This is a genomic window from Mycobacterium sp. NGS33 (assembly GCF_059812885.1).
Map to the genome: position 1 here is coordinate 1 of NZ_JCALDN010000017.1, position 57671 is coordinate 57671.

The following is a 57671-nucleotide window of genomic DNA, read 5'->3' on the forward strand; positions in this document are numbered from 1 at the left end:
CGCGGGTGTTGACGATTTCTCGGCTCTCCCGGTGGAGCATCGCCTATTACGAGAAGACGGCCAATGAGGCCAAACAGGCCGCGATGGACCGGGTGTCCGCCGGTGGTGGGCTCGGGGAGTACTACACCGAAGGTGATACCCGGGTCCCGACGTGGGTGGTGGCCGGGGATGCGGTCAAGGTTGCTGAGCTGACAGGTTTGAGTGGCGCGGCGCTGGCGAGCGGGTTTGCTGACGGTGGGGCGGCCACCACCTGGCTCGACGACGGGATCGCCCCCAACGGCGCCAGTGGTCGTGGCTTCACCAAAGAGTCGGTGCATGGTTTCGATCTGACGTTCGCCGCGCCCAAGAGTGTGTCGCTGGTGCGGGCGTTGACCAGCGAGATCAACGACAAAGTGATCGCCGAAGCGCACTCGCGGGCGGTCAAAGCCGCCATGGACTACCTGCACCAACACGCCGGTTACACGCGGGTGCACAACCCGGTCAGCGGCAAGAAAGACCTGCAACGGCTGCCCGGGTTGGTGGCGATCGCCTACCAGCACGAAACGTCGCGGTGCGGGGACCCGCACCTGCACACCCACGTCATCGTGCCCAACCGGCAGGCCCGCGGAGATGGTGTGCTGGTGTCGATCGATTCCAAATCCCTGCATCACGAAGCCAAAGCGGCCGGGGTGATCTATCAGGCGGTGTTGCGCCACGAGCTGCACGCTGAACGCGAATTTGAATGGCGCGAGGTCGATGAGCGCTCCGGGATGGCTGATATCGCCGGGGTCACCAAGGCCTGCCTCAAAGCGTGGTCGCGGCGCTCGACGCGGCTGCGGGAATGGGCGCGCAACAACCTTGTCGTCGTCGACGGCGAACCCAACGCGCAACAGCTCGCGGCCGCGCAAAAAGCCACGCGGCCGGCCAAACCCGAATCCAAGCCGTGGGCCGAACTCAAAGAGGAATGGCGCGCCGATGGGCGCGGTCTGGAGCTGGACCGCGCCGCGCATGCCGATGCGCGCGCTGCGCGGCGCGCCGCGCCGCGCACCCCGACCGACCGCGCACGACTCGCGCGCATGGTGGGCGCGATCGACAAGAGCGCGTTCACCCGCGCCGATCTGGTGGAGCTGGTGGGTGCGCTGTTGCCGGTGGATGCGCCCGGAGATCCGCGCACCGCAATCGAGAAGATCGTGGACACCGTCGCGGTGCGGGTCAGCGCGCCGCGCGAGGCGCACCACCGCGAAGGGCACGAGCTGTTCACCGTGGACGCGGTGATGGTCGAAGAGGAGCGCGTCTTCGGCATGGTCGATGACCAGGATGCGCGCACGCGCCTGGATGTGCGCCCTGTCGACCTTGGTGACCTGTCGCCGGATCAAGCGCGCGCCATTGCCAACATCGCGCACTCCCCCTATCTGGTGCAGCCGCTGCAGGCCCCGGCAGGTGCGGGTAAAACGCATTCGCTCAAAGCGCTGCGCGGCGCCGCGCACCGCGGCCACAAAGAAGTCCTGGTGCTCGCGCCCACCGGGAAAGCGGTCGACGAAGCGATGCGCGATGGCGCCGGGGACCGCGGCCTGACGGTGGCCAAAGCGCTCAAGCTCATCGAAGACGATCAGCTCGACATCGATCGGCGCACCGTGATCGTGGTCGACGAAGCGTCCATGTTGGGCACCCCCGAGCTCAAGAAGTTGATGTCGTGCGCGGTGACCGGGCGCGCCAAGATGGTCCTGGTGGGCGACGCGTATCAACTTTCGCCGGTCAAAGCGCGCGGCGGCATGTTCGAGAACCTGTGCGATGAGCTGCCCTGGTCGCAGCGTCTCGGTGAGGTGTGGCGCATGCGTGACCCGGCCGAGCGGGACATGTCGTTGGCGCTGCGCTCGGCGCACGGCAACCGGCTGCGCACCGCGGTGGGCTGGTACCGCAACCATGGGCGCCTGCACACCGGGGACCCGATTGCGATGGCCGATGACGCCACCAACGCCTACCTTCAGGCGCGCGCCGAGGGTAAAGACGCCGCGATCATCTGTGACCGCTGGGAAATCGCCGACGCGATCAACCGCAAGCTGCACGGCGCGCTCACCGAGAAGGTCGCCAACACCGCTGACGCCGCCGACGACAAGGCCAGGTTCTTGTCCGACACCGTGCGGGTGGCCCGCGACCAGGATGTGCGTGCCGGCGACATCGTCATCAGCCGCAACAACGACGCGAGCCTGACGGTGGAACCCGGCGGCGACCACCGCGCCGGTGAGCCCATCGACCAAGTCCGCAACGGCAACCGCTGGCGCGTCCTGGGGGTGGACGCCGCGCGTGCGCGCATCGCCGCCGAACGGCTCACCGACGGTGCCCGCACCATCTTCGACGGGGACTATCTGCGTGAACACATCACCTTGGGTTATGCCACCACCCTGCACGCCGCCCAAGGCATCACCGTGGGCAACTCCACCACCGCCGGGGCGTGCTTCACCGTGCTCAGCGATAAGGCCTCACGTGCCATGGCCTACGTCGGGATGACCCGCGGCAAAGACGAAAACCACGCCTTCATCTACCAGCCCATCACCGGGGAAGCCGACCATGAACACGGCCGCGTCGCCTCCGGTGCGGAGATCCATACGCTGCGCCGGGGCAACAAGTACGCGGCCGCGCACTTCTTCCGGATGATCCTGGCCAACGACGACCGGCCCCGCACCATGCACGCCGAAGCCGAACGCACCGACCGCGACCTGCTCCCCTCGGTGGTCGGGGCGTTGTTGGACCGCCACGACCAGCGCCGTCAAGACCGGCGCGCGGGCTGGCGTGAACACAGCGCCGCGGCCCGGCGCCGCGAAGCCGCCTACGAGCGGCTCCGCCAAGCCACCCAGCACAGCCGCCAGCGCGCGCAAGAACGCGACCGCGGCGAGGGACTCGAATTGTGACAGTGACCGTGACAATCAGGGGGGACCGGAAATGTCTGAGGATCCAGAACCAGAACCGTCGGCTGCGGCTGATCGGCTCGCACACGCGCTCACGCAGTGGCAATCCGCGCGGGAAGCGTTCGGGGCGCGGCACGAGACCACGCTGGCGGCCCTACTCGAGGTCGCCTCGGCGCGCTGGAACGCCGGGGACAGCCTCGGCGCAGTCCATGACGGCGCCGAGGTGGTGGCCGCACGGCAGGAAAAACTCGGCGACGAACACCCCTACACTCTCGCGGTGGCCGGGCTGGTCACCATATGGCGCTACCACCGCGGCGACGAGAACGCCGTCGAAGAACTGCGGCAACTCGTACCGGTGATGACGCGCGTGCTGGGCCCAGAACAGGAAGACACACTATGGGCCACCCACACGCTGGCCACCGCCGAGGACGCCGACGCTGACCCCGCCCAGCGACTGCTGCGTTGGGTGCAGTTGTGCGGCGCTGAAACACGGGTGTTCGGTCCGCGTCACGAGCTCACACTGGCCGCGGCTTACGGGGTGGCCCTCGCGCGCCGCGCGCTCGGGGACCCGTTCGGCGCCAGCACCGATGCGTTGATCGTCGTCGGTTACCGGCGACGCCTGCTCGGCGAACACCACCCGCACACCTTGGCCGCGCAACTGTCCCGGCTGGCCTGGCTGGGCGAGGCCGAAGGGGCCAACGCGCACACCCTCAAGGAGCTCGACGAACTCATCGTGGATCTACAAAACACCCTCGGGCACGACCACGAACACAGCCTGCTCGCCCGCTACAACCGCGCCCGATTCACCCCCGAGGACGCCGACGAGATCGAGCGGATCTCCGAATGGGAAGTCCTCACCGAGGACCTCGAGCGTGTCCTAGGCCCAGAGCACCCGGTCACCATCGACGCTGACCAACGACGTACCGCCGCCCGGGCCGAATGGGAAGACAGCCTCAACGAAACCCGCAATATCGCTTTCGACCTCTACATCGACGCCGAAGCTGAAGACCGCGACATCGACCTCACACCCGGCCGCGAGTGGATGGATACCGGCAACCTCGATGACGACGCCGTGGGCAAGGTCGCCGAAGACGCCGACGAACAGCGCTCGGAGAGAGCCGATCTGATGCAACACGCGGTAGAAGTGAAAAAAGCGCTGGCGCGCAGCGCGCGAGAAGTCGGCAACGACGCCCTTGAGACGCTGCAATGGAAGTACTACCTTGCGTGGTGGCTATGGCATGGCCACGAGTTCGATTCCGCCGCGGTGCGCACCCGCAAACTCATCGACGACTGCGTGCGGCTACTCGGCGACGATCATCCACTCACCGGCGCTGCCCGCGCCCTCGAATACCCCATCGCCAACCGGGAATGGGGCGGGTTCAGCCCGTTCTGGGATGGTGGAGCGCTGGTCTAAAGCTTGCGGTGATCTGAATACAGGCGGTGCCCCCAGGCTCGGACCAAGGGTTGACGTCAACGGGGTAGGGGGCCGGTCTATTTCGAAGTCGCACGCAATCCTGTTCCTGCCTGGTTGATTTGGCCTACCTCATCGGCCAGGTATCCGACCGGCCTGTGTTCTGGTCGGTGATTACCGCGTTGGTGTAGCGGAAGTCGGGAGGGGTCGCGCCGGTGAGAGTAACCGTCACCGGCGAGTAGGTCGGCGAGCCTTGCGCACAGTTCGGAACGCAGTTGACCTTAAATTGGATGCCGCTGCCGGTTGCGCCATCAACTCCCCAGCTGCGCCAGACGAGGTTGTCGATTGCCCAAGTGTTGTCAGCGCAGGTCAGAATGATGTGTTCCGGCTTGACTTGCGGTTGGCCGCAGTCAACCACCACCGGTGTGCCTTCATCGGCAACCGCGATAGGAACATCCCAATTGCTGCTTAGCAACGCAACCAACAGCAAAACCCCAGCCGAAGCCCCTCGAAAGGGCTGTGCTGATCCACAAGTTCTTGTGCTCGACGCTTTCCGACGCGGCGCGAATGTTTCCACAGGTGACACGTTAATGGTCAGGGTCATCGTCCGTAGCAGATCTGAGCTACACAAACGTGGGCGGCCATTGAAACTCGGTGGAAGCCGCTTTGACGCCGGGTGTCGGACAAGATGGATATCGCCCATCCGATTGGCGAGTAAAGGTTCCGAGTTCGTGCATTGTGCAGCCGCAAGGATAAAACTGCAGAAAGCGCTTCTTCGGCTCCCGTCAACGGCTAGCGTTCTGAATGGCGGTTTGCGAGGCAGGGAAGCAACTGTTTACCCGAAAGGGGCGGCCAAATATGAAGGGCATCGGGACGGTACTTGCTCCGGTAACCCTTCTTCTGCCCGCGTTTTGCGGGTTGGGTAGCGCCCACGCCGATGGTGCGCAGGCCGGTTACGTCAACCAACTCATTGCTCACGGCATCCCCGGAACAAACGACCAGCTGCTAAACAACGGTTATGTGATGTGCCGCGCACTGAACGCAAACCGCCAGCCGTCGTGGGCTGATGTCGCACAAAGTTCGGTGGGGCCTTCCGGATTGCCCTTCCTGGAAACTGCGTACGAGGTCGGTGCCGCGATTAGGTGGCTGTGTCCGTCGCAGGGCTGGCAAATTATGGAACTGGCTCAGGCGGTGCAAGCGCCCGAAGTTCGTGCAGTGAGAGCCGGGTACACAGGGGACTGAATCCGTTGCCGCAGACTCGACTTCGGAAACCAGAAAGGACAGCATTGAATATCGCACGCGGTTTCACTGTGGCGGCAGCCCTCGCGAGTGCTGCAGTTGGTTTCGCGTCAACGGCTTGGGCCGACGATCTTAATGGCAGTTACACCGTCGCTTGGAGCGGTGACAATGCGCCGACGGCACCGACAACATGGACGTTCACATCCTGCGGGTCAGGTTGCAGCCACGTGACTGGCAATAAAGGTTGGAGCACAGACGCACGTCTGATGAACGGCCGGTGGGTCATGGGTCCTATACAAAACACTCATACCTGCTCCGATGGCAGCACCGAAATGGACACGGCTAACGGCTCCTTCGATGCTGCGACGCTCGCCGGCACAAGTGTCATCACATACCCAGTCGCATGCCGGGAAGATCCTCCTGGCGGGATGATTATCCACTTCAATCTGATCAGAAATGGCTGAACTGGGTTGGACGGTAGCCGCTTAAGGAGGACCCTTGATGAAGCGAGTGTTTGTAGCATCGTTCGCCTTAACCGCTTGCTTGGCTGGTCAATTGCAGCTGGCAAATGTTGCTCACGCGGACGCTTTCCGCGAGCCCTGCTCTGACGTAGGTCGGATAAGTCATAATGCTCCCGGCAACCCGGCGGGCGACAGGCTTTTGGTTTGTGACACGCCGACTCACACTTGGTTCATCTTGCCGATGATGCCGCAAGTTGCTCACCACAACGCTGGTACGCCGTGTAGCCCGGCTGGCTCGACGGCCCTTTCCCAGGACAACAGTTATCTCTTAACGTGCACAAACGGCCTCTGGGTAAACGGCACAGACTAAAACTCCTGTCACCTTTCAGGAAACTGATTTGCGCAAGGCTTACCGATGAAGCTGGGGAATCGCGAGAAGGTGGACACACGACCTCCGGCGGATTAGGTCTTGAGCCAACCGCCCAGGCATGGCGTGGTAGTTAATCTTTATCCGTTATCTATCGGGCACTTCGGGGCATAGGTCGGTCCAAGCGGTGTTAACGAGCAGCTGCCGCTCGTGGGGGGACAGCGATCCGGCCCCCAGGTTTGAAAGCCCGGGCAGCGTCGGGGCATTGGCGGCCACCCACGCTCGGCTGCGTCCGCTGCGCAAGTCATCGCAGATGACGTAACCCTCGCTGATGGCGTTGCTCTCACCGGCGACCCCCGGCGGAGAGGGTTGCATTCCCGCGGAAGCGATGTCATGAAGGTACTTCTGTTCGCTGAGGTTATGAACACCCGGGGGCGGCCCTGGATAGGGCGGCGGGTCGGCCAACGCCAAGACCGGGATGGCAAATGCGGCTATCGCCACGGTCACCAGCGGTGCCACCGCGAAGGCAACAACACCGATGCGTAATTCTCTGCGCCTCTTCATAAACCCTCCCAGCCAAACTCGGCCGCAAGCTCCGTAAGCAGGCTAATGCCGAGGAGTTGGTCGCCGTGGCGTTTCGTTGACTTCAATCACAGTTTGGAAAGCCTGACGGCGTCGACGAATGCCTCGCTAGGGCCGTAGGTAGACGACTGCGTTGTTCTCGCCCTCGCATACCGAGCCCGCGTTGATGCACATTATTGTGTAATCCTGCCCAGTCACCGGGCCGTGCACGTTGAACGGTTGTGAGCCGCTGCTGAAGTTCCAGTATGCCTCGGCAGTGCTGATGGCAACTTCGCAGGAGTGTCAGAGTTGCCCGCATAAACTCGCGCGCCGCTGCTGGCTTGGCCGCAGTAGTTGTCCGCGACGGCGGGTGGGGCTGCGATGACGGTCGTTGCAACAGGCGTCACGACTAACGCGGAAACAACTGTGAGAACTTGATTGATCATCACGTGACCTTTATTGCTAGATTCCTAGACCCAGTGCGACTTTACGAACCACATTGTCTGCCTTGCAATCTGCCCTGTTCGTCGCATTGTCAGGGGTGGTAGAGCGTCCATAGTCCTGATTGGCAACAGCGCCCCGACCCAGCAAGAAGCCATCGACTGGGCGAAAAAGCAGGGCCAGGTCGCCCGGGTTCGTCACCTCAGTGACAAAAAGAAGCCCGATCAGTGGCGGGCCGTCTGACGACGGATTCGGCCTTCGTTGGCGCTTAGTGGATTTGGTTGGCGAGCTTGGTGACCAGTGCGGTGTTGAGGTAGCTGGTGGCCGCGGGCCCGCCGGTGTTGAGGGCGGTGATGGTCGCGGGGTCATCGATGATGACCAGGGTGCCGCCGAAACTGGTGTATTTGGCGGGCAAGCCGGCGTACCCGCCGCCGCCGGCGGCGGGGTCGGTGCGCAATAGCAGCATCACGTCGCTGCGTTGGCCGATGTAATCGACGTCGTTGATGTTGAACGGGACTTGTGGTGGGCCGCCGGGGCTGCGTTTGTAGTGCGGGTTGTAGGTGAAGCCGATGCCCTCCAGATAGCTGCTCGGCGCTGAAGGGGTGGCTGCGGCGGTGGTGGTGGTGCCGGTGTAGTTGATCACGACGACCGATTTGCCGAGAAAGCTGCGATGCTCCGAGCGGATCGTGTTCTGCTCGGATTGCGCCTTATCAAGGAGCGGCTTGGCGGCGTCGGTGCGGCCCAGCGCGGTGGCGATCCAGTTCAGTTGTGTCTGCCAGGTCCAGTCTTGAGTGGTGTCGGCGGGCTGGGTCAGGGTCGGTGCGATCGCGGCCAACGCGTTATAGGTGGGTTGGTCGATGGCGCCGGTGTCGATGATGAGGTCGGGTTTGGCCGCGGTGATAGCGGCAGCGTCGGCGGCAGCGAACACCGGTGGTGAGGAGTGGATGAGCGGTTGCAGCCAGCTCGGCGCCGTGGCGTTGGCCGCGTTCATCACGACGGGCTGAGCGCCGAGAGAGAGCACAGCATCGGGATCGCCGGGTCCCAGCGCGGCGATGGCTACCGGGCGGTGCTCGAGTTTGAGAGCGCCGAATTTGGTGTTGAGGGTTTGTGGCTGGTAGGGGCCCAAGTCCCCGCTGGAGCGGCCGAACACGTGAATGCCCACCACGGTCGCGGCGACCAGTGCGGCAACCAGCACTGTCGCTCCCACAATGAGGCGGATACGGGTGCGGCGCTTGGGCTTAGGTGCGGACATGGGCGGGTGGGTGGCCGGTGGCGTCGACGGCAAGCTTGCAAACGGTTGCGGTACAGCACTGTTGGGTGGTTCAGCCCCCGCTGGGGAGTTATAGGCCGGCCACACCGGCGCGCCGGGAGGCGGCGTCGGTGGGTAGGTCCACGTGGGATTGGTGGGGTTAGATGCTCGCGGTCCACTGGAACCGGTCGTGGTCGGCGGGGCCGGCTTGCTGGTAAGCGCGGCCGCGGTTGCGGCGGCCAGCGCGCCGGCGGTTTGGTAGCGCTGCTCGGGATCTTTGGCCAGCGCTCGGTCAATCACGTCGTCGATCTCGGCGGGCAGGGCGGGGTTGAGTTCAGTGGGGTGTGGGATGGGCCGCATCAGGTGGCCGGCCAGCATCGCCGACAGGGAGTTGTCGTCGTAGGGGGTGCGGCTGGTCAGCAGCCGAAACAAGGCGCAGCCCAGCGAATAAATGTCGGTGCGGTGATCGGCCGGGCGGCCTTCGATCGTCTCCGGAGCCGCATACGCGGCGGTGCCGACCATCGATCCCGTCGCGGTCAAGGTGGTGGCGTCATCGAGGGCGCGCGCAATGCCGAAGTCGGCCAACAGCACCCGCTCATGGTCGCTGCCCGGTGACGAGACTAAGAAGTTGCCGGGTTTGATGTCGCGGTGCAGCACGCGGCGCGAGTGGGCGTAATCGAGTGCGGCGGCGACGTCGGTGATGATGCGCACGATGCGGGTCGGGGTGAGGTTGGCGCGGGCCAAATCGTTGGCGGCGGTTCCTTCGACGTACTCCATGGCGATCCACAGATGTCCGTCGGTTTCGCCCCGGTTATAAACCCGCACGATGTTGGGATGGTTCAGGGTGGCGGCCAGGTCAGCTTCGCGGGTGAAGCGGACCCTAAACTGGCGGTCCACCGACAGTTCAGAGGACAAAATTTTCAGTGCATCGCTGCGCGGCAGCGTGGGGTGGCGAGCCAGATAGACCGTGCCCATTCCGCCTGAGCCCAGCACACTTTCGATGCGGTATCCAGCGATCACGGTTCCTACGGCAAGCGGCATGAGTGGCTTACTTTCCGGTCAGCATGCGGTATTGGGCGGCCATCATCTGGTGCAGTGCGTGTTCTTGTTCGTTTTGCATCTCGTAGGCGTAGCGGTCCGCGCGGGCCACACACCAGTAAGCCAGCGTTTCGTTGAAGCATTTCGCCTTGGGCATGCCCGAGATCCCGCCGACCTGGTTCGGGCCGGTCATGTCGGTCACCAGGCGCGCGGCCGAGCCGCTGTCAGGGGTTTGGTAGATCCTGGTTTCCACCACCCAGGCAACCTGCTGCACACCAGCGGATTTGAACAGCGCGCTCAGATGGACCGGGTCGTCGGGAGCCAGGTGCAGAGCCCCGTGTGCGTCATAGACGCCGTCGCTGATCGACTCATTTTCGGATCGGGGCGCCACGGTGCGCGCCATCAACCCGTCGGGGTCCAGCGGCAGTTGGGCCATCTGATCCGGTGGCGTGGGCTTGAATTGGTCGACCTGGGGTTGCTGTAAATCCAGTGTGGTGGCGATCGTTTGGGCCGCTGTATCGGGGTTGTCGGACGAGGTTGCCGCTTGCGCCAATACGTATTGGCCGTGTGCGCTCAGTGCGGTCACCGTGAAGCGCGGCCCCCCTGGTTCGGGGTAGTGTGCGGTCCAGTTGTAGCTCAGCGCAGTTGTTGCGGGGTATCGGGGAATCGAGAACGGTTGGGTGGGGACAGGTTTGGTGTCAAACGGCATGGTCAAGGACGCCCCTTTGGCGGCCATGTCGGTGACCGCGGCGGTCGCGTCGGCGGGGCTGGCCAGTTCCAACACCATGTTGAGCAGGTCCTTATAGGGGCCTTTGTCGGTGTGGCGGGCGCTGGAAAACCCGGCCAGTAAGTGGTGGCCGTTAAGGGCCTCGCCTAGTGGGGCGCCCAGCAGGGAGTTGACCGCGTCGGTGTCTTTGACGACGCCGGATTCCATTTGCGCGAAGTCGATCAGGTCGGGGTTGACCTCCCAGGGGCCCACCACGGCGCCGGCCAGGCGGCGGCCTTCGGCCCAGCCGCCGCGCAGCGGGTCGCCGGCGGCGCCCAGCGCGGGGCGCGGGGTGGTCGGGAAGTTACCGACATCGAGCAAGGCCAGATCGACACCGTCGGGGCTGCCCGTTCCCGGGGCTTTGATCGCGCTGCCCGCGATCGTCGTGCTGCAGGCCACGGTGGCCGCCGCGGTCGCGAGGGCGAGGATCAACGTGGGTGCGTGTCGTGTCATGGTGTCGTCAGCATCAGGTATTGGGCGGCGATGATCTGGTGGGCCTCGATCTCTTGTGCGGCAGTGGCTTTGAAGGCGTACCGATCGGCGGTTGCGATGCACAGGAATCGCACGGCGCCCAGGTCGGTGCTGTCGGGTCCGCGGTCAAAGCAGCGCGCCGAGGGTAGCCCGTTGACGCCGGGTGCGGAGTGGTAGCCCAGGAACGGGACGTCGGTACGCATGAGACCGTCGGCGGCGCGCTGGGCGCCGGTGGTATCGACCGCCTCGTAGACGGTGCTGCGGTCGGCGGCGACGCGGGCGATGCCGGCGTCGTTGTACATCGCTTGGGTGGCCACCGGATCGGAGCGGAAATGTAGCGCGCCGTGCGGCGGGTAGACCGCGGCCTGGTTGATGTTGGGGTCGGTGGCCGGCACGGTGCGGGCCAGTAGTCCGGTCGGGTCAGCGGGCAAAGTGGCCAGCTGGTCTACCGGTGTGGCTTGGAAGTGATCAGCCGAAGGGCCTTGCAGGTCCAGGGTTTTGGCGATCATGTCGGCGGCCGCTGAGGCGCTTTCCTTAGAGCCGGCGAACTGGAAGAACACATAGGGTCCGTGTGCGGTGAACGACTCGGCTTCAAAGCCTCCCGAGAGCGCGGCCACGTCGGCCAGTGTGTTCGGATAACGCGGAATGGGGAGTCGGGTAGCCCAAATGTTGCCTGGGCGCACGGTACCCAGGTCGGCTGCGCCCATGGCCGCCGCGGCGTCGGCGGCGTCTTGGGTGCTCGGGAAGCGCAACACTCCGTTGTCCAAGATCTTGGGACTGCCGCCGCCGGCCTGTCCTTTCGGGGGCGGCGGGGTGGCGCGGCCGCTGACGAACCCGGCCACGAAGTGATGTGAGGCGGCGATCGGGGCGATCGTCTCGCCGCGCACCAGCACCGAAAGCCGGCCCGGGTCGGATATGGCGGTGGTGGGCGCGATTTCGGCGTTCGTCGGGCTGATGAGCTTGTCGTCTATCTGCCAGGGGCCGGTCACCATGTCGGCCATCCGCTGGGCTTCCACCCGGCGCCCGGCGGCGTCATCGGCCACAGTGCCCAACGGTGGTCGTGGTCGGCGCGGATAGTTGCCGGGGTCGAGCAGCGCCGCATTGGCCGCCGCCGGGGCCGGGCCGCCGGACTTGACGGCGCTGCCGGTCACCACCGATGAGCAACCACTGCCCAGCGCGATCACCGCGGCGAAACCGGTGAGCAGAAGTGGTGCCGACATCAGACGCCAGCGCAGGTGGCCGCGGTCGCGCGCGCCCGGGCCCCGTGCAATCACCGGCGGGCTTCCTGAGCTAGCGCCGACCCGGCGGGATGGGAGCTCGTCGGTTTGCCCGACCAGCGGCGCAACCGCATACGGTCGACCCCGATCGCGAGGGCTACCCCGCGCTCGGAGAACGTCTTGTCGGCCACCGACATCACCGCCAACTGTCGCACCCGGGCGCGGAGGCGCTTTTCTTCGTCACGGACGCGATGCCATTCGGCGCCCGTGGCGCCCAGATCGGCGGCGCCGCACAGGTAGTCGATCGCCGCCTCCACCGTGCAGTGCTGCAGGGCAGGGTCGTCTGGGTAGAGCAGCGCGGCCTCGCGTGCGACGTGGCGCACACGGGCCTGCTGTGCGGCATTGAGCTGCCCGATTCGCGGTGTACTGAGCCCTATCGTCGGCTCGGCCGCCGGCGGGCAGCGATCGGTTACCTTGCCCTTTTCCATGTCGTCGTCCTCAACTCTGCGACTGCGCGCGGGCCTCGGTGGTCATGACGGGCCACCTCGACCGGACCAGCAGATGGTAGCTGCTACTACCAGTGCTTCAGGCGCGATCGCCGATTTTGTTCAACATCTGGCGAGCCACATCGCCGGCGCTATGCCCGGGCGCGGGCGCGGTGTTGCGGAAGTAGGTGATGGAGACCTCGACGATGCAGTTATCCCGCACCCCGAGCGCATGAGCCTCGCGAAGATTTACTGTCTGATCGTGGTTGGTCACGGTGGCTTCCACGACAGATGCATCGGCACGCACGTCGCTGACCTCGTAGTGCTCGTTGATGCCGGTATCGATCCGTGCCCCAACACATCTGCGCCACTGTTGGGTGAATTTGTCGAACATTCCATCCGCGGCGGCCATCGTCGGCAGCGCGACCACGCCCTCCTCGAGGTCGATCACCGTTGGATCCCGATCGTCGTGCGAATCCCACCACAGTTCGTGCGCGACGTTGAGCACCTGGGCGCTGGTGTAGACCTCACCCATCAGGATGTGGGTCAGCCCGGCGCAATCGCTTTGTTTGGAACCCGGCCAGTCCCAGAACAGCTCGGCGGGACCGCCGAACGCTAGCGTCCGGTCGATGACGAAGGACTGACCAAACACGTGTGACAGCTCGGTGTCGGTCAGCATCGTGTCTTTGATGACCTCACCCGTGAGGGGGCGGGGTTTGAGGTTCGGCCCGGCGTGTACCGTCCCGGGAACGATGTCGGTGCATCCGGCCGCCAGCGTGATTAGCGCCGCCGACACCAACACGTGGAAGAGCCGAATGATGGTGGGCGCAAACCGCATCCGGGTCATTGTTTTGCCTTTCGTCATGTGGTGCCTGGCGGCCGTGGTGCGATGGCGTGCGCTTTTTGGTGGGGCGCTCGTGGTGTGTAGCTTCTCATGACCAATGTTCTGTCGGCCGGCCTTGAGCTGGGGCGATGCGATGTGTGTTGTGCCTTGGCCTAGCGCAGCCCGGTCGACAACGTCGTTCATGGATCACCTGGTGTCAGCGTGGGGTGACGCGGTCAGCCATGCGGGTGGCGATGGTGATGGCCTGGGGGGTTACGCCGCAGTCGCGCACGTCGATCACGACGTTGTTGCGGGCAGTGAGCGCTCGTTGGCACTGCCAGCCTTCGGCGCCTTCTTCGGTATTGGTGACGGTGAGCATGCCGTCGTGGTTGGCGGCGGTGCCCACCATCCAGATGCTTGGTGATTCCCCCGGCGCGGGAGCGGGGTGCAGTGTGGCGCCGTTGCATTTCGGCCAGGCCTGGGCTTGCTTGGCGACAAAGTCGTTGGCCGCCTTGGCCGAAGAAAAGTAGATCGCGCCGTCGTCGATCACGTGGTCGGTCTGACGCGGGTCTTGCAGGGCTTGGGTCCGCACGGCGAGGTAGCCGCTGTTGTCGAGGTCCTTTTGGAGCGCTACACCGTGGATCTCCCCGCATTCGGGGTGGTCGTTGTCTCCGCCAAGGTAGGCCGCGGTGTCATTGGTGACCTCGGCGCGCGGCGCGATGTTCGTGGCGCCTTCAATGCTGTTGATGGTGGCCACGTCCAGGCGCAGCCCGGGCAGCGCCGACAGCGGCATGGTTGCCGCCGGCGCGGGGCTGGCGCTGGGTTGGGCCGGCGAGGCGTTCGGCGCCGCAGCGCCTTTCGGGTCGGGGGCGCTATCGGAACTGCTGGCGGCGTGGATACCCAGGGCGGCGCACGCGGTGACGACCGCGATTGCGATGGCACCGACGATCCAGGTTGCTTTGCCCTGCCAGGCCTGCCGTGGCGGGACCGTGGGGGCGGGAACGGGATGCGCTGGGGCGAAACCCCAAGAGGGACTTATCGATGCGGGCGGTGCGGGGGGTGGTCCCCCGAGTGCGTAAAGCCGCCGCGGTAGCACCGTGGTGATTTCCTCGCCAGGTCCACCGAGGCTGGGCGGCGTGGGGACAACTGGGTGGCCATAGTGGGCGACTGCTGCACCACTTCTTAGCGCAGCGGTAGACGATGCCGTCACCGGATGCGGCATGTCGGTCAGCGGCGGGTGCGTGTGCTCAGGCATGGGGAGTGTCCTTTCGGAAGTCGGTGAACGCCGGGTTCGCGCGGTAGTTCACTGGTGAGCGGCCACTACCGTGGGTGTGCCCCGGGTGGAAGGTGAGGTGGCCGCGTGCGGAGGGTCTGTCCAGCATGCTTTGGAGTAAAACACAGCGGTAAGGGTTGCGCAACGTTTATAACAGTTGCACTGCTGCGTTTACTGCGGTAGCGTCCGGTCATACCGATGCGCTAGTAAGGAGGACCCACATGAGCGCTGTGTCGCTGGTCCAATCCGGACCAATACGCTCCCCGCAGGGCCACGAGGGTGGCGCCGGCACCCGGATGGCCGCCACTGCGCGCTGGGTGATCCTGGCCGGCATCGCCCTGGCTCACCTGCTGACCGGGTGCACGGCCACCGCCGTCGGACATCCCGCGGCGGCGCCGGACCTGGGCCGATGGCAGCCACCACCGATTCTGCCGCAGCATCTGGCAGATCTGCTGCTCAGCGAGAACGACGTCAACACCATCGGACACACCACCGCCATGGCGGTGCGCCAACCGGTCTCACGGATGTGGCACGACGAAACCGTGGTGTCCAACACCAGCTGCCTGGACATTTACTCACCGGCCGAAGCCACCGTCTACCAGGGCAGCAACTGGACCGCTGTGCAAGGGCAGAACCTCGATGACACCGGACCCCGCGGCGCTCAGCACGCTTTGATCCAGGCGCTGGTCGGCTTCCGTGACGCCGACTCGGCCCACCAATTCTTCAGCCAGTCCAAAACACGCTGGTCGGACTGCGCCAACCGCTCACTGATCGTCACCCCCTCCGGTCACCGCCCGGTCACCTTCACCTTCGGTGACGTGCAGGCCACCGAGGCCACCCTGACCGCCACTCAAACCCAACTCGGGATCGACGGATTTACCTGCCAGCGTGCGATAGGACTGGCCAACAACGTCATCGTCGACACCTTGTGGTGCGGCTTCGACACCACCAGCCAGGCCAGCGACATCGTCGCCAAAACCACCGGGGCGATCTCGCAGGCATGACCCATTCCGACCACAGCTAGCTCACGCCGATAAGCCGGCCTCATTCAGTCCGATCCCTACCCCCGACAGAGGACCATCAGATGTCTCAACGCCACCCCTATTTCGGTCAGCACGGATACCCCCAACACCACCCTCAATATCGGTATCCCTATCCCCCCGTGCCGCAACCACTTCAAGGACCCGCGCACTGGCCGGCTTACTGCACTCCGCGGGCGCCCTATCCCTCCGGAACTGCGACCGGCGGCCAACCGATCTTTCGGGTCCGCATCACCAAACACACCGGCTTGGTGATGCTCGCTCTCAACCAGAGTTACACCTTCACAGGGACTTTCGCCCAATGCGAGGCTGAGTTGCGCGGCGCGCTGCTGCACAATCTACTTGCCGGCTGGTGGAGCATCACCTCCGTCATCGCATGGAACTGGGTCGCCCTGCTCGAAAATCACAATGCCCGTAAGGCACTGCGCCGCCAAGCCGCCCAGGCAAGTCCTGCGCCCCAACCACAATCCCCGCCCTGGACACCACCGACGCCACCTCCCCCTGGGGCTGCGACATGAGCTGGCGGCGCGCCTCGCGCTATGCCGCGTCGTCGGCGGCAGCCATGTTGCGGGTGGCAGCGTGTACCTCCCATCCTCACACCGACACAGCGGCGCAACCCAATTCACGACCACCCGCCGGGTGGCCGGAATCCCTGAACGACCTCACCGTGGTCTGGAGCGCCGAGCCCGGGATCGACCTGACCGCGGGGCCCGCCGTAGCAGTTCGGGCTTACACCGAGTCCTACCTGCTCGCCTCCCTCACCGGCGACGACAAATATCTCTACCCCGGATTCGAGCACGCTGTGGACCCGAACAAAACGGTTAACGATCCGATGGGCACCCAGCAGCTATGGCCCGACACCGGACGGCCCACCAACCCCTGGATCGGAACCGAACAGCAACACATCCTTTCGATTACCGTTGCTGGACGCGATGTCATCGTGGTGACATGCGAGTACGTCTTCGGCACCGCTGAGCCCGGTCGTCACAGCGATTACGCAGACCACTACGTGATGCCCGAACCTGACGGAGGCATCGACCCCATGCGAATCACCATGACCGCACCGACCGATCCCGGGCCGCCGAAGCCACCCCAGCAAGGTCCCGCGCGGGCACCCTCTGCCGATGTCTTCAACGGATGGAAGATCACCAACCATCAAGGGGGCTGGTTCGCCACTAGTGGCGTGGGTTCGGACTGGCCCACCTGGCATGACGACCACGACAAATGCCTTGCCAAAGCACCGCCACATCCCAACCTCGTACGCGGCGGCGGCGCCTACCCCCGCTCCATCAGTTCCCCACCCTGCCCGCCGTTCCTGGCTGGCCCCTCTAGATTCCCCGCAACGCCTTTGCTATGTCGCCAACTCGCACAGGGGGTTTCGCGCACTCACTTTGGTGTCGCTGATGTGCCAGTGGGGCGCGGTTGGACACCCCACAAAATTCGGTACAGGCGAGGGGGAGCGAATCGGGTCGCGGCCAAGACCTGATCGCACAGGACCCACAGCGGGCCCAGCGGCGGCAACTCCGACCCTAACGGGCGGCGCCTCCTATGCCGGGTGGCTGCCAGGATGCGATCAGCCAAAAGCCACAACGGTCCAAGCGGCGGCAATTCAAACCCTATTGGACTGCGACGCCGTTGATTTCGTCCTTGCACACCTCGAGTCTAGGGGACCTACGACGCACAATTGCGCGGCGATTGCAGGTCGTATGCGTCGACGTGCGCGGCCAGCGCGAGGACCGCGGGTCGGCACCCACCAACGATCAGCTGATGCCCAGTTGAGCGATCAGATTCGCCAACGCTGTTTCGGCTTCTGCAGATACCGCCCGCTCGGCTTCAACGTCTTCCAAGACCGTCACCGGCAGCCCCGCACCATTGGCGGCCTCCTGCAGGCTCAGCTCGGCGCGCTGGCGCGCCCCGTAGAGTCGCTGGCCCAGCGTGGCCGAGGGGGATCGCGCGGCGCGCATCATCAACTCGTTGTAGCTGCGCCGAACGCTGCTCAGCGCAAGGATGACCGCCGGGCTGCCTTTGGCATTGCGGGCAGCGCTCGATGCCAGTCTTTCCAGTTTGCGTAGATCCGACAAGATACTGGTGGCTTTCGGGGTGAAGCCGGGGTCGTCGGGCTCGGGCAGATCAGCAATTGCCGCGGTGAGGGTGTGCATGGCCAGTTCCACCGTCTCGGCCATCAGCGGCGCCTGAATTGAGTCGGTGAAAACCTCGGTGGCCTCGTCGCTGATCGCTGATGTGGGTCTGCTGGGCTGTAGTGGACCGGTGAGGGGCTGGGTGACCGCTCCGCGTCGAATACGGGTGATGTGGCCGGTCGGCCACTCCAGGACCTTTTCCAGCCGTTCCAACGTTCGTTGCCGCGGCCAGCTGCGGCCCTTTTCGAACTTGATGAGTGCGCCGGCATTGATGATCCCGTCGCGGTCCAAGCTGCGCTGGGAGAGCCCCAACTGCTGGCGGCGCTCGGCGACCGCGGCGCCTGCACGCACCACGCCGGGGTCGCTTTGGTCGTCCTCCCATTGTTCGTCGGCATCGAACGCGGTTACGACCTGCGTCGACTCGTCGAGTGATCCTTGCGAGGAGCCCAGGGGGGTTAACGTCACCGCGATGCCGTCCGGCGCTCCGAGGTACAGGGTGGTGGCGCCGGTAACGAGTACAGAATTACGGCGCACTGCGTCGATAAACATCCCGTTGGCGCTGGTGTCAATTGCTTGCCAGCCGTCGCGGTGCGGTTCGAGCCGGACATGCCGGCGTGAGATCCGCTCGTCGTCGACCTCGATAGCCACCCCGGCTTCTCTACCGATCACCGCCACGCCAGCGGCCGGATCGAGTGTGTGAGTTACCTGGCCGACCTGGACGACCAGCGAAGTGGTGGATGGGTAGGTCGGGTATTCGGACGTCAATGGCTGCTCCCTCGATAACGGGTGAACGTGCTTGTGCTGCGGTTCGCCGACCCGCTTCGTCAAATGCTACACCTTGTACAGGTGCAGTGGCTGCGCCACACTCTGCACGACCGTCGGCGTTTCGTCCCAGCTAGCGAACCGCGCGGGCCGGATCGCGCTCTCAGATTCCCCACGTTAGCGGCCATCAGCCCTGGCTGGGGCCCTACCCGTGGCAGACGCGGTCTGCCTTCGCACAGCGGATAGGGCGTTTCATCCTCAGCAGTGCTGCTGTTCGAAACGTTGCACAATGCCTAGCGCTGTGGTTAAAGTAGCAGCATGCATCTGTTGGACGACATGCAGCAGCCACAGGAGGCCGATCATGAATGCCCCTGACAAGCCCCCAGCGGCGCCACCGGAGGATTACGTCGGTGCTTGCGTCCGCGACCCCGACCGCTGGACCACCGAGGAACCCGACGCTGAAGCCAAGGCCCTATGCCGCGCGTGCCTGCGCCGCTTCCGGTGCGCCTACGACGGATGGAACACCCCAAACGCTTCCGGCTTGCTGGCCGGGGTCGTGGTCCCCGAAGAGCCCGGCCGGCCGCGCGACTTCGCCCTGCGCCGCTTGCACGACCTCGCCGAACACGGCGGCTACCCCGTGCGTCCCCGGCGGCGCGGCCGCCAAAAATTCACCAGGTGAAAGGCACATCGAGATGCAACAATTTGCGCAGCCCCCGACGCCACATCCACAGCCCTACGCACCAGGCATGCGGCCTATCTCGCCGCCGCCGCGCCCCTACAGACCACCCACCCCACCTCTGCCCCACCCACGACCTTTCCCTGCATTAGGCCAGCAGGGTGCGGGCCCCTATCCACACCATCTGCCGGCACCAAGCGGAAACCCCTGGCGTCCACTCGCTTTCGCCCCACCCAGCCCCCGGGAGGCCGCGCGCCGCACGAAGGCGCCGCTGTATCTGGGCGTGGCCCTCACTGTGGCCGTCGTGCTGTTCGCCATCGTAGGATTCTGGGCCCCAGGCCTTTTCGTCACCAAAGAACTCGCCGTCACCTCCGTGCAAGCCGACGTTGCACGGATCCTTTCCGATCCCAGCGGCTACGGCGCCAAGAACGTCAGCAACGTCACCTGCAACGACGGGCGCAACCCCACCATCACCAAGGGCGGCTCCTTCAGCTGTCAAGCAACCATCAATCACATCGCGCATCAGTTCCTGATCACCTTCACCGATGACGCAGGAAGCTATGAAATCAGCGCACCCAAGGGCACCAAGGTCTGACACCCCAGGCGCCGGCACCCGCCGATGATTGGTGAGCGCGGACAGTTCCTCACAGCCTGAAACGCACGGCCAGCTGAGCCCACCGCTGTCGGTGCAGCATCACCGCGAATCCCTGAGGAGACAACCACACCGTGGAACTGCTAGTGCTGGTCCTCAAGATTGCACTGATCGCCTTCAACATCGCAGGCACTGCTGCGCTGATTCTGCGCGCGGTTCGACGCTCGCGCGCCAACCGGCGAGATCCTCGGTGGAACGCACACCGCGGTCGCGGGCAGCCAGGATATGAGGCGATGGTTTACGGTGCGATGCCTAATACACCACTACCCGAATGGGCCTTCTGGGATGACGAGGACACCGATCTAGACGAAACCGATTGACCTGCAGCAGATCCCGTCGCACCGATAGCGACCATGGCGGTCGCGGATCTGTCGCCTAACCAGTCGCCGGGCGCGACTCGGCAAGCGCACGCTGCATGTCATCGACGCTAACATTCAGTACTGACGGGTCGGTACGCACGAGTTGATCCAGATCTTGTGGATTAGGAGCCACCCTGTGTAGTCGGCGGGCTCGTTCACGCCGGCACGCCACCGCCACTTTGCGGGCGTAGCGTCCATTGCCGGCCACGTCGAGCATGGTGCCGCTCTCATAGGGTTGAGACCGCAGATGAGTTGCTTCCGCACGCAGCATGTCCCAGGCGGCGTCGTCGACGACCAGACGCTCTTTGCCGGCCAGATGGCGTCCGATCGCCACGATCTCATCGGGTGTGTAGCTGTTGAACGTCAGCGTGAAATGGAATCGGCCGGCCAGGCCGGCGTTGGCCTTAAGAAAGTCCCGCATTTCCTTCGGATAGCCCGCGACGATCACCACCAGTTCGTCACGGTAGTCCTCCATGTACTTCAGCAAGGTGTTGATCGCGTCAACACCGAAGGAGTGCCCCTCTGTTTTAGGGACCAGCCGGTAGGCCTCATCGATGAACAGCACGCCGCCGCGCGCTTCCTCGCACACCTCTTTCATCTTGGCCGCCGTCTGGGAGACGTAGCCGATCACGATGTCTTCCTCGGTCACCTCTTTGACGTCGGGGCGCGCGATCTTGCCCAAACCAAAGAGCACTTCTCCGACAACGCGAGCGAACGTCGTCTTGGCAGTCCCCGGCGGGCCGAGAAACACCATGTGGTTTTCGTTGCTGGTGGCCCCGCCGTCGCCCTGCTCGGCGAGCAGTTGCTCGATCTGAATCTCGGTGCGCCACACCGCAATCTGTTCCTTGGCGTCTTCGAGACCGATCAACTCGTCGACGCGGGCTTGAGCTCGGTTGAGGACTTCTTGGCGCTCGCTGGCCAGGGCCGCGGCCGCTCGGGCGTCGCGGCTCGTTTCAGTCGCCGAATCCCACTTGTTGGTGCGCGTGGCGATGGTTTCAGCATCAGTGGTCACGATGCGATAGTCAGGTTCCTCGAGGGCCTTGCGTGCTTGCGGGATCACCACGCCGTCGATCGTAGCGCTGCGGAAGGCCTCATCGGCCGCGTCGAACTCGCCCAGCTCGCGCAGGCACCACCCCTTGGTGAGCGCCAAATCTGCTGCAATATAGGCGTTTTGGGTGGATATTTGGTCCATCAGGTCTAGTGCTGCCTGCGCTTGTCCCAGCGAGGCCAACGCCATCGCGCGCAGGGTTTGGGTTGCGGCCAACACGTCGTTGGGCACATAGGTGGCGATCACCGGCGGACACACATCAGTGACCGCGCACAGATCCGGCCAGCGCTGGGTGGCGTGATACAAGGCGGCGGTCACGAACTGTCGCCAGGTTGCCGCTTGCGCGTCGGCGGCCAGCTCGCTGTCGTTGAGAACCGTCATCGCCTGCTCGAAGTCACCCGCGCCAATGAGGGCACTGGCAAAGGCCAGAGCGATGGTGCCTCGTGACCACACCTGCAGCTGCAAGTACAGCGGCGCCGGGACCACGGCTTGCAGTGCGCCATCTTGCTGGCCGATGCGGCGGGTTTCGCGATAAAGAGCCCGCGAGTTCTGATACGCGCCGGCTAAGGCGTCAACGCTGTGATCGCCGCACGCCAGTCGACCCAGCCAGGCATCGGTCATAGCCGGGTTCTGGTCGGTGATCTCGGCGAACGCCCGCCGGGCCGCTGCGGGGTCGCCCGCGCTGAAGCGATTGATCGCCGCATCGAAAGCGCGCCGTTGTTCTGTGGGGGAAGTCGTGGTCATCGGGCTCCCCAATCGGCGTGTCGTCTAGCGCTCACCGCTCCCCCTTCCACAGGTGCCATCGTAAACGCCCCGGCGTACTGCGAGAACGGCATCGTCAGTGGCCCGAGATGGGATCGACCGCCGCCGGGGGTTCGTCGTCGGGCGGCGGCCCGGTGTGATCCTCGGGCGGGGGTACCGGCGGAAGCGGAACGTCGCTGGAAGTGTGATCGACGTATGCCGACAGTGGTGGTGTGGTGTCCCACCCGGTGTTGGACGCGGCAGCCGAAAGGGAGCTGGTGGACTGGAGTTCGGCGACTGCGCCCGGCTCTGCGGCCGCTGCCCAGTGGGTGTCGAGGACCGCGTGCCCGGGGGCGTTTATCTGCCCTGCGGTCCGGCCGCGGGGCTGGCGTTGGCGGCGGCGAGGGTCCACTCCGGCACCGGCCTTGGCGATCAGTTGGTCGATCTCCCCGGCTGCTGTGGTCGCAGCGACCGCAGGGTGGGTCCCTGCGGCCGCTGCGGTCGTTGACGTCTCAGCGACCGCGGAGGGTTGTCCTGAGGCTGCTGCGTCGCTTTGCGCTGCTGCGGGAACCGGCGCGAAGCCTTCGTGAGGTTGGCCGAGGACGTCTTCGGGGTTATTGATTGATGATTGCTCGTCGAGCTGTTCCCAGGGCGTTTTGGTTTTGCCGCGCAGGCCGCGCAGGCCACCTAGCGCTGCTGAGCCAGCACCGCGTAGTCCGGCGTGCATGGCCAGGCCCATCGCGACGTCGCCGGCGCGGCCGAGCAGACCGCGACCGGGGTGTTGGCCCAGTAGGTCGGCGCGGATATGGCGGAGGAGATACAGCGCCGCCATCGAGCCGCCGGCCATGATCAGCACATGCGCGAAGGGGTTGCTGCCGCCTAACTCGGCGGGCAAGGGGCGGGAGATGAGCCGTTCGATCGCCAGCCCCATCACGCTGACGAAAGTGACGAACACCATGACTTCGATCGGGTGTTTAAAGAACCGCCACACAGTGGCTTTGGCGTGTTCTTGCGCCGCTCCGGAGATGCCGCCGGCGAACACGCTGGGCAAGAGTTTGGCGGTGGTGTACATCGCTTTGAGTGACACCGTGAAGACCGACGCTCCCGAGGAAATCATGAACCAACCAAACAGAAACGCCGCGGCAACCAATATTAAGCCGCCGAAAGTGTTCGAGCCGTCGAGGTTTTGGGCGTAATGCACAGCGGCTGCATCCCTACAGCGGGCCATTGCTTTGATCGGACCGTCTGATACGCCTTGGTGTAGTGCTGCGGTGTATTGCGCTGCGCACCCGGGCTTTGTGTCTACGACGTGGCCAAAGTTGAAGACTTGCAGAGGCTCTCGTACGACATGGGTGATGAGACTCGAGGTGAGGGTGTCAACTTGACCGGTGAAACCACCGCTTCCGCCGATAGCGCCATTGTGGGTGAACGCTTCTGCGGTGCTAAATCCCATGCTGCGGCCGAACGCCAGCATGCCGTCACTGCCGTACATCATTCCGGCGGGGTCGGAGAATACGGTGATGGCCAAGGCCGGCATCATGATCGCCAGCAGAACCATTGTCCAGCCGCGGCCAGCCTCGCCCCGCCGGATAGCCAACACGCCCATGAACACCCCGAGCGGCACCGTGAGAGCGACCAGACCCCACCGGGTGGTGACGGTGATGACCGCGTCGGTGATGCCTTTGGCGATCTCACCAAACACTGTGAGCCAGTAGGTTGAAATGGTCAGTTTCATGACCCACAGCGATAAAGCGATGATCCCGATGAAGGTGGCCGCCTCGGCGGTCAAGATGTTGGAGGCTGCGAAACCTGTCGACATCACCTCGAGAGCGTGGATGACCCAGGGGAACCAGGAACTAGGATCGTAAACTTGGGTGTCGGGGCCGCCTCGGGTGATCTGATCAGGCAGACTGGCCAGCGACAGGTAGAAGTCGCCGATAGGAACACCGTAAATATCGTGCAGGCCAGTCCAATTGAGCACGGCGGCGTTAGTTGATGCGCTTGCTCCCGGGGCCAGTGTGACCGCGAGGCTTGCCAGGAGCTGCAATAGTGCATACACCTTGAGCGGGCGAGCCACACGCGGATGGCACAGCAGCCAGTACTGTGCTCTGGCTAGCATGCGCTGATCCTGTGGCGTTGCCGTTTACGGTGCGGGTTGGTGTCATAGAGCTCGGCGAGCTCGCGGGTCGGGGCGCCGAACAACTTGACTTTGCCCCACCCGCCGAATTCGTCGAGGTACCACGCTTCACCTTCGCGGCCGGGAATGACTTTGCCGTGGCGGCTATCGATCGAATCGTCGCCGTAGTTGGGCATCGCCGCGGGGCTGGTGTTGCTGACGTAGTCGCTGCGCAACTGTGGGTGTCGGTCGAGGTCGCGGTTGCACCACAGCAGCGTGTCCTCGGCGATGGCGGCATCTTTGAAGCCCAGGCAGAGCCGTTGCTCAATGTATTCGTCTTCGAGTACACCAAAGTCATTTCTGGGTGACTGGCTGATACCCAGAAACAGGGTCCATGCCTTACGTCCTTGGCGGATCACGTTATTCGCGCAGCGCTGCCCGCCAGGAGAATGCGTCCACGCCGCGCACTCCTCGACGACCAGGATGTCTGGCTGGGTGTCACGGGAAAAGAACAGCGACTCGGCGAGATCGGCAGCCATGCCGTACAGCGCTTGGGCGGCGCGCTGACTCGGGGTGGTTTGGTGGTGAAGATGGGCTTGGTATTCCTCGGTGACGGCCGGCAGTTTGAGGCCGCCGAAGTTCCAGATGACAAGCTGCTTGGACAAGTCCGGCAGCGGCAGGGTGTCATCGAACATCGGTGCCAGGAGGCGCTCGGCGCGTAGCCCTTCCAACGCGATCAATAAATCGTCGTCGACGCTGACGCGGTCAGCTCTGCTGCGGTCGGCTAACAGCCCAATCAGTTGATTGAGGCAGCCGATACCGTTGGTGTGACGTGCGGCCGGGGCGAGCAGCCCTTTGAGTCGCGACGCCTGGGGGCTCAACGGGGAGAATCCCATTTGCGGTAGCAAATGGTCGACAGTGCGCTCGGCGGTGTGCTCGAACGGGAAAATACGCAGTCCGTCAAGGCTGAATCTCGGATTCTTGGGGTCGATGACGACCTTTTTATCGTCGTCAAACGTGGAAAGCGCTTTTTGGTGTTCTCGCGCCTCGGTGGGGTCGATGAGATGGATACCGGCACCCAATTCCAGCCATGACCGCACGAGGTTTTTGGCGCATTGCGATTTGCCGCGTCCCGGGGATCCTCCGATGATGAGGTTGCCCGGATTTTCCCGGCCCGGGGCGCCGATCAGGTCGTTGAGAACGATCTCGCGCAGCCCCGGACTGGTGATGGTCTCCCCTAGCGGGACCCCGACGTTGTTGCCCAGGCTGGTGGCCAGCAGGGGTACGAATTTCGCGAACGCGTTCGTGGTGGAGGGGTTTCGGATTTCGTGCAGGGCGGCGGTGGCTTCGGTCCCTGGATTAAGGGCGCGCCATAACGTGGTCTGGCTGCCGCGTCGGCGCTTGAGCTCGAGGCGTTGGGTGCGATAGCGGCGGATCACTTCTGCGATTGCGCTGTCGGCGGCCTCAGGGTCAGCGGCGGCCGCGGTGACGACGACCGCGGCGTTTACGCCGCGCTCGGCGCTGCCCTGCTTAAGGGCGGAGGCCAGTTGCCTGCCGGAGACGAGTTTGCGCAGCAGCTCGTCGTCGCTGTCGGCGTGGCGGCCACGTTGGCGCGCTTGATCTTTGATGTTGGTGATGACGTTGTGTGCGGTGGCCACGGCCACTTCTGCGGTGTCGAAGGTGAAGTGAATGGTCCAATCCAGGGTGATATCCGGCTGGGTCACGTCATCGAGCACTTTGAAGATGGTTGCGCGTGGCCAACGCAGGCCGGCGTCGGGCCATTTTTCCAGTCCGACAATGGCTTGATAGGAGTCGGCCACACCGTCGTCTGCGTGCCGATATGTGCGCAGGAAGATGTCGGCCTCCGTGCGGGCGGCGCGCCATCGCCGACCTCGCAGGGCGGCCGCCGAGGGGTCTTTCCAGACTGGGGTAAACGCTGATCCGGGTAGCCGGGCATCCGGGTTATGGGGTTGATTAGGAATGGGCTTTTGCCAACTGTGGCGGCTGGCGGTGTAGTTCCAGTGCCACCAAATCTGTTCCACGCTCACTGGTTTGGCGAATAGCGCCGGCGGTAGTTTGGCGACCATCGTGGCGGCCAGTTGGCGATAGTGCGCTAGTGCGGCGGCGCTGTCTTTGTCGCGGCCGATGATGGAGTCCAGGCGACGCTGCCATCCCCCTGCCGTGGTGGCCCCGGACAGGCCGTAATCCAGCGGAAGACTCAGCCAGTAGATGCGGCGACGCGAGTTGCGGGCATGTAGGGCCGGGGCCCAGCGCTGACAGTGCTGCACCCACGCTTCGGCGTGTGGGGGCATGGCAGCGGCGTCAATGACGTTGTCAGGGTGTAGGTCTGGGTGGGCATATATCATGCGTCGGGTGATGTTGCGAGTTGACACCGGCGCTGTCAGGCCGCTCAGGATTGAGCCGGAGGGCAGACTTCGGAGGAGCTCGGCGTGGGTGTCGGCGACAAGATCCTGGGATTCTTTGGGCAAGAAGATGAATGGCAGACCCGATATCAGGTATTCGGCGTAGACCCCGCTGCGGGTGAAGCGTAGGTTGCCGACAGCCTCGATCGGTCCGGCGTCGGGTGTGAGAGTCATTGTGGCGTAGCCTGGTTCGGCGTTTGAGCGTGGTGTGAACACACCACCTGCGGGCGTAAGTCGGCCAGCCAGAAGTGCAGCCGTGTGCGCAGTGAAGGCCGCGCCGCAGGTAGCTTGGACAGGGCCCAGATTGCGGCCGCGGTCAATACGGTGCCGATGGCACCGATGGTCAAGGCGTTTCCGCTTTGCAGGTTCAGCGTCATCAGTGAGGCTGTGACCACGAAGCCCACCAGCAGTGCGGCGGTGTCAGGAAGCCGCCAGTTCTCCTTGAACGGCAGGCGAAATCCGTCTCCGGAGTCGCCCAGGTAAATCGGAAGATCGCGTTGGTCCGACCACACTTTGGCCGGTGTCTCGTCGGCCACTACTGTCCGTACGGGTTGGGTACGTTGACGTGGTTGCTCACCCCGTGGCTTTGGAACTCGTGGGTGAACAGTGCCGCGATGCCCGCGGACAAGAAGATCGTGACTGATAAACCGATCACCAGGAACTGGTGGGTCATGCCCGCCCCGGCGCCTTCTTTGCTCGCTTTGCCCAAGGTGGCGACGGTGCCCACCACGAGTGCGGCCGCCGCGAGCAGTCCTTCGAGCATGTAGGCCAAGGAGGTGCCGGACGTGAAGAGACCTGCGGCCAAAATTTGTACATGAGTTGGGTTCACGAGGATCTCCTTGTTGTGCTACTTGTGGTTTGAGGCGGCCGGAACAGGGTCGCTGTTATCACTCAGCTGCGGTATTAAGTCTATAGCCGTGATCATCCAGGTTCCGCCGTTATTTTCTACCGTCAACGGGAAGGTGAAATTGATGGTGGCAAACTGCGATGTTTGTGCGATGACTCGCGCTCGGACGTGAAGGCGCGTCCCCGGTGCTGGCGCGTCAGGGACCTCGGTCGCGGTGTCGGCGTTTTTGATGACGACGCTTTGATAGCCGCCGATCGGTTTGATCCATGAGTCGGCCACCACGTAGCGGTCTAGGCCGGCCGTGGCGGTCAGATACGTGTTGATGAATCCGCTCACTACGGGATACACCGGGTTACTGGGGCTCAGGGGGTGGTCGTAGCCTTCTTTTACATCCGCGCCAGGGCCGGGGTCGCTCATGGGCACCGGCCAGTCCATTGCGCGGGGTTGGTAGTGCCAAACCGCCACGGGCACACCGTAAAACGCGGTGGTTGCTTCCGCCGAGGCGTAGGTGCGCTGTTGGACGACTACTACAACCCCATACAGGTCGACGTCACCGGCCGAGCCGTTGGGCACGACCGACCACACCTTGGGAGTGTTGATCACCGCTGGCGCCGGCGGAGCCGACTGCACTGCTGCGGGGACGGTCTCGGCCTGAGGAAGCGTGATGAAGCGTTGCAACGTCGAGTGTTTGGAGCTTGGCGTGGTCAACACCGCGGCAACGAAGTCTGCGGCGAACTGGCCGGCCGCGGCACGCTGATTATCAACACGATGGGCGATCGCGGCGACGTCGCTACTGTCGGGATGGGATGCGCTGAAAAAGACCTTCACCGATGCGGCGAAGCCGAACACCGCAAACAGCGTTACTACCGCGATCGCCGCCTGACGCAGATGGCTCCGCCCGCGGCTGATGCGGCGCTGCCAGGTCCTCGACATTGTGATAGTGCTCATCAACCCGTCCCTTCTAGTTAGGCGAGTGGCCGAAGAATTGCAGTTGGCTCATCGCGAAGGTGGCATCAACTGGGTTGCTGGTGGCGCCGCCACTGACCGGATCAGCCGGTGGCGGGGCCGCCGGGTCGGAGCCAGGGGCTCCGATGAGGGAATCCACCAGCCCGCTGGGGGGTCCCTCGTCGGGCGCGGCGGTGCTGGGCCCAGATGCCTGCGTGGTCGGCAGGGGGTTGGCCGGCGGGCGATCGGTGTGCAAGATGATGACATCGACACGGGAGACCAGCACCTTGCTGGGCAACGTCACCGACACCGGTCCGTGGACACTATGGGTGTCCACGGGCAGCGGATCAGTGACGAGTTCATTGCCGTTGAAAAAATTGAACTGCAAGTGGGTCACGACCCGGTGCTGCAACCATTCATCCTTGCCGCCTTGGGTTTTCGCCACCCACCCCGGAGTCACCGACAGTGAGTTGAGCATGTAACTGCATGCCGACTTCGGCCGCGACGGATCGCAAATGAACTGCACATGCAGTACTTGGCCATCTAACCGGCTCTCCTGGGGTCCACGACCGCACACCCACGCCGAATCAGACGCGGTGTCAGTCAACGCCAGCGGTGAGCGGGCCGCGAGCTGCTCACCCGCACCCCCGTCCGGGGTGCAACTGGTCGTCCACGGGGTAAACGGCAAGCCTTGATCCTGTTGCGGCACAGCAATATTTGTTGTCGGAACGGCTGCGACCGGGGCGATGGCAGCGTGGTGCTGCGGCGGTGTCACCGGGTCAGGGCCGCCGCCGAATCCGACGAATGCCACCACGATCACGATCGCCACCACGACGGCCGCTAACCCCAGCCACGCGGCTGTTCGCTTCGCCCCTCGATTGACGTCTTGATCGGTCTGTTCGCCGCCGCCAGTGGGTTCGTCGAGTTCATGCGGTGCCGGACCAGTACCGGCCTCCACAGCGGCTGTGACGGAGCTGTTGTCGTGATCGCCCAGGTCCTCCTCGACGTCAGTCGGTCCCTCACCGTCAGATGGATTCGCCGGTGGCGCCGCATGATCGGTCAAGGCCAACGCTGGCCCGTCTTCGAGCAGTTGCTCGAGCATCCAGTCTTGAGCCGACACGGTCCCCTCAGCCATGACGTCCATCGCCGGTGATTACGTCACCATCGATGACTGGGTGGTGGTGTGATGGCTGTGCTTGTGCGTTCATCCACACCGGGACAAGCACCCAGGCTGTAGGGCGCGCTGGGATCGGCTGGCTGGCAGGCGCCAGCGGCCGGCCGAGGACAGGGCTGGCCGCAGGCAGGGTTGCTGCTGGTGCCCCAGCTCTGGGTCCGCGCCGATTGCGCAGCCGCGCGGCCACGACAACGGCGAGCACGATAATGAGGGCTGGCCAGGCGCTGGCTAACACCTGGACAAGGGCCAGCACGGTGGCCACCGTCCCCAGAAAGCCCATGCAGACGAAGGCGATCAAGATTCTCATGATGCGACCCTAGCTTTCGGACGTGACAGAAATCCGCGGTGGAAATCTGGTATCAGATTTCGATCATTCGGTGCGGTAGGGTGCGAGATATGACCGCTCCAGCTGAAGGAATCGACCGTCTTATCTATTTCGTTGACGCTCGGCTCGCGCAGCTGAAGCTGTCCAAGGCTGAGATTCGTCGGCGCGGCGGCCCCGTCAACGACACCCTGAGCAAAATCCGCGGCCGGCAAAGCCAGAAGACCCCCACCGTGGCGACCTTGCTGCGCTTGGACGCTGTGTTGGGATGGCATCCGGGCTCGTCGGCGGTCGCTTTGGTCGGTGGCTACCCGGTGAGCATTCTTGCCCGTCGCAAATCGGTGCAACAGAGTAAGAACCCGTTGCAGCCTCTGGATGAGAACGAGATTGGAGAGCGGCTCACCACGCAGCTGCGCGAGGAACTCGACCGGCTCGAGGAGGACCGCGCGGCCGTTGATCGGCGTATCGAGCTGCTCCAGCGCGTGATTGCCGAACTGTCCCCAGATGAGAAGTTGGTCGCCGAATACGAGGCCGCCACGCTGCTTCCCGACGCCAACACCGCGTGACGTGTTGCCCGAGGTCACGGTCGTGTCCTTTCGCCCGGCTCGTGCAACGGCCAGGTGTCGACCACCCCTGGCCCGGTCATGTCGTAGGCACCCAAAATAGCCGCTGCGTCCTCGGCTGTTATCGGCCTTTTGACCGGCGTCAGTGGCCACCACTGGTCAGATCCTTCGACAGCCAGCCAGCCCTCGGCGATGCCGTAAATGCCGGCGACCGTGGGGATCATGACGAGCTGTAAACACAGCCAGGGCAGTACCGCAACTTGGCCGAATGATCCGGCCGGGTCGTAGACGAGTTGCGAAATCAGCAGCGTCAGTGCGGCTAACGCCGCCCCGGTCCACAGCATGGCCGCGACCGGAAAACCACGCAGCGTCTGCGGGATCAGACGGACCAGCGCGCTCTTCAACACCCACCCTGACACCCACCCGATCGGGGCGATGATGGCGGCCGCCACAACCAGGGCGAGCTCTGCGTGCGCGGTCCGTGACTTGGTTGCCCGCATCCACAGCGGATCTAAGCGGGTGTCGTCGTGTGGATCGGGTACCGCCGAGGTGCGGATGCGCTGCCGTTTGCGCACGATCCGTCCCAGCTGTTCGGCGCGGCGGCGCTGGATCGTGGACCACCCTTGGTGGTAAGCGATCCATTCTCGCCGGACGTCATCGAAGCGGTCCGGAGGCAGGTCAACGGCCATATATCGAGCCTAAAGCGGCCAAAGACGCTCTCCTGCACTAATTTTTTGGGTCGACAGCCGCCCTTGCGGCGTCCCGGTGCGGCAACAGCTTGTGGTGTACCACTGGTGGCTTCCGTTGTCGGCACGGCGAAGTTAGGCTGACGACGTCTGCATCACCGCGACGGGCTATTTAGTTGATTGCCGGCCGACAGGTTGCGCTTGGGACGAGAATGCTGCCGCTCGGTGGAGGACAGCTGGTGTGACCTTCCATGAGGTCACTCAGCAAATGCGTTGGCCGCCGCATCAAGCGGTTGACGTGCACCGCTCACCCGGGGTTTGGCTTATCGTTGTCATGCCGGCTCGGGCGCGCACCATACAAGGTTGCCGACCCAGGGTGAGCGGGCAACAAACAACGGTCAGTCAGTCAGGCTGTGGTCTTCCGGCGTGACCGGCATGGCGATACGCTGGAGCGGACCTCATCACCGAGTACGGGCCTCACTCACTCTTGCCGGTCCGCGGGCTGCGCTACTGACGGGAATGCCATCGCTCGGCGGAGATCACTTGGCGCAACGATCACCAACACCAGGACTACGTGTCATCGTTTTGCCAACTCGCGCAGCCCATTCCGGAGCCGACGCCCGGTCGTTTGTTTGCAAAAATTTGGCGAGGGACTGCTGTCATGACTGTCATCGGGGTTGATGCACACAAAGCCACACACACGATGGTCGGGGTCGATGCCGGCGGGCGCAAACTCGCGGAGCTCACCGTCAAGGCAACAACGGAAGGACATCTCAAAGCGCTGGGCTGGGCTCGCCGCGAATTCGGCGCCGATCTGGTGTGGGGCATCGAGGACTGCCGCAACCTGTCGATGCGACTCGAGCGCGACCTGCTCGACGCCGGCCAACGGGTGGTGCGCGTTCCACCCCGGTTGATGGCACGGACCCGCGCGTCGGCGCGCAGCCGAGGAAAATCAGATCCGATCGACGCATTGTCGGTGGCGCGGGCGGTTTTACGCGAACCCGACTTGCCGGTGGCCAGCCACGACCCGGTCTCGCGCGAATTCAAATTGCTCGTCGACCGCCACGATGACCTCGTGTCCCACCGCACCGCTTTGACCAACCGATTGTTGTGGCGCGTACATGAGCTCGATCCGCTGCACGCACCCAAAGCCGGCTCACTCAGCCACGACAAACACCAAGAGGCGCTACGGATATGGCTCGAAGCCCAGCCCGGGTTAGTGGCCGAAATCGCCCGTGACGAGGTGGCCGAAATCATCGCCGTCACCGCAGTCATCAAGATACTGGAAAGGCGTATCGCTGCACGCGTGCAAGTGGCGGCACCCTCATTACTGACCCTGTACGGGTGCGCGGCACTGACCGCGGCCAAACTTGTCGGCGAAACAGCTGGCGTCGCGCGATTTCGCAACGAAGCCGCCTTCGCTCGCCATGCCGGTGTAGCCCCCGTCCCGCACTCGTCAGGTCCGAGAAACGTACGCATCAAAGCGAGCAAAGGCGGGAACCGGAAAATCAACGCCGCCCTCTATCGCATCGCAATGACCCAAATCCGCCACGGCGCACCCGGTGAGGCCTACTACCGAGCGCGTCGCGAGACGGGTGACACCCATGCTGAAGCCATCCGCCGCGTCGAACGTCGCATCGTTCGCCGCGTGTTCAGACATCTCCAACGCGACCAACTCAGCACCAACGGCACGGTCCACGACCCGGCGTCAAGCACTCATCAACTACCGGCCAACATCAAAAGTGTCCGTCTTTGAGAGCCCGCCGCATCTGGCTGGAATCTGACGCTGCGGGATATCGACCCGACCAAAAGCGACTATCCTGGAGTGGTCCTAACCGCCGTCCGTCTGGCTTGCATGCAGTATGCCGCTCTTAGGGGTTTGCGCCCTTGTACGTACTGCCGGCGTTCGGTGTGAGGGATGGGCTGATGCGTGGTAAAACACAATTTCATCGGTCTTTGGGACGGTGATCACGGCTCGCTGCGCTCACGGTTACCCCGACACTTAGGGTCTGGCTTGTCGTTGTCCAGCCACCACCGCGGTGCGCTTCATGGATTGGTGCCGACCCCAGGTGTGTCAACCGAGTGTGTCATAGACGCATGTCGTGACCATGCAGTTCTCCGGCCACGACGTACCGTTCATACGGGTCGTGCCCTTGAGCGCTCGACCAGCGCCGATGCCAGGTTCCGTACGTGAAGATATGCGCCGTTGGCGGCGGGCTCGAGCACATCAACTCAACTGTGCCGTGGGCGTTGACCGTAATGGCTGCCGGCGCGAAGAAGAAGAAGAACGTGCAGCCCGCAGCTCGTCGAGGTAGAGGATGAATTCGTCGAAGTCGATCAGTTCGACCATCTCTCCCGGTGTGCCCCTTGGGATTAGTCGCGCTTCTCCGATATTGCGGGGCAGTAACTCCGCTGGCTCCAACGCATTTCCGAAGTGGCGGCTCGTGTTCTTGTTGTCTGAGTTGTGATCGTAGCTTTGGTGACTCCGTGTTGCCTTACCTGACCAGAACGCGGCTGATTCCATCACATCGCGCTCGTGGGAGCCGTACATGATCATCGCTGCGGGCGTGACATCTCGGATCGCCTTGCCCTGCAACGGGCCATAAATAGCGTCCAGCTGCGAACCAGACTGCGCGGCAAAGCAAATCGAACAGCCCAGCCCGCGTGATTCAGCAAGGTATTGCGGCAACCGTGGGATCGGTGTGTTGGTGATCTCGTCGAGGAATAATCCGATGCGGTGAAATTCCTCCCACTGGGCCACTTTCATGCGTTGCCGGTTGATCAATTGATCCATCAACACAATCGCCTGCGCGGCGACCGTCCCATCGGCGGGCGTCAGCAGGAATAGCGTGGCATCGGGGGCATCGAAAAACGACAGGTCTAACGGCGGGAAGTCGCGGTCACGCTCGGTGGTCAGTAGCCATGCGGTGAGGACTTTGGTCACGGTCATTTTCACCGAATCACGCTGCTTGGGTTCCATTTCCAGCACCGCGCGCACACGCGCCTCGAACAGGGGGTCGCCCGTCCATGCTGCTGCCGAGGCCCACCCGGGACCAAATGAGGTTTGGTACGGGCCTTCGAACATTGGGGTTTCGACGTTTTCCGAGGCTTGCAGGGTCCATTCCATCCCCTGACCGGTCGCCGCGGGGCTGGCCGCGTAGAGCAGGCACACCAGCGGGGCCAGTGCGAGCTGGTCCCACGGTCCCGGATCGGATCCTTGGCGAAAAGCGCTGCCAGACATAGCTATCGCTGATGTGCTCAGCAGGCTTTGCGCAGTCGCTTTAGCGTCGTTGAGGCAAGTGATCAGTGCCGTAGGGTCAAAGCGGTACGAGACATACTCTTTGGGATAGAACGGTGCGGTGATCGGCCGCAAGTCGAGCAGTGCTGTCGGGCCGTAGCGGCGGGAAGCCACCATCTGCATCAAATCGTCTTTACTGGATGACACAAAGGCCGGGCCGGGCCACAGCACCGCCGACTGGGCCAGCCAGCGGCGTGTTTTACCGGTTCCAGGCGGCGCGAATCCACCCACATGCGGTGCGGTTTCCAAAGGGACGCGGCGCCCCTGGGAATCTCGCGTCCACCCAGCGAAAGGGGTGACCGGAGGGCGGAAACCCTCAGTGCTGTTCGCGATTGCCATGCATCAACGGTAAGGCCGATACCAGGAGGTCGACTGCACAAAATTCCTCGATAGCGGTGGTCTGGGCACCCTTCGCGTACCCAAACACGTCGCACACACCGAGTCGCTGTCAGTGGTGCTGCAGCTCGGGCACGCCATCACACACTCTGCGCAGTAGTCCTTACCATCCAGGTCGGCCAGCACGCGGCTGTCCGGATCCACTACGTTCAACCAACCGCGAGCATCAGCGTCGGCCACTGTGGTAAGAGCAGCGCACCGTTGGCAGGACAGCGTGTGGATCGGCTCACGTGGCGACGCAAGATTGGTCTGCGATGACCGTTGCAAGTCTTCGGAAATCGCGATGGCCGCACTGATTTGGTCGCCCGTGTAGAGCCAACCTACTGGTTCCACCCATGTCCGCGGTACCAGCTGCATGATGACCGGCCCGGGCAGGCCGCAGGCCCGGCTCACTTCTCTGATGGTGAACAAGCCCGATAGATCCAGCGGGCGGTGGCGCCGGGCTCGATCAAGTGGGATCAGGGTATTTTGTGCGGCCATGCTTCAAGGTTAAATCCTCGAGACACTACGGCTTTCGCTATTTTTGGCCCGTCGGTTCTCACACCAGGTGTCATATCGCGTACCTCCTGACTTGCGCCGATCCGATCAGTCTCACGTGATGCCATCTGCGACCCGTCTCAACTTCGTGCCATTCCTTGGAAGCGAATCCGTCAAGCGCGAACAACGGCACTCCGGGCCCGCCGACCCCAGCAGCGGCGACGGGGCAACACCTTGGTTAGTGGAGCGTCTGTATTCGGGTGGCCAGAAGCGCTGTCCATTCGGTGAGGTAGCGATCGTCGGGGACGCGGGCGTTAGATTGGTGGAAGAGGCTGGTCGTAAAGCGGGCCGCGAGGATCCCGTTGACCCCCAGCGCCGCGAGGACGTCGCGGTCGTTTGCGGCCAGTGTTGGCGCCCAGGTGGTGATCCAGTCGGCGAGCTCGGCGTTGAGTCCATCGATGAGCGCGGCGTAGGCAGTGTCGAGGCGGGCCGATTGGCCGGCCGGTGTGCGGGCGGCGATCTGCAGCAGTTGGATCTCCTCGTCAATAACGCTAAGTAGGTAGCGACCCAGGACGATCAGTTCGGCGTGCAGGTCCCCGAGTCCGGCGAAGAGTGCCCGGATGTCGCGCATGGCCTGACGGCGGTCGAGCTGGCGATCGATCCCGGCGTCGAGCAATGCGTCCTTGGACTTGAAGTGGCGATACAGCGCGCCCGAGCCCGCGGCCAGCCCGGCCGCAGCTTCGATCTGGGAGACGCTGGTGGCTTCAAATCCCTTGGCGCTAAACAGCCGCATCGCTTCGGTGACCAGCCGTTCCCGTGTCGACACCGGTGCAGTCATTGACCTCTCCAAAGTGATCACTTACATTTGGCAAGAGCTTACTACACGCGGTGGGCACACGGGAGGACCAGATGGCACAGCACGACCAACCCGTGCCGCACGGACGGATCCGGCGCACCCTGCCGCTGGCCGGCTTCGCGGCCCGCGCGGCAGGAGGCCGGTTGGTCGCCGGTATACGCGAGCACACCGGTGATGACGGCGCGGTCGAGCGGTTTCACGAACGCACCGCCGAGCGCTATACCGACCTGCTCGGCCATTCCAAAGGTGTGTTGATGAAAGCCGGCCAAATCCTGTCGATGGTCGACGCCCGTGCCGTGGGCACCGGCGGATTCTGGCCCTACCAGAAGGCACTGGCGCGGCTGCAGGCTGATGCGCCGCCGATGCACCCGACGCTTGTGCGCAAGGTGCTCGACGAGCAACTGGGCTCTGCTGTACGGCATTTCGCCGAGTTCTCCGAGGAGCCGATGGCGGCGGCCTCGGTCGGCCAAGTGCACCACGCGGTACTCTCCGACCAACGTCAGGTTGTCGTCAAGATCCAGTATCCCGGTGTCGCACAAGCGATCCGCGACGACCTGGCCAACACCGAACTGCTGGCGACGTTCATGCGGTTCATGACCGCGGCATCAGGGATCAAGCTCGATATCCGGACACTGGCGCACGAGGCCGCAGCGCGCATCGCCGAGGAAGTCGACTACCGCCACGAAGCGGCCACCATCACCGCGTTCAGCGAACTCTACCGCGGCCACCCCTTCATCCACATCCCCGAGGTCATCCCCGAAGCCTCCAGCGACCAGGTCCTGACGATGACCTACCTAGACGGCATGGACTACCCGGCCGCACAACGCGCCGACCAGGACTTGAAAAACACGTGGGCCGAGGTGATCACCCGATTCACCAACAGCTGCTATCGGCACGCCAATCTCGTGCATGCCGATCCCCATCCGGGCAACTACCGCTTCAATGCTGATGGCAGTGTCGGCTTTCTGGATTTCGGTTGCGCCACCCCATTTCCCGAAAAGCAGCGCTGGCTGTACGTGGCCTTTCAGTGGGCCGCCATCGAGGGTCGCCTCGAGGACTGCCGCGACTTGTTGACCCAACTGGGCTTCATCCCCGTCGACTCAGCACTGCGCGCCGAAGATCTGGCGCCCTGGCTCTCGACCCTTACCTACGAGACAGGCATGCCTCAGCCCGTGACCTACACACCCGACACCATTACTCGCACGATCGCCGGGTCCCTCAATATCCGCGACGCGGACCACCCGCTCGCCCAGATGACAGTGCCATCAGAATTCGCCTTCAGTGCTCGGATCACGCTCGCCACCAACAGCATCCTGGCTGGCCTGCGCGCCTGCCTACCCATCCGGTCCATCTGGGCCGACATGAACGACGCCGCCGAACCCATCACCGAACTGGGCAAGCTACACCACGCGTGGGTGCGCGAACGCGGCCTACCCGCGGCTTTGGATCATCATGACCACCCCTGACGTTCCGCGAGATTCCGCCCTTCATCTCGGGCCACCTGTCAACAATGAGCCGGCCCGTCGTGACGCCGCGGACACCACCAGCAAGGACACCATGCCCCACGACGACACACCCATCCCGCGCGGGCGGATCCGCCGCGCCATGCCGCTGGCCGGCTTTACCGCCCGCGCCGCCGGGGGCCGGCTCATCGCGGGCCTTCGGGAGAAAACCGGTGATGACGGCGCGGTCGAGCGGTTTCACGAACGCACCGCCGAGCGCTACACCGAACTGCTCGGCCACTCCAAGGGCGTGTTGATGAAAGCCGGCCAGATTCTGTCGATGGTCGACGCCCGCACAATGGGCACCGGCGGCTACTGGCCCTATCAGAAGGCCCTGGCCCGGCTACAGTCAGATGCGCCGCCAATGCACCCGACACTCGTTCACAAAGTGCTGCAGAAAGAACTAGGTTCGGCTGTACAACATTTCGCCGAATTCTCTGATGAGCCTATGGCCGCGGCGTCAGTGGGCCAAGTACACCGGGCCGTGCTGTCGGATCGCCGCGACGTTGTCGTGAAAATTCAGTATCCCGGTGTGGCCCAGGCGATCCGCGACGACTTGGCCAACACCGAACTGGTCGCGACGTTTCTGAGGTTCTTGGTCGCGGCGTCGGGAATGAAGGTTGACGTCAAAAGCCTGGCGCGTGAAGCATCCGCCCGGATTGCCGAGGAGGTCGACTATCGCCACGAGGCCGCTGCCATCGCCAACTTCAGCGCGCTCTACCGCGGCCACCCCTTCATCCGTATCCCCGAGGTCATTCCGGAAGCATCCAGTGACCGGGTGCTGACGATGACCTACCTCGACGGGATGGACTACTCAGCGGCACAACGGGCCGACCAGAATCTGAGAAACACCTGGGCCGAAATAACCGCGCGATTCTCCAATGGCAACTTCCGACACGCCAACCTGTCACACGCCGATCCCCACCCGGGCAACTATCGCTTCCATCCTGACGGCACGGTCGGCTTTCTCGATTTCGGCTGCACCACAATCATTCCCGAGAAACAGCGATGGTTGTGGGTGGCCTGTCTACGCGCAGCAATCGACGGACGCATCGGCGACAGCCGCGACCTGATGATTCAATTGGGTTTCATCGCTGCTGACTCAACACTGACTACCGATGAACTGCAGCAGTGGGTTTCATACACCAACTATCCGATGACCATGCCGCAACCAGTAACGTTCACTGCCGACGCCGTCGCGCGGGTCGTCAGCGGATTCTTCGATATCCGCGACCGCAACCATCCAGGCGCCAAGGTGAGTCTGCCCCCAGAGCACGCTTTCACCACTCGGATCATTCTTGCCTTCAACAGCGTCGCGGCCGGTCTGCGAGCAACGCTGCCGATTCGAGCAATCTATGACGACATGGACGGTGTCACCGAACCGATCACTGAACTGGGCAAGTTGCACCACAAGTGGGTGCGCGAACGGGGCCTCCCTGGGGCATTGGACCATCATGACCACCCCTGACGTCGAATCCGGAGTGCGGCTGCCGTGGGATCCCGCTGGCCCTTACCCGTTCTATGAGGAGTGTCGCCGCGTGGGCGATGTGGTGTGGAATGACACCGCCGCGGCGTGGCTGATCCTGGGCTATCACCCGGCTCGACAGATCCTGGCTGATCCTGGCTGGACCAGCAACCCACTAGCCAACCCCAACACGCCACCCGCGCTACTTGCAATGGATCCAGACACTTTGCGCCACAACATTTTATTCACCGACGGCGCCGACCACTCGCGATTGCGCGGCGCACTCCGAGACTTTTTCACCCGCAACTTCATAGCAGGGCTGCGCGAGGGTATCGCCACCATCGCCGCAGACACGATCGAATCCATACCTGCCGGAGTCGAGTTCGACTTCATGGCCGACATCGCCTTGCCCCTGCCGATCGCCGTCGCAGCAGCCTGGATGGGGTTAGACGTCGCTGCGGCCCGGTTGCTTCGCGAGGAGTCCCCCGCGATCACCCGATTACTCGCCGATTCAACTAATGCCGTCGCCATCGAAACCGGCACCGAAGCCCTAGCCACGCTGCTGACCGAATTCCTTCCGCTGGCCGCCGATCGCCGACGCCATCCCGGCGATGACCTGCTCAGCGTCATCGCCGCCGACATAGATCTCGAACTCGACGACGTCGTCACCACCGCCATCATCATCGCGATCGCCGGTCACGAAACAACCGCAAACCTATTGGGTGCGACAATGATTCGTCTCCTCACCCCCCGGCACGACGGCACCCGAACGATCGACACCATCACCACCATCGACGACCCATTGATCACCGAGCTACTGCGCCTGGACGGACCCGTGCAAACCGTGGCGCGCACCGCCACTCGGGACCACGTCTTTGGCGGCGTCACCATCCACGCCGGCGACCCCGCCCTTGTCGTGCTCGCCGCAGCCAACCGCGACCCCACCATCTTCAACAAACCCGATCAGCTCCGCCCTGACCTGTCCAGACCAGCACCGCTGACCTTCGGCCACGGCGCCCACTATTGCCTGGGAGCGCCATTGGCCCGCCTCGAAACCGCCATAACACTCGCGTACACCCTGGCGCGCCAACCCGCACTGTGCGGGACTCCCACCTGGCGGGACAACCCTGCCATCCGTGGACCCCAGACACTCCCCTGCACCTTTATCGCCGCGCCAACGACGTCTGAGTTTCGTCAAGGCGCCTGGCCCCATTCGCCTGCATGAATTTTGGCCCCGGTAGGGTCGGCGGTGGTGACTGCAGCCCGCCGTCACTTCGAGTGGGATCTCACCGGTTTGTTCGGTGAGTTCAACGGTAAGTCCGTGTGTCGCAGGGTGGCGTAACCGCTCGCGGACGCGTTGAGCGGGCAGGCGCAGGAACGTTCTGGCAAGTAAACGGGCGGTGAAGGCCATTGCTCGATGATCTCAGCCGGCATTCGGCTGGTCGAAGACATGTTTCGTCCGGGGCTACCCGTTACGACATCGCGCCACAGTATGGCGAGGCTCAATTTACAGTTATCGAAGCACTGCGCTGACGTAGCTCATGTCGCCGAAGGCGCCGAGTATCGGATCTTTGGGGAACTCAAAACCTTTGCTCTCATAGAGGTCTCGGAGAGGATGGGCGGTGACGTCCCAACTGTGGCTGGTCAGGTAGTCGATCACGATGCTGCGTTCGCCGCTGTAAAACAGGTCGGACACGTCGAGGTCGAGGCCGAGACGATGCCACCGGTCGTTCAGTTGCTGTGCCCGCTCTTCGGACAAGCCGGTGGGGTCTGGGAAATGCAGCCCGGCGCTCAGGTAACCGTTCCCGAACGTAGCCGCCTCGGCCTCGATTGTCGTCTTGTTTAAAAACGGGATCGGCGTCCGAATGGCCATCCAGTGCCCCGGCTGTCTGGGTGACACGGGTAGAACGCATACTCGACCCTCCCGTCGACACACGTAACGAACGCATTCAACGGGACCCTCTAACTGGGCACTCGCGGATAAGCGCCGCATATAAATCGGGCTTTCCGCCCGCGGTGGTGCACTATCGGTATCCATGGCGTCATTTCTGTGGGACCAGCACACCTGCCTGCCGCTACAGAGCGACACTAATGTCGACCCGTGTCAACGCTTTCTGAAAGTTAACCCCGAAACGAATCCCGAGAATTGACCCCTCGATGGTTAGTGGGCGGGTCGCGGTGAGCTTCGTAGACGATCCAGCTGTGTCCGAGGATGTGGTCGCGTCCAACTCGTTTGCATGCCGAGCTTGGTTAAAACCGGTTGCGAGGCATGGTGATTTGGGATGACGATGGCCAGTATGCGTTCGGTTCGGTTAGTCAGTGCCCACGCCAAGCAGGCTGACGCGGATTCGGCGGCATAGCCGTGGCCCCAATATGCGCGGGCGAAATGAAAGCCCAGCTCAAGGTCTTGGCGGCCGGGCAGGAACTGCAGTCCGCAGCCACCGATGAGCTGACCGTTGTGGGACAGGGTGACCGCCCACTTGCTGACGCCGTGACGGTCGTGATGATCGATCAGGTCTGCGACTCGTTGGCGAGTGCCGTCGTGGTCGCGCACGCCGCCGGGAATGAACCGTGTCGCTTCGGGATCTGAGTACACGGCGTGCATGGCTTCGAGGTCATTTCGCCGAAGGAGGCGGATCGTCAGACGCTCGGTGCGGATCGGCAATCCAACCGCGGGGACCGATGATGCAGGATCGGTATTCATGACCTCGCTCCTGTGGGACCAGCACCTGTGTCTGCCACTGCATACTGACAGCGACGTCGCCCCGTTGACCCGCTACCAGCGTCACGGCGGCGCCTTCGTGTCAGTCAACGCAGGGTATTCGCCGCACAGCCTCAACGACACGCTGGCGTTGCTGCAGCATTACCGTTGCGCGGTCGACGCGCATCCGGACCTCGAGCTGGCAGCCACCGTCGGCGACGTCGCAGCGATCACCGGTGCTGGCCGCATCGCCGTGGTCTTCGACCTCGAAGACTCCCGCCCTCTCGACGACGACCTTGCCAACCTCACCGTTCTGGCCGACCTTGGGGTGCGCACGTTGCTACCCACCTACAACCATGCCAACCGTGCCGGCAGTGGCTGTCTGGACGCCGCCGATGGCGGTCTGACCGACTGGGGCCGTTCACTCGTTGGCGAGATGAACATTGTCGGTATCGTTCCGGATGGATCCCATTGCAGTGCCCGCACGGGACTCGAGATGTGTGAGGTATCCACCGGCCCAGTCGTTTACAGCCACTCCTGTATGCGATCGGTCTGGGATCACCCGCGCAATATCACCGACGATCAGGCGCGCGCGTGCGCGGCCACCGGCGGGGTTATCGGAATCACCGGAGTCGGAATCTTTCTCGGACCCAATACCCCCACCCTCGACGCGATGACGCAACACCTGGAATACGCAGTGAACCTGGTCGGCATCGAGCACGTCGGCGTGAGCACCGACTTCTCCTTCGACTATGCCGACGTCGTTGACGAACTCACCCGCAACGCACACCTATTCGACGACAGCTACACCCGCTGGGGACCGATCCAGTGGATGCCACCAGAAACACTGCTGACGCTCGGTGAACATCTTTCTCAACGGGGTTGGCCCAACACTGATGTTGCCGCCGTGCTCGGCGGCAACTTCTATCGGGTGGCCCAAAACGCATGGCGCACCCGATAGCAGCCGGTCAGGTGGGTGTATTCGAAACTGCTACTTCCACTCCGTCCAACCATCGCGACCTGGCAGACTTGTCTAATGGAAATCCGTCGCGCGGAGGCTAGCGATGCGCCCACGATAGCGGCGCTGCTTGCTGAACTCGGCTATCCAACAAGCGCTGCCGAGGTTGAAGATCGCCTCGGAGACCACCGACCCCCGTGGGGCCGAAATCCGTGAAGAAGCGGCCAAACCGGGGCCAACATAAGGTGACCACACTCAGACGTCGAACCACGCGGCCCGGCATGCCACGTGAATCCGACTGACGGGCACAAGATTTAGCGACTCACCCGCACGGTGAACAACTAGATAGCGGATAGTCGGTCAGGAGTTGCCGGTCCAAGTTGCCTCTTGGCGAAAAACAACAAGGGACAGGTCGACCGTGCGCGCGGCCGTCGTGATACGCACGGTCGACTCCGAGGTCTGCTCGAAGTGGATATCGGGCACCATGGCATCTGTTGGGCTCAGACCCACAGTGATCACCGTTGAGGACAGGCCAGCCTGCGGTGCGATGGTAGCCCGGTCGTTAACGATCACCGTGGGTACGAACTCGGCGGGACGGCGTGCTTCGACCACTGCGATGTTGGTTTGTGACACCGAATACCAGCGCTGCGGCTCATAGGAGTAGATGGCAATGCGTTCGCCCGCCGCGGCGGCCCGGATAAGCAACTGGCGGACATAGAAATCCGAGGTGTCCATCACGATGCGGGTTGGCTGCGCCGGGTCTGTCAGCGTCCACATCACCAAATCGTCGCGTTGGATCGGTGGCCATACCGACTTGTCATCGCGAAGCGCCGCGCCGACAAGAATGCCGGTGGGCCCCACGGGGATCTGCAACTCATCAGCGGCACTCAACGTCCGGGCCGGTAAACGCAGCGCGGGTTGACTCGTGGGAGCAGCACACAGTGCAGCGTTGTACTGGTTGCCCGGCAACGTGTTGAGGAACAACGTTGGGGGCTGCTCTGGCGGACGCGGGTCATTGGTGCGCACCAGCGCCGACACTTTCACCGGGCCGCCGGGAACTTTGCGCAGCATCATCACATGCACGACGTTATCGCTGCGCAGCGACCACATCTTGTTGAACGAATCGGACGTAATGTCCTCGGGCGAAAAGTAATACGAGGTGACGTAACCGGGTTTGGCGTTGATGGTTTTCCATCCGACGTCGGCTTTGGGCCGTGTCCGCTGCGCCGGGGCCGGCGCCGTACGCGTAGCGGCGCCGGTGTGCCGATGCCGGCCCCCCGCGGCGATCAGCTCGCGCGCGTCGACACCGTCAGCGGACCCGTCGCTGTCCTCGGCGTCCTCGGCGTCGTCGACGACCACGGGGCGCCTTGGTGCACAAGCCAAACCCATACTCAAGTCCTCGAGCATGGCGTCTTGTTCTTCGGCAGTCAGGGCTCGGGCTCGACACCCTTGCTGCCCAAGGGCTTTGACGATTCTCTCGGTCGCGGCCGCAGCGGCGGAGCCGATCGAGCGGCGATACATCAGCCCGCGCACCGACTCGTTAATGTCCAGACGCACGATCAGATGGGTGGTGCGCTGCCCGGCTGCTCCCCGGTCAGCCAACAGTGTGCTATAGAGCTGCGGGTACCCGGTGCCGGGGCGAACCCGATACCCTGCGCTGGCGATGTCGATGCCCAGGTGCAGTCCGCCGGGTTGTTCCATCAGCCCGATGACCACGTCGAGCGGCAGTATGTTGTCGGTCAAGGCCAGCGTTGACCCTCGCAGGTATGTCGGTGAGTACGGCCGGCCGTCCACCTCGATCATGGTGACGGCCTCGTGATCGGCGGTGCGCACCCCGTAGAGGTTGCCGCCGTGGCTGATGTTCACCGCGGCGGCAACGGCGGTGGTGTGCCGGCGTTCACGCATCCAGCGCGACCGATCACGCACCCAAGCCGCAGCGTTGCGTCGATGCACCGAGACGAACAGCAGCAGCATCGCTACTACGGTGATCGCCGCTGCGGGCCACCACCCGAATCGGTAGGTCGGCAATCCTGCGAACGCGGCGATCCCAATCACTTCGGCGCCAAGGACAGCACCCAAGGCGGGATGGACGGTGACCGGGCGCGCTTTCACGACATCCTCCGTCTGATGGCTACGACACCGAACAGCGCAGCGGCCGCCAAGACTGCACCGCCCAAGCCCAGCAGAGCCACGTTGCGTGGCCGCAGATCGGGGGCCGGCGGTTTGGGCGGCACATGCAACGCTGTGCTGAGGTGCTCGACGGGTTTGGGGTCACCAGGGGTGATATCGAAGGTCAGCGCGGCCACCGGGTCCACCACCCCGTGACCGACCTGATTGTCCACGGTGTGGGCCGGGTTATGCGCGGTCTCCATGATGCGTCGAATCACCTGGTGCGCACTCAGGTTCGGGTATTTGGCCCGGACCAAGGCCGCGACGCCGGCCACATATGCCGTCGAGAAGCTGGTGCCCCAAATCCCGTTACCGGTCCCGGGATCTGTGCCTGGTGAGGCGTTGACTGCCGCACCATTGACACTCGACAGACCCATGATGCGTGAGCCAGGTGCGGCCACCCCCACCCACGGGCCGTTGATGGAATCGGGCATCGGCTGGCCTTCTGGGGTGACCGCGGCCACGGCGAGCACGTAATCGGAGAACCAGGCCGGGCTCACGATAGTTCGCACCCCTGCCCAGTCTCGTGGGTCATCGACGTTGAGCGGATTGAAGACCGGGTTTTGGCCGCAGTCGCGCTGGATGGGGTCGTTTCTGTTGCCGGCGGCGGCGACAATCACGGCGTCTTTGTCGACCGCGGCGTAGCGCACTGCCGCTCCGAGCGCGTCCTGATTCACCGGTGCCGCTGCGTTAGTGCACGATGCCAGCGACACATTGATCACCTTGGCGCCGCGATCGGCCGCGGTGCGGATCGCCTTGGCCAACGAGAGCACGTCACCGGCTTTGCGATGCAGGTCGTGCTCTTCAGGGGTCGGATGTGCTGGGGAGAACGCTGCGGAGGCTTGCCTGATCGAGATCAGTGTGGCGTCGGGCGCCACACCCACTACGCCGTCCGGTCCGGTCGGCGGCGGTCCCGCCACCAGCGGTTGCCCCGCGTTGGGGCCTCCGGTGCCGTCGGCGGGAGCATCGCCTTCCGGCGGCGGCGGGGGCGCCGGTGGGGGTGCGGTGACCGTGACGGTCGAGGGCGGCGGTGGTTTTGGCGTCGGGGGCGGCGGTGCTGGGTTGGCCGGCACCGGTGGCGGCGCAGCAGGGGCAGCTGCACCGGCCGGTTTGGGCGCCGGCCGATCCGCGGGGTTCGACGGCGCGGCGGCGATGATGCTGGCCACGAAGGAGCCGTGGTTGTCGCAGTCGGTGAGCCCACCGTTGGGCAAACCTTGCACGTAGTCGCCGCCAGCGAACAGTGAGGGGAACCGCGGATTGGGGGTGACGCCGGTGTCAATGATTGCCACCGTCACCCCCGCGCCCGTCGAATACTGCCAGGCCTGACTGACATTGAGCATCGCGTTGCCCGGGGCGGGCTGGGCGACGTTCGGGTCAGCGATCACCACAGGCAGGATGCAAGCCTCGCTCTGCCTCATTTCTTCGCTCGGGCCCGGTGTTTCAGCTGGAGGCAATGCCCCTGGGTCGATCACCGGAGGCGCTATGGCCATGGCGGTCGGCGCGGCGATCACCTGGGCGGCCAACAGCGCGGCCGCACCCATCGCTGAGGCGGCGGCTTTGGCGCGCATCAGTGATACCTCACGAATTGAATGAGGTGGATGGTCCATGCGGCGAACACCACCACCACGGTGGTGGCGACGTATTCGGCGTACTCGACGACTTCGCGGACCGGCTCAGAAAACATGTAGGTGGGCACGATCGCCCCAGCGAGCAACGCCGCCAACGCGATTCCCACTACCGCGGCAGCCGCCGCTAAGACCGCACCCGTTGCGCCTGGGCTGGCCGCGAAGCCGTAATGGGCGGGAAGGGCAAACAGCGACAGCGCCGCACCCACGACCAACGTGATGGCGTGGCGCCGATCGCGAAAAGCCCGTGCCCGCAGCACCGCGATCAGCGCGATGCACGCGGCGACCACGACAAAAGTCCACTGCGTGCCCACCCCGGGATGGATGGCATACCACGACGCCGCCACCTGCGTGAGCGCCGTTCCTAGCAGTAGGCCCATCAACACTCGGTTAGACCGCAAGGCGACCTCGCCGACCTGCTCACCGGTCAGGGTGATATCCCGCGGGCTGTCCGCGACAGGCGAAATGGTGTCCTCCGGATCGCTGGGAGAACGCTCATACATGTCTTTGCCGGTGATCGACTCGAAACTCTGCCGCGGCACGCGCGCCAAGCGGCGCCCGATTCCCGGTGCGGCCAGGGAGACGGTCAACACTCCCACCAGCACCACCACCGCGATGCGTTGGCCCGGCACGGCGAAAAACATGCGTGCGGCCGCAGCGCAGAGCCCGGCCGCCGACACCGTCACCACCGCGGTCACAGCCACCCAGTAGCGGCCGGTGAGCTTGCCCAGGGCCGAGGCGGTGATCAGCGCTACGCCTGCTGCCAACACGGCGTGGGGTGCTCCGGGGTGGGCGCCGGGCGGGGTGGTGGCGCCGGCAGCAACTAGCGCTAGCACCACCGCCCAGGTGGTCGAGGCGGTGATAAACCGGTCTGCGCCCATGCGAGCGCCCAGCAGCACGGCACCGGCCAGCACCAGCGCGGTGGCCGCGAAAACCGTTGGCACCAACCATCCGCCAGAACTCGCCCAGCGCAGCCGCCACAGCAGCCCCGCGGCCACACTCAACGCGATCAAGGTCAGCGCGACGGCCACCCTGGCGGCGTCAAGCGCGCTCACCGCCGGGAAGTGTTCTTTGGCCCACTTGGCGATCGCGGCACTGACGTTTTCAATGTTGGGTTCATAGCGCTGCGCCGACGCGGCGGGAACGAACGCCAGGAGCTCACCGTCATTGACTCCTTGCGCCGCCAGCGACAGCTTCCCCGACAGCATCGTCATCCCCGCTGCGCGGGCGAACACGAACGCGCCGCCCGGAAGCTCTTTGGCCCCAAGCGAGTTGAGTCTCCGGTTGATTGTGTCGCGGGTGGCCTCAACGAGCTTGGCCAGCGGCACCGCCGCTGGAAGCAACAAATCGAGCTGGATATCCCCCACCAGTAGTGACACCCTGCTCGAGGGGGGAATCAGCGTTGTCTCCGCCGCGGTAGCCGTCGGCTTATCGGCGGTGGCGGTCATTGATTCGCCTCAGGGCGTCGGTGGGCGCGGCGAGCCGTCGGGCCATCGGTGGTGGCGGCGAAGTGCTCAGCGCATGCCGCCGCCACTTTCAACAGCGCGCGGTGTGTGTGGCGATTGATGTCGCCCGCGAGATCGATAACCCCGCCCGGGCGCAGATGTTCGTCGTAGGGCATCTCGATCACCTTGTGCCCACCCTGACTGAACCGTTCCATCAGCAGCGCGCGATCACGCTTGGGCGAGTGGCCGTCGGAGTCGTTGAGTACGACGACCGTGCGATTGAGCAAGCTGGTGTAGCCGTCATTGGCCAGCCATTCCAAGGTCTGTCCGGCTGCTGAGGCGCCGTCGTACCACGGCGAAGACACCACGATCAGAGCATCGAGGTCGTCGAGGACCGCGCGGGTTACCGGGGAATCCAGAGTCGATCCGCAGTCGACGATGGACAGCGTGAAATGCCTGTCGAGCTGATAGGTCGCCGCCTGATAGACCGCACTGTCGAGGACCCTGCGCCGCGCCGTCGCGGACTCCCCGCCAAGGACATAAAGACCCGCCTCGTTGCTGCCCAACCGACCACGGATGTCGGCGAACGTATCCAAGTGCTGGTCGGCCGCTAACTCCCAGTACGAGCCGGAGGCCGAGGGATCGATTCGGCTGGCCAGTTTCCCGAAGGCTGTATCGGCGTCGACGGCGACAACCCTGTCGTCTTTACGCAGCCGGGCAAAGACAGACCCGACGCTGGCTGAAATGGTGCTCTTACCGACCCCACCCTTGCCGAGCACACCGATCTTGTATTTGCCGCGCAATAGCGAGCGAATCTGCTTTTCCAGCTCGTCCTGTTCACGCTCATCCGCGGATCGGCCGAGATTAATCAGCTTGAACGTGCCCCGGTACACCACTTTGCGCCAGCCACGCGTCGGCGGGGTGCGTTTGGAGGGCACCAACTCGCTGCTGCGGATGTTGTCCACGTAGTTGTACTTGGTGCCAGATCCCTGCGCCTGCGACCAGGAGTAGGCCTCGTCTTCGGTGTCGCGTGGGCCGGCGGGTGGCTCCCATTGCGGCTGGGGTGGGCCGTCGCCTGGACGGCCCGGCGCCGGCGGCAGCTCACCATATTGGACGGGGCGCGGCGGCGGCGGCAGCTCACCATATTGCAGCGGCGGACGATAGGGATGCATCGGCCCAGACTGCGGGGCGCCGGGGGCCTGTCCCTCGTTACCGCCCACCGGCGGCAGCGGGGGCGGGTAGGCAGCGCGGCGGCGCTGCAGTGCCTCCCACCCGCCGGTCTGCGACAGGTCGACGACCGATGTCACCTCATCGGCAGCATCGTCGCTGTCCGGGGCCTCACGGTTCGCCCATGGATTCTCCCTAGGCGCGGGTACGGGAAACATCGGACGCGGCGGCGGCCCGGCCGGGTCGGCGTGATGGACACCGGGCGGCGTCGACGTGGGCCCAACCGGATTGGTGGGTTCCTCGTTCGGACGATCCGGCCAGGCGAAGCGGGAATGCCCACTGGGCCCACCGGGCGGGGGCGCTGAGCCAAAGCCACCCCGCGGTTGATCGTGCTGCGGAGTCGGGGTGTCGCGATGCGGGCCGCTGCCCGGGCCTTCTGCGGGGCTCCCCGGACTGTCGGAGGGGGGATGCGACGCTGCCGGGTTCTCGCCGAATTCGGGGTCGGGGCGCTCGGTCATATTTTCGATCCTATCAGCGGGTATGCGCGATATCTGCGCTAGTTTCGTAGTCCTGGATTTTCGTCATCATTGCTGGTCAGGGTGTTTTTGTTGGCAGTGTCTCCGCCCCCGCCACCGGTGAGAGGGTGTCGTGCTGAGTAAGGGCGTCAGCACGTGAGAGCGCCGGGCCCGGCGCAAACGTACGTATCAGCACCCAGGGTGCTTGGCGCGCAGAGGCGGTGGTGATATGCAGTGGCTTCAGCGCCGAGTCGTTGAGCTCGATGCCATACCGCACGCCCTGATCGGAGATCCACCACAGCGCGTCGCGGCTCACCGATACCGGATCGGCGTTGGTGCTCATCACCAAATTCGTTGCGTCAGGGGCGATATAAACCTGGTCGGCCTCGACTGCCGAACTGTCGGCGCGCGCGTCTTTGACCAAGTGCACCAGCCGGTCATCCGACCCTGGCGGAGTGGGCAGTCCTTGACCAGAGAGCACCTGCACCTTGGCCGACTTATCGGTGGAGCCTTTCGACCACGCCAGACAGGTGGTTCCGTTGATGTCGGTGTCGACTAAGTGCAGCCGGGTCGGCGGATAGTAGGACACCGGCAGTGACTCCACGACCGGAATGGCGGCGAGGCGGTCAGGAGAGACCACCACCGGGGCCAGGTCACCGAACGAGTTCGCTGAGCGCAGCAGCGAGGCCACGAAAGGCGAAATGTGTTGAATCCCGTTGGTTAGCAACACGAATAACTCATCTCCGGACTGCTGCACGTCGTGCACCGACAGCACCGAACCAATCGGCGCGGGACGTCCCAGATCCCATGGCGAGGGTTGTCCGGCGTTAGCGATGGCGGGAATGATCAACGGATCAGTAGCCGGGATCGCGTCGTAGAGTGCGTTTGACATTGGAATTGGTTGCGGTGCTGAGGAATCCACGCCCAGAGCCAAAGCCACTGATTTGTTGGAGACATCAATCTCGGAGCGGTGCCCGTCCCAGATGACCACGGTTTTATCGCCGTGGCGGGCAAGCACCGCGTTGGGCATCGTCAGTGGTGCTGAGCGCCGGCCGGTCAGTGGCCCCGCGATCGCGGTGACTACAGGTGCTTGGCCCGCGGACTTGGTGGCCGTTGCTGTGGGGGCGCTGTCACACACCGCCCACTGTGATTCCAGGCCGGTGCGCACTGGCATTTGCGTTGGTGCGCCGACGATTCCAACCATCGGGCCTTGCGGGTACTTGGCCAGCTCGGCGGCTTTGACAAACGTAGGGTTGGCGTCTTCGCCGGAAATGAGACGGGCGCTGATTAAATTCAGCGCGGGGTGTAAACGGTTGTCGACCATGACATATATTGCCCCGGTGTCACGGTCGGCCAGGATCTGTGACTTGCCCACCTGTCCCGCAGGCTTGATGTAGGCCATGAGAGCGGCCAGCCCGATCATGACAATGGTCAATGTATATCCCAGCACGAGCGCTGATATACGGCGCTGTTCAGGGTCATAATCCAGACGTACACCGTGATGGCTCAATGCGGCCGCGTTACGCCGATTCCAGAAATAGTGCGCCGTAACCTGCAATCGCGACGTGAGATTCAAAGCCATGAGGCAACCTTACCGGCGCTCTCTACACGAAATCTGCGCTAATTGGCCAACCCCAGACAAACGCTCGGCGCGTCTATTACACCAGCTGTGGAGCGGAGAGCAGGTTGGCCAGATCGTCGCGAAGGCCTGACGCGGTCGTGGGCCAAATGCTCATCCATTCCTTGCCGTCAGCACCAGTCGTCGTGGTGAAACTGATCCGCCCGTACTCAGTGTCGGCCACCGTCAACACGCGCGGATGGGGACGCACGTCGGGGCAATGATCAATGACGGCTACCACCGCCATCGCCGATTGATCCAGACGCGACGCCGCCTGCACTACTTCGACTTCCCATGGGCCCAGACCGAGCCGGCGCAGCGCCGCCGCCATTCCTTCCGGTGTTTGGTCGGCCGCGTCGATCGCCATTTGCATCATGTCCTTGGGCACATTGATGCCTTCAATATCGGCGGGCGGGTGCTCACCGAACGCGGGCACCAGCATCTGGCACATGAGCTCCACTTGGCGAGTGGGCTCATCGCTTTCGCCGACTCCGCCGATCACCATGTCGTCGCCATCGCGGGCAGCCATCGCCAAATAACGACCGTAACGGCACACCACCATCGTTCGCTCATGCACCGTGGCGGGGCACTCGTGCGTGGCCGGCTGATCCGGTCGGCGAATCGTCAGGACCGCCTCGCGCTCGGCGCGGCCGAGCACTGTCATCCAGTCCCGCACTGCAGCGTCGACCCGGCCATGCTCGTCGATCACGCCCGCCTGCACCAAGCTGTGATACTGCGCGGTGTTGGCCAGGGGAACCTTTCCCGCGTCGGTGTCGACGAGCAGATCGGAGTGCGCCGAGGGGATGTAGGGCTTGAGATGCAACGTGACCGGCATGCGCTCGACACCCAGCAGGGCTTGTAGCGCCCACACGCATTCGACTGACGTGTTCAACACGGCAACATCACCTCATCATCAGCTGGCACGCAAGAGGGGGGCCGCCGCAGCTGGCCCCCCTCCGTACGGTTCCGACGGTTGAATCTGACCTAGATCGACTGGAAGCTCTGCCCCACGGTGCTGTCGGCGGCTTGGAACGCCTGCGAGGCACCGTCGATGGTGTCGCCGTGGCGGAAGATGACATCCTTGCCGTCCTGGATGCCCTCGTTGATCAGCTGCTGTGCCTGCGCGTAGGCCTCTGCACCGTGCGGGCCGGAGAAGAAGTCCCGCGAGGACGCCAGCAAGTTGTGGGCTTCTTGGCCAATCGAATCCAACTCCTGGGCGAAGCTGTGCATGCTGGCCGTCATGTCGGCCAGACCGGCCGGGTGGTAGATCATGGGTCCTTCGGACATTATGAGTTCCTTTGCTTGTAGTGGCGAAAAAGCTGTTCCGATTGGGGTCAGGTGAAACGCAGGTGGCCCGCCACCGACGCGATGTGCTGCTGGGCTTCGGAGTCGGTGTTGTGGTACTGCGACGCACCGCTGCGCAGCAATTCGTTGACCGACTGGAATCGGGTCTGAATCTTGTTCTGCGCCTCGTGGATTTCCTCGGCGGTCACCAAGTTCGTCGACCCGGCACTACCGCGCAAATACTGCGCCGAATTGCCGTGCTGCACCAGCTCGGAATAGCGGGACAGAACATCTTGTGCCCGGTGGGACAACTCGTCCATCTGTCCGGCCAGGGCGACCACTGAACTCTGGTCGACGTGAATGGGTTGTGACATCTAAATTCTCCTTGCAAAAAGTGTTGTGCCGTCGGTGGTGATTCTGAGTCTAAAAGCCCGGCGAGGGGGTCTCAGACGCTTTTTTCTCAGACGCGTTGCCGCTCCCCCCTACTCGACCCTGACCGCTCGGTCACCTGCATGGTCCGGCCCGGGCGCTGCGGTTCCCCGCCAGCGCCTTCACGGCCGCCCAGCGCGCCTGGGGCGCCGAAGAGTCCGCCGCCCGTGCCGGCCGGCCGCGGCGACGATCCGCCCGCAGTCTCCGACGAACCCTGCCAACCACCGGGCAACGTCGGTGTGGTGGGGGTACTAAAACTGCTGGCTGGGCGGACAAAAGTGCTCGATAACGCAGAGGAGCCGGTCAACAAGCCACCGCCGCCACCGCCAGCAGCGCCCAAGCCGCCCATCGAAGCCCCCGCCGCAGCAGCTTCGGGTCCCAGGCCGCCAGCTGCCGCCCCGTTCAGACCATTCATCGAGGTCAGCGGGCCTAACATGCTGGAGAACATTTGAGGGGCTTGCCCCAGCATGGACGGCAACTGTTGACCGGCTGACGTGAACTGGCCGAATGTCGATCCCATCTCCCCGAACAGGCCACCGGCCTGACCGGCCATCGACGTCAAAATCGAGGTTGGTTGTGACTGGCCGTCAGCCGTAGTGGTCATCGTTTTCGCGCCGGCCTGAAACGCGCTCTGCCCGCCGGTCTGACCCACATCTTGTGCGACGCCCAGGGCGGGGCCTAGCGGATTGGAGGCCGTCGGTGACAGGGGAAACGGCTCAGATATCGCCCCCAGGGCGGTGGTCACCACCCCGCCGTATTGAGTGCGGGCCACGGCGTTGGTCACCCAGAAATGCCCGTAATACTGCGCATCCAGCGAAATAATGCCCGGGGTGTTCTGCCCGAACGCGTTCGTACTGACCAAGCCTGCCTGAGTGGTGCGATTCAACAGACAAGCTTCGGCGGGGATCATCTGCTCGACCGCGGCGGTGTGAGCTGCGGCGACCTCAGCAGCATGGATCTGGCCCACACGGATCCACGCTGACGCCGCCAGGCAGACCTCCATGAATTCGGCGGCGCTCATTTGCATCATTTCGCCGCCGGGCCCCTGCCAGCCCACCATGGCGGTGGTTGATGTGGTCAGCCCCATCGCGGTCAGCTCCGCGATCAGCATGTCGGCCACGGATTCGTAGCCGGCCGCCGCCTCGACCAGGCTCGCCCCGAGATCCCCCGCGATCATCAGGGTGTGATTGACTTCCGGCGCGACGGCACCGGCGTCGCCCAATGCGGTCATCGCCCCTGCTTCCCCCGGGTCTACCTAGATAACTAGCGACGCCTCGTTGACGGCGTCCATCGCGGTGTAGGCCACGCCGCTGCTGGCGATGGTCTGGGCGAACAACGAGCGGACAAGGGTCAGCTGGGTCAGCATTGCGTCCGTGGCCGCACCATGGGCGGCGAACCCGGCCGCTGCGAGGGCCGAGGCGTCTTCGCCTCCCGGCGGCAGAACCGCGGTCACAGGGCCCGCAGCTCCTGCCATGGTCCCGCCCATCGTGGCCGCGCCACCCTCTTCGGCAGCCGAGGCCCCAGCCAAGACCGGAGCCGCGATCAACAGTGGACTCGACATAATCCAGCCTCCCCAGAGAAATAATTGGTCCGTGGTGTCAGTCTACGGCCCGCACGGACACAGTTACGACGGAATATTAGTCCGAAAGACCGATCGCCGCCGGACAACTTGTTAGGCCCGCGAAGTAATCGCGCAATCGCGATCCGAAACGCTCGCCGCCACGCCGAGAGCTGATGCACCTGCGATATCCAGTTGCGTACGACATTCGGTGACCTGTGATTCTTAACGCCGGCCGTCCCCGCTCACCCGGGCGGAGGCGGGTTTTAGGTCGCTGCGCGTAACGGCTTGGCACTCGTCGACTACCGGCGGCGGCCAACGAACGGCGGTTCGGACCATCCCACAAGCACATTCGTGACGCTCGAGCGCCAGGCCAGCCGGCCTTTGCCCTCCCGTTGCGGCTCGGCGAACACCCCAGGAATGATCTGCCCGTGTTTGCGGTCCCCGTTCATGACCACAACAGGTGGCGTCATGTTCATGACCTTCCCCAGCACGCCCTGCCCAGATTGCGCGTGAAAACTGAATTGCGCAATATCAGCGGTGGTCACAATATGAAGGCCCAAATCCTCTGCCTCAGGAACATATTGGGCCAGCGGCATCAATGGACTAGAGGCCCCAGGCCACGCCGTACTCCCATCGATGATCACGAACAATTCGCGGCCCTCCCAAAACCGCTTAGTAGCCAAATCTTCAGGAGTGGCATTTGCCGGCGGCCGGCGCTGTTCAAGCACCGCGGCCAAGCTCTTGACCACGTCGGCGATATGAGATGGATTCTGCGCATAGGCCGACAGCCACTCATTCGGCGGTACCACTCCGATATTGGCCCGCTTGTGCTCCAACAAAATGATGGTCGCGTCCTCAGGACGATATGCGCGCATGATGCCCAGCATCATCGCGCGCAGCCAGGAGCTCAGGCCGCACAACGCCATGCCTGTGGCCACCGCATGGGGATGCTCGAAGAAGTCGATCGTCGCCGGAACCAGCGGTGCGCCCGGCAGATTCGACTCGGCAAGACCAAACGGCACCACCCCGGCCGGAAGCGGCTCGGTGATCCCGGCGAACACGTCCTTGAGGAGAACCTTCTCAGGCAGCCGCGCCACCGCGGCTGTCTTGGCGACCCCGGCAACGCGGCGCACCACCGCGCTGAGCTCGTCGCCCTCGAGTCGGCGGCCCGGCACTTCGGGCGCACCGCTTTCGCTCGGAGGATGCGCCAACGCCGGCCACCCGACCATCAAGTGATGCCCATCTGGGGTCAGCCCGCGCCCGGGCCGGTCGGGGACCTCGCGGGCCGGGTTGCGTTCCGGGTCGGCACGGTCACGCTTGACGGTGGTGTCATGCTCTTGGACCAGCTTGAGCTCGAGGGTCAGACCGGTCTCGGTCTTCACACCGGTGGAAATCCCCGACAGGGTACTGGTGTGGCTATAAATCACCCGCACGCCGTAGTTACGCGCTCGCATCAGCGCGGCCACCCGCGGCGCCAGATTCGTATAGGTCTCGGTGAAGTTCTTCCATCCGTCGATGATCAAGACGACGTCTCCGCCGTCCACCGACCGTGCCGCCTCAACGTCGCTGACCGGCGTGGCATCGGCATACTGATCGGCACCAAATTTCGCCACCCGGACCTGGTCCATATCGAGACGTTGTGTGGTGAAGGCCTTGTCGCGCTCGTTGACGATCGCTTCGACGGTCGCGATGACGCGGTTGACCCCCTCGCTGTCCGTGCCGGCCACCACCGCGGCCACATGCGGAAGATCCGCCACGCGCGCTAACTGCGGGCCGCTGGCCGCGATGCAGTAAAACTGCACCCGCTCCGGGCGGTACAACAGCGCCGTAGAAGTCACCATCGTCATCAACGCGGTGGTCGCCCCGCGCGTCGGGGCGCCCACCACCAGCACATTGTCGCGCAGCACATCCATGCAGTACGGCTCTTGACGGGCCCCGCGGGGGTAGTCCGCCAACGCGACCGGCATGAACAATCCCGGGTTGTTGCCGTAGTCCACATGCCACGGGCGACCCCGCCAGCGCTCCACCAACTCATCAGCTGGCATTGGATCGCCCAGTACCGGCAGCCAGATGGGGCGCGGCGGCCGCTCTGGGCCTGCCTGCAACGACTCGGCGATCGCCGTCACCATCTTGATCGGCTCGTGCCCCGGAGTCGGCCGGGGTTCAGGATCGGCACTCGCCTGGTCGACGAGCTCAGGCTCAGGTGCCAGACGGCCGTCAATGTCCTCACTTTCGTCGACCGTGAACAAACGCGGAACGAAGTCGGTGGCCGCCCTCTGCGGTGCCGGAGCGCTGCCCGCGGACTCATCCGGGGGGATGAAATCAGCGGAGGTGAAGAAATAGCGGAACTTGCGTGCCTCGCGCAGCGCCACCCGCAGATAGGCGGTGCCTTCCTCGCCCCGCGGAGCGATGTGGGCGGCCCGGGCATCGCCAATCCCGGCTTTGGACTCCTCCTCCGTGCCGGTACGCGCGGCCACGTTGTAGCCGAGCAACTTGGTGATGTCCCGCAAATTCTGGGTGTCCTTGGTCTGGCCCACCAACTTCAAAAACACGTGCAAAGACCGGCCCACTCGCGCGATCCGCAGATACAGTTTGCGGAACTTCGGCCCCCAGATCGGGTCGGCGAACACCTCGTTGTATTCATCGGTGATCACCCACAACACCGGGATCGGCGGCAAGGTGGGATCCACCAGCCGACGCCGGTTGTAGCTCGTCACATCCGGGCAATCATCAAGGGCGGCAAGCATTTCACCCCGGCGATCCAACTCACCATCGAGGGTGTCATACAGCCGCCCCAGCAAATGGCGCTCTTCATACAGGTTGCTCACCGCGGCCACCACATGCGGGAACCGGCTAATCGCGCCGGCCGCCGAGCGCAGCTTGAAGTCGGTGAACACGATGTTGAGCACCTCAGGGGAGTGCGTCAAGCAGGCCGCGGCGATCTCGGTGATCAGGCCTTCAGACTTTCCGGCGCCGGTGGTGCCGATGAACAAACCGTGCATACCCATGCCGCCCTGCGCACCCTC

The 57671-nt window shown here is 64.1% G+C and carries 48 protein-coding genes (1 of these 48 running past the window's edge); 14 read left to right on the forward strand and 34 right to left on the reverse strand.

What is annotated here, in order from left to right:
• The first annotated feature begins 5 nt into the window (after positions 1-5).
• Together mobF and AC5Y5B_RS20620 are read left to right on the forward strand one after the other, a co-directional pair.
• Positions 6-2888 carry a MobF family relaxase gene (gene mobF / locus AC5Y5B_RS20615; RefSeq protein ID WP_500006296.1) on the forward strand — a complete coding sequence of 961 codons (2883 nt, stop codon included), beginning with the start codon at positions 6-8 and terminating at the stop codon, positions 2886-2888.
• Between the two features lie 31 nt (positions 2889-2919).
• A complete protein-coding gene (locus AC5Y5B_RS20620; protein ID WP_500006223.1) occupies positions 2920-4299 on the forward strand; it encodes a hypothetical protein in 1380 nt (459 codons plus the stop codon).
• A 124-nt stretch (positions 4300-4423) separates the two neighbouring features.
• Here the strand turns inward: AC5Y5B_RS20620 and AC5Y5B_RS20625 are convergent, their stop codons facing one another.
• Positions 4424-4900 (reverse strand): hypothetical protein, encoded by a 477-nt coding sequence (locus AC5Y5B_RS20625; RefSeq protein ID WP_500006224.1) that lies wholly within the window; start codon positions 4898-4900, stop codon positions 4424-4426.
• A gap of 254 nt (positions 4901-5154) precedes the next feature.
• Here AC5Y5B_RS20625 and AC5Y5B_RS20630 point away from each other — a divergent pair, with 254 nt between their 5' ends.
• Positions 5155-5538: a DUF732 domain-containing protein gene (locus AC5Y5B_RS20630; RefSeq protein WP_500006225.1), complete on the forward strand. Its 384-nt coding sequence runs from the start codon at positions 5155-5157 to the stop codon at positions 5536-5538.
• A 972-nt stretch (positions 5539-6510) separates the two neighbouring features.
• Here the strand turns inward: AC5Y5B_RS20630 and AC5Y5B_RS20635 are convergent.
• From AC5Y5B_RS20635 to AC5Y5B_RS20665, 7 genes are all read right to left on the reverse strand, one after another.
• The gene (locus tag AC5Y5B_RS20635) at positions 6511-6927 is read right to left on the reverse strand and encodes a DUF732 domain-containing protein (protein ID WP_500006226.1); all 417 of its coding nucleotides are present in this window, start codon (positions 6925-6927) and stop codon (positions 6511-6513) included.
• A gap of 706 nt (positions 6928-7633) precedes the next feature.
• Entirely contained in the window at positions 7634-9655 is a 2022-nt protein-coding gene (locus tag AC5Y5B_RS20640; RefSeq protein ID WP_500006227.1) for a serine/threonine-protein kinase, read from the reverse strand.
• Between the two features lie 7 nt (positions 9656-9662).
• Complete coding sequence (locus AC5Y5B_RS20645; RefSeq protein WP_500006228.1) at positions 9663-10871, reverse strand: DUF7373 family lipoprotein; 1209 nt, start codon at positions 10869-10871, stop codon at positions 9663-9665.
• The gene (locus tag AC5Y5B_RS20650; RefSeq protein WP_500006229.1) at positions 10868-12109 is read right to left on the reverse strand and encodes a DUF7373 family lipoprotein; all 1242 of its coding nucleotides are present in this window, start codon (positions 12107-12109) and stop codon (positions 10868-10870) included. Before AC5Y5B_RS20650 ends, AC5Y5B_RS20645 begins: the two co-directional genes overlap by 4 nt.
• Before the next feature lie 50 nt (positions 12110-12159).
• Complete coding sequence (locus AC5Y5B_RS20655; RefSeq protein ID WP_500006230.1) at positions 12160-12594, reverse strand: hypothetical protein; 435 nt, start codon at positions 12592-12594, stop codon at positions 12160-12162.
• 97 nt (positions 12595-12691) lie between these two features.
• Positions 12692-13618 carry a sensor domain-containing protein gene (locus tag AC5Y5B_RS20660; RefSeq protein WP_500006231.1) on the reverse strand — a complete coding sequence of 309 codons (927 nt, stop codon included), beginning with the start codon at positions 13616-13618 and terminating at the stop codon, positions 12692-12694.
• Positions 13619-13631: 13 nt separating this feature from the next.
• Positions 13632-14669: a sensor domain-containing protein gene (locus AC5Y5B_RS20665; RefSeq protein WP_500006232.1), complete on the reverse strand. Its 1038-nt coding sequence runs from the start codon at positions 14667-14669 to the stop codon at positions 13632-13634.
• A gap of 239 nt (positions 14670-14908) precedes the next feature.
• Here AC5Y5B_RS20665 and AC5Y5B_RS20670 point away from each other — a divergent pair, with 239 nt between their 5' ends.
• Together AC5Y5B_RS20670 and AC5Y5B_RS20675 are read left to right on the forward strand one after the other, a co-directional pair.
• The gene (locus AC5Y5B_RS20670; protein ID WP_500006233.1) at positions 14909-15691 is read left to right on the forward strand and encodes a sensor domain-containing protein; all 783 of its coding nucleotides are present in this window, start codon (positions 14909-14911) and stop codon (positions 15689-15691) included.
• A 550-nt stretch (positions 15692-16241) separates the two neighbouring features.
• Entirely contained in the window at positions 16242-17213 is a 972-nt protein-coding gene (locus AC5Y5B_RS20675) for a hypothetical protein (protein ID WP_500006234.1), read from the forward strand.
• A 274-nt stretch (positions 17214-17487) separates the two neighbouring features.
• Here AC5Y5B_RS20675 and AC5Y5B_RS20680 read toward each other — a convergent pair whose 3' ends face one another.
• On the reverse strand, positions 17488-18630 hold the full coding sequence (locus AC5Y5B_RS20680; protein ID WP_500006235.1) for an FHA domain-containing protein: 1143 nt from the start codon (positions 18628-18630) through the stop codon (positions 17488-17490).
• A gap of 358 nt (positions 18631-18988) precedes the next feature.
• Between AC5Y5B_RS20680 and AC5Y5B_RS20685 the strand changes: the two genes are divergently transcribed.
• The 3 genes from AC5Y5B_RS20685 to AC5Y5B_RS20695 all read left to right on the forward strand — a co-directional run bounded on the left by AC5Y5B_RS20685 (position 18989) and on the right by AC5Y5B_RS20695 (position 20275).
• Positions 18989-19306 carry a hypothetical protein gene (locus AC5Y5B_RS20685; protein ID WP_066996290.1) on the forward strand — a complete coding sequence of 106 codons (318 nt, stop codon included), beginning with the start codon at positions 18989-18991 and terminating at the stop codon, positions 19304-19306.
• A gap of 301 nt (positions 19307-19607) precedes the next feature.
• Positions 19608-19898, forward strand: coding sequence for a DUF4333 domain-containing protein (locus tag AC5Y5B_RS20690; protein WP_232003359.1), 291 nt, complete (start codon positions 19608-19610; stop codon positions 19896-19898).
• A 131-nt stretch (positions 19899-20029) separates the two neighbouring features.
• Positions 20030-20275: a hypothetical protein gene (locus AC5Y5B_RS20695; RefSeq protein ID WP_500006236.1), complete on the forward strand. Its 246-nt coding sequence runs from the start codon at positions 20030-20032 to the stop codon at positions 20273-20275.
• A 55-nt stretch (positions 20276-20330) separates the two neighbouring features.
• Here the strand turns inward: AC5Y5B_RS20695 and AC5Y5B_RS20700 are convergent, their stop codons facing one another.
• The 8 genes from AC5Y5B_RS20700 to AC5Y5B_RS20735 all read right to left on the reverse strand — a co-directional run bounded on the left by AC5Y5B_RS20700 (position 20331) and on the right by AC5Y5B_RS20735 (position 29915).
• Positions 20331-22106, reverse strand: a complete 1776-nt coding sequence (locus AC5Y5B_RS20700; RefSeq protein ID WP_500006237.1) for an AAA family ATPase — start codon at positions 22104-22106, stop codon at positions 20331-20333.
• A gap of 94 nt (positions 22107-22200) precedes the next feature.
• A complete protein-coding gene (locus AC5Y5B_RS20705; RefSeq protein WP_500006238.1) occupies positions 22201-24222 on the reverse strand; it encodes a hypothetical protein in 2022 nt (673 codons plus the stop codon).
• On the reverse strand, positions 24216-26816 hold the full coding sequence (locus tag AC5Y5B_RS20710) for an ATP-binding protein (RefSeq protein WP_500006239.1): 2601 nt from the start codon (positions 26814-26816) through the stop codon (positions 24216-24218). The genes AC5Y5B_RS20705 and AC5Y5B_RS20710 overlap by 7 nt, the downstream gene beginning before the upstream one ends.
• Positions 26813-27178 (reverse strand): hypothetical protein, encoded by a 366-nt coding sequence (locus AC5Y5B_RS20715; protein ID WP_500006240.1) that lies wholly within the window; start codon positions 27176-27178, stop codon positions 26813-26815. Before AC5Y5B_RS20715 ends, AC5Y5B_RS20710 begins: the two co-directional genes overlap by 4 nt.
• On the reverse strand, positions 27178-27447 hold the full coding sequence (locus AC5Y5B_RS20720; RefSeq protein WP_500006241.1) for a hypothetical protein: 270 nt from the start codon (positions 27445-27447) through the stop codon (positions 27178-27180). Before AC5Y5B_RS20720 ends, AC5Y5B_RS20715 begins: the two co-directional genes overlap by 1 nt.
• Positions 27448-27489: 42 nt before the next feature.
• Positions 27490-28437 (reverse strand): conjugal transfer protein, encoded by a 948-nt coding sequence (locus tag AC5Y5B_RS20725; RefSeq protein WP_500006242.1) that lies wholly within the window; start codon positions 28435-28437, stop codon positions 27490-27492.
• Positions 28438-28450: 13 nt separating this feature from the next.
• Positions 28451-29536 carry a hypothetical protein gene (locus AC5Y5B_RS20730; protein ID WP_500006243.1) on the reverse strand — a complete coding sequence of 362 codons (1086 nt, stop codon included), beginning with the start codon at positions 29534-29536 and terminating at the stop codon, positions 28451-28453.
• Positions 29537-29561: 25 nt separating this feature from the next.
• Complete coding sequence (locus AC5Y5B_RS20735; RefSeq protein WP_500006244.1) at positions 29562-29915, reverse strand: hypothetical protein; 354 nt, start codon at positions 29913-29915, stop codon at positions 29562-29564.
• 89 nt (positions 29916-30004) lie between these two features.
• Between AC5Y5B_RS20735 and AC5Y5B_RS20740 the strand changes: the two genes are divergently transcribed.
• On the forward strand, positions 30005-30496 hold the full coding sequence (locus AC5Y5B_RS20740) for a hypothetical protein (RefSeq protein ID WP_500006245.1): 492 nt from the start codon (positions 30005-30007) through the stop codon (positions 30494-30496).
• A 14-nt stretch (positions 30497-30510) separates the two neighbouring features.
• Here the strand turns inward: AC5Y5B_RS20740 and AC5Y5B_RS20745 are convergent, their stop codons facing one another.
• Positions 30511-31182: a hypothetical protein gene (locus AC5Y5B_RS20745; protein WP_500006246.1), complete on the reverse strand. Its 672-nt coding sequence runs from the start codon at positions 31180-31182 to the stop codon at positions 30511-30513.
• A gap of 658 nt (positions 31183-31840) precedes the next feature.
• Here AC5Y5B_RS20745 and AC5Y5B_RS20750 point away from each other — a divergent pair.
• Positions 31841-32935 carry an IS110 family RNA-guided transposase gene (locus AC5Y5B_RS20750; RefSeq protein WP_500006247.1) on the forward strand — a complete coding sequence of 365 codons (1095 nt, stop codon included), beginning with the start codon at positions 31841-31843 and terminating at the stop codon, positions 32933-32935.
• A 471-nt stretch (positions 32936-33406) separates the two neighbouring features.
• Here AC5Y5B_RS20750 and AC5Y5B_RS20755 read toward each other — a convergent pair whose 3' ends face one another.
• From AC5Y5B_RS20755 to AC5Y5B_RS20765, 3 genes are all read right to left on the reverse strand, one after another.
• Complete coding sequence (locus AC5Y5B_RS20755) at positions 33407-34816, reverse strand: type IV secretory system conjugative DNA transfer family protein (RefSeq protein WP_500006248.1); 1410 nt, start codon at positions 34814-34816, stop codon at positions 33407-33409.
• 772 nt (positions 34817-35588) lie between these two features.
• A complete protein-coding gene (locus tag AC5Y5B_RS20760; protein WP_500006249.1) occupies positions 35589-36188 on the reverse strand; it encodes a TetR/AcrR family transcriptional regulator in 600 nt (199 codons plus the stop codon).
• Positions 36189-36229: 41 nt separating this feature from the next.
• Positions 36230-36445, reverse strand: a complete 216-nt coding sequence (locus AC5Y5B_RS20765; protein WP_500006250.1) for a YciI family protein — start codon at positions 36443-36445, stop codon at positions 36230-36232.
• 12 nt (positions 36446-36457) lie between these two features.
• Here AC5Y5B_RS20765 and AC5Y5B_RS20770 point away from each other — a divergent pair, with 12 nt between their 5' ends.
• From AC5Y5B_RS20770 to AC5Y5B_RS20780, 3 genes are all read left to right on the forward strand, one after another.
• Entirely contained in the window at positions 36458-37672 is a 1215-nt protein-coding gene (locus AC5Y5B_RS20770) for an ABC1 kinase family protein (protein WP_500006251.1), read from the forward strand.
• Positions 37673-37763: 91 nt separating this feature from the next.
• Positions 37764-39176, forward strand: a complete 1413-nt coding sequence (locus AC5Y5B_RS20775; RefSeq protein WP_500006297.1) for an ABC1 kinase family protein — start codon at positions 37764-37766, stop codon at positions 39174-39176.
• Entirely contained in the window at positions 39163-40398 is a 1236-nt protein-coding gene (locus AC5Y5B_RS20780) for a cytochrome P450 (protein WP_500006252.1), read from the forward strand. The genes AC5Y5B_RS20775 and AC5Y5B_RS20780 overlap by 14 nt, the downstream gene beginning before the upstream one ends.
• Before the next feature lie 288 nt (positions 40399-40686).
• On the opposite strand, the gene AC5Y5B_RS20785 is transcribed toward AC5Y5B_RS20780, so the two are convergent.
• Both AC5Y5B_RS20785 and AC5Y5B_RS20790 read right to left on the reverse strand, forming a co-directional pair.
• Positions 40687-41046: a hypothetical protein gene (locus tag AC5Y5B_RS20785; RefSeq protein ID WP_500006253.1), complete on the reverse strand. Its 360-nt coding sequence runs from the start codon at positions 41044-41046 to the stop codon at positions 40687-40689.
• Between the two features lie 288 nt (positions 41047-41334).
• On the reverse strand, positions 41335-41877 hold the full coding sequence (locus AC5Y5B_RS20790; RefSeq protein WP_500006254.1) for a GNAT family N-acetyltransferase: 543 nt from the start codon (positions 41875-41877) through the stop codon (positions 41335-41337).
• On the opposite strand from AC5Y5B_RS20790, the gene AC5Y5B_RS20795 reads away from it, so the two are divergent.
• Complete coding sequence (locus AC5Y5B_RS20795; protein WP_500006255.1) at positions 41876-42835, forward strand: dipeptidase; 960 nt, start codon at positions 41876-41878, stop codon at positions 42833-42835. The two genes, AC5Y5B_RS20790 and AC5Y5B_RS20795, sit on opposite strands and share 2 nt — an antisense overlap.
• 357 nt (positions 42836-43192) lie before the next feature.
• On the opposite strand, the gene eccE is transcribed toward AC5Y5B_RS20795, so the two are convergent.
• The 11 genes from eccE to eccCa all read right to left on the reverse strand — a co-directional run.
• Entirely contained in the window at positions 43193-44944 is a 1752-nt protein-coding gene (gene eccE, locus AC5Y5B_RS20800; RefSeq protein ID WP_500006256.1) for a type VII secretion protein EccE, read from the reverse strand.
• Entirely contained in the window at positions 44941-46569 is a 1629-nt protein-coding gene (gene mycP / locus AC5Y5B_RS20805; RefSeq protein WP_500006257.1) for a type VII secretion-associated serine protease mycosin, read from the reverse strand. The genes eccE and mycP overlap by 4 nt, the downstream gene beginning before the upstream one ends.
• Complete coding sequence (gene eccD, locus AC5Y5B_RS20810) at positions 46569-48074, reverse strand: type VII secretion integral membrane protein EccD (RefSeq protein WP_500006258.1); 1506 nt, start codon at positions 48072-48074, stop codon at positions 46569-46571. Before eccD ends, mycP begins: the two co-directional genes overlap by 1 nt.
• Positions 48071-49378: a nucleotide-binding protein gene (locus AC5Y5B_RS20815; RefSeq protein ID WP_066988595.1), complete on the reverse strand. Its 1308-nt coding sequence runs from the start codon at positions 49376-49378 to the stop codon at positions 48071-48073. The genes eccD and AC5Y5B_RS20815 overlap by 4 nt, the downstream gene beginning before the upstream one ends.
• Positions 49379-49832: 454 nt before the next feature.
• On the reverse strand, positions 49833-51335 hold the full coding sequence (eccB, locus tag AC5Y5B_RS20820) for a type VII secretion protein EccB (RefSeq protein ID WP_500006259.1): 1503 nt from the start codon (positions 51333-51335) through the stop codon (positions 49833-49835).
• A 76-nt stretch (positions 51336-51411) separates the two neighbouring features.
• Positions 51412-52266: an ESX secretion-associated protein EspG gene (locus tag AC5Y5B_RS20825; RefSeq protein WP_500006260.1), complete on the reverse strand. Its 855-nt coding sequence runs from the start codon at positions 52264-52266 to the stop codon at positions 51412-51414.
• 89 nt (positions 52267-52355) lie between these two features.
• On the reverse strand, positions 52356-52658 hold the full coding sequence (locus AC5Y5B_RS20830) for a WXG100 family type VII secretion target (protein ID WP_066988598.1): 303 nt from the start codon (positions 52656-52658) through the stop codon (positions 52356-52358).
• Between the two features lie 47 nt (positions 52659-52705).
• Entirely contained in the window at positions 52706-53029 is a 324-nt protein-coding gene (locus tag AC5Y5B_RS20835; RefSeq protein ID WP_066988599.1) for a type VII secretion target, read from the reverse strand.
• Positions 53030-53115: 86 nt separating this feature from the next.
• Positions 53116-54315, reverse strand: coding sequence for a PPE domain-containing protein (locus tag AC5Y5B_RS20840; protein WP_500006261.1), 1200 nt, complete (start codon positions 54313-54315; stop codon positions 53116-53118).
• A 24-nt stretch (positions 54316-54339) separates the two neighbouring features.
• On the reverse strand, positions 54340-54645 hold the full coding sequence (locus tag AC5Y5B_RS20845; protein WP_066988601.1) for a PE domain-containing protein: 306 nt from the start codon (positions 54643-54645) through the stop codon (positions 54340-54342).
• 299 nt (positions 54646-54944) lie between these two features.
• A protein-coding gene (gene eccCa, locus AC5Y5B_RS20850) for a type VII secretion protein EccCa (RefSeq protein ID WP_500006262.1) crosses the window boundary here: on the reverse strand, positions 54945-57671 show its 3' portion. It continues 1524 nt past the right edge of the window; the window shows 2727 of its 4251 coding nt (coding positions 1525-4251); the start codon falls outside the window, past its right edge — the gene reads right to left on this strand; the stop codon is at positions 54945-54947.

Bases quoted from the DNA above. Each gene is read 5' to 3' on its own strand.
- AC5Y5B_RS20620 (WP_500006223.1), top strand. From the start codon at position 2,920: ATGTCTGAGGATCCAGAACCAGAACCGTCGGCTGCGGCTGATCGGCTC.
- AC5Y5B_RS20625 (WP_500006224.1), bottom strand. From the start codon at position 4,900: ATGACCCTGACCATTAACGTGTCACCTGTGGAAACATTCGCGCCGCGT.
- AC5Y5B_RS20630 (WP_500006225.1), top strand. From the start codon at position 5,155: ATGAAGGGCATCGGGACGGTACTTGCTCCGGTAACCCTTCTTCTGCCC.
- AC5Y5B_RS20635 (WP_500006226.1), bottom strand. From the start codon at position 6,927: ATGAAGAGGCGCAGAGAATTACGCATCGGTGTTGTTGCCTTCGCGGTG.
- AC5Y5B_RS20640 (WP_500006227.1), bottom strand. From the start codon at position 9,655: ATGCCGCTTGCCGTAGGAACCGTGATCGCTGGATACCGCATCGAAAGT.
- AC5Y5B_RS20645 (WP_500006228.1), bottom strand. From the start codon at position 10,871: ATGACACGACACGCACCCACGTTGATCCTCGCCCTCGCGACCGCGGCG.
- AC5Y5B_RS20650 (WP_500006229.1), bottom strand. From the start codon at position 12,109: ATGTCGGCACCACTTCTGCTCACCGGTTTCGCCGCGGTGATCGCGCTG.
- AC5Y5B_RS20655 (WP_500006230.1), bottom strand. From the start codon at position 12,594: ATGGAAAAGGGCAAGGTAACCGATCGCTGCCCGCCGGCGGCCGAGCCG.
- AC5Y5B_RS20660 (WP_500006231.1), bottom strand. From the start codon at position 13,618: ATGAACGACGTTGTCGACCGGGCTGCGCTAGGCCAAGGCACAACACAC.
- AC5Y5B_RS20665 (WP_500006232.1), bottom strand. From the start codon at position 14,669: ATGCCTGAGCACACGCACCCGCCGCTGACCGACATGCCGCATCCGGTG.
- AC5Y5B_RS20670 (WP_500006233.1), top strand. From the start codon at position 14,909: ATGAGCGCTGTGTCGCTGGTCCAATCCGGACCAATACGCTCCCCGCAG.
- AC5Y5B_RS20675 (WP_500006234.1), top strand. From the start codon at position 16,242: ATGAGCTGGCGGCGCGCCTCGCGCTATGCCGCGTCGTCGGCGGCAGCC.
- AC5Y5B_RS20685 (WP_066996290.1), top strand. From the start codon at position 18,989: ATGAATGCCCCTGACAAGCCCCCAGCGGCGCCACCGGAGGATTACGTC.
- AC5Y5B_RS20700 (WP_500006237.1), bottom strand. From the start codon at position 22,106: ATGACCACGACTTCCCCCACAGAACAACGGCGCGCTTTCGATGCGGCG.
- AC5Y5B_RS20705 (WP_500006238.1), bottom strand. From the start codon at position 24,222: ATGCTAGCCAGAGCACAGTACTGGCTGCTGTGCCATCCGCGTGTGGCT.
- AC5Y5B_RS20710 (WP_500006239.1), bottom strand. From the start codon at position 26,816: ATGACTCTCACACCCGACGCCGGACCGATCGAGGCTGTCGGCAACCTA.
- AC5Y5B_RS20725 (WP_500006242.1), bottom strand. From the start codon at position 28,437: ATGAGCACTATCACAATGTCGAGGACCTGGCAGCGCCGCATCAGCCGC.
- AC5Y5B_RS20730 (WP_500006243.1), bottom strand. From the start codon at position 29,536: ATGCTCGAGCAACTGCTCGAAGACGGGCCAGCGTTGGCCTTGACCGAT.
- AC5Y5B_RS20735 (WP_500006244.1), bottom strand. From the start codon at position 29,915: ATGAGAATCTTGATCGCCTTCGTCTGCATGGGCTTTCTGGGGACGGTG.
- AC5Y5B_RS20740 (WP_500006245.1), top strand. From the start codon at position 30,005: ATGACCGCTCCAGCTGAAGGAATCGACCGTCTTATCTATTTCGTTGAC.
- AC5Y5B_RS20745 (WP_500006246.1), bottom strand. From the start codon at position 31,182: ATGGCCGTTGACCTGCCTCCGGACCGCTTCGATGACGTCCGGCGAGAA.
- AC5Y5B_RS20750 (WP_500006247.1), top strand. From the start codon at position 31,841: ATGACTGTCATCGGGGTTGATGCACACAAAGCCACACACACGATGGTC.
- AC5Y5B_RS20755 (WP_500006248.1), bottom strand. From the start codon at position 34,816: ATGGCAATCGCGAACAGCACTGAGGGTTTCCGCCCTCCGGTCACCCCT.
- AC5Y5B_RS20760 (WP_500006249.1), bottom strand. From the start codon at position 36,188: ATGACTGCACCGGTGTCGACACGGGAACGGCTGGTCACCGAAGCGATG.
- AC5Y5B_RS20765 (WP_500006250.1), bottom strand. From the start codon at position 36,445: ATGGCCGAGCAGGTCGGTATAGCGCTCGGCGGTGCGTTCGTGAAACCG.
- AC5Y5B_RS20775 (WP_500006297.1), top strand. From the start codon at position 37,764: ATGCCCCACGACGACACACCCATCCCGCGCGGGCGGATCCGCCGCGCC.
- AC5Y5B_RS20780 (WP_500006252.1), top strand. From the start codon at position 39,163: ATGACCACCCCTGACGTCGAATCCGGAGTGCGGCTGCCGTGGGATCCC.
- AC5Y5B_RS20785 (WP_500006253.1), bottom strand. From the start codon at position 41,046: ATGGCCATTCGGACGCCGATCCCGTTTTTAAACAAGACGACAATCGAG.
- AC5Y5B_RS20795 (WP_500006255.1), top strand. From the start codon at position 41,876: ATGACCTCGCTCCTGTGGGACCAGCACCTGTGTCTGCCACTGCATACT.
- AC5Y5B_RS20790 (WP_500006254.1), bottom strand. From the start codon at position 41,877: ATGAATACCGATCCTGCATCATCGGTCCCCGCGGTTGGATTGCCGATC.
- mycP (WP_500006257.1), bottom strand. From the start codon at position 46,569: ATGCGCGCCAAAGCCGCCGCCTCAGCGATGGGTGCGGCCGCGCTGTTG.
- eccD (WP_500006258.1), bottom strand. From the start codon at position 48,074: ATGACCGCCACCGCCGATAAGCCGACGGCTACCGCGGCGGAGACAACG.
- eccB (WP_500006259.1), bottom strand. From the start codon at position 51,335: ATGGCTTTGAATCTCACGTCGCGATTGCAGGTTACGGCGCACTATTTC.
- AC5Y5B_RS20830 (WP_066988598.1), bottom strand. From the start codon at position 52,658: ATGTCCGAAGGACCCATGATCTACCACCCGGCCGGTCTGGCCGACATG.
- AC5Y5B_RS20835 (WP_066988599.1), bottom strand. From the start codon at position 53,029: ATGTCACAACCCATTCACGTCGACCAGAGTTCAGTGGTCGCCCTGGCC.
- AC5Y5B_RS20840 (WP_500006261.1), bottom strand. From the start codon at position 54,315: ATGACCGCATTGGGCGACGCCGGTGCCGTCGCGCCGGAAGTCAATCAC.
- AC5Y5B_RS20845 (WP_066988601.1), bottom strand. From the start codon at position 54,645: ATGTCGAGTCCACTGTTGATCGCGGCTCCGGTCTTGGCTGGGGCCTCG.